Source organism: Erwinia sp. V71 (assembly GCF_965644245.1).
Taxonomy (GTDB): Bacteria; Pseudomonadota; Gammaproteobacteria; order Enterobacterales; family Enterobacteriaceae; genus Erwinia.
Genome location: NZ_CBFFRK010000010.1, coordinates 1 through 57,671, shown reverse-complemented (window position 1 = coordinate 57,671; position 57,671 = coordinate 1). Strand labels below are relative to the sequence as shown.

The 57,671-nt window shown below is 54.8% G+C and carries 53 protein-coding genes (1 of these 53 running past the window's edge); 22 read left to right on the top strand and 31 right to left on the bottom strand.

Annotated features, from left to right (window positions below):
- Together yejM and ACSZO1_RS04100 are read right to left on the bottom strand one after the other, a co-directional pair.
- On the bottom strand, positions 1-1,427 hold the 5' portion of the coding sequence (gene yejM / locus ACSZO1_RS04105) for an LPS biosynthesis-modulating metalloenzyme YejM (RefSeq protein WP_437609802.1). It extends 328 nt beyond the left edge of the window; 1,427 of the gene's 1,755 nt are visible here — the first part of the coding sequence; its start codon is at positions 1,425-1,427; its stop codon lies beyond the left edge, outside the window.
- A gap of 21 nt (positions 1,428-1,448) precedes the next feature.
- Positions 1,449-1,676, bottom strand: a complete 228-nt coding sequence (locus ACSZO1_RS04100) for a YejL family protein (protein WP_437609800.1) — start codon at positions 1,674-1,676, stop codon at positions 1,449-1,451.
- Positions 1,677-1,834: 158 nt separating this feature from the next.
- Between ACSZO1_RS04100 and yejK the strand changes: the two genes are divergently transcribed.
- Entirely contained in the window at positions 1,835-2,839 is a 1,005-nt protein-coding gene (gene yejK / locus ACSZO1_RS04095) for a nucleoid-associated protein YejK (RefSeq protein ID WP_437609798.1), read from the top strand.
- 320 nt (positions 2,840-3,159) lie between these two features.
- Here yejK and rplY read toward each other — a convergent pair whose 3' ends face one another.
- Both rplY and ACSZO1_RS04085 read right to left on the bottom strand, forming a co-directional pair.
- Positions 3,160-3,444, bottom strand: coding sequence for a 50S ribosomal protein L25 (gene rplY, locus ACSZO1_RS04090; protein ID WP_437609796.1), 285 nt, complete (start codon positions 3,442-3,444; stop codon positions 3,160-3,162).
- 128 nt (positions 3,445-3,572) lie between these two features.
- Positions 3,573-5,327 (bottom strand): DEAD/DEAH box helicase, encoded by a 1,755-nt coding sequence (locus ACSZO1_RS04085; RefSeq protein ID WP_437609794.1) that lies wholly within the window; start codon positions 5,325-5,327, stop codon positions 3,573-3,575.
- Positions 5,328-5,507: 180 nt separating this feature from the next.
- On the opposite strand from ACSZO1_RS04085, the gene rsuA reads away from it, so the two are divergent.
- From rsuA to ACSZO1_RS04070, 3 genes are all read left to right on the top strand, one after another.
- Positions 5,508-6,212 (top strand): 16S rRNA pseudouridine(516) synthase RsuA, encoded by a 705-nt coding sequence (rsuA, locus tag ACSZO1_RS04080; protein ID WP_437609791.1) that lies wholly within the window; start codon positions 5,508-5,510, stop codon positions 6,210-6,212.
- An 87-nt stretch (positions 6,213-6,299) separates the two neighbouring features.
- Entirely contained in the window at positions 6,300-7,493 is a 1,194-nt protein-coding gene (locus tag ACSZO1_RS04075; RefSeq protein ID WP_437609789.1) for a Bcr/CflA family multidrug efflux MFS transporter, read from the top strand.
- A gap of 350 nt (positions 7,494-7,843) precedes the next feature.
- The gene (locus ACSZO1_RS04070; protein ID WP_437609787.1) at positions 7,844-8,188 is read left to right on the top strand and encodes a YejG family protein; all 345 of its coding nucleotides are present in this window, start codon (positions 7,844-7,846) and stop codon (positions 8,186-8,188) included.
- Between the two features lie 4 nt (positions 8,189-8,192).
- Here the strand turns inward: ACSZO1_RS04070 and yejF are convergent, their stop codons facing one another.
- From yejF to ACSZO1_RS04030, 8 genes are all read right to left on the bottom strand, one after another.
- Positions 8,193-9,782 (bottom strand): microcin C ABC transporter ATP-binding protein YejF, encoded by a 1,590-nt coding sequence (gene yejF, locus ACSZO1_RS04065; RefSeq protein ID WP_437609785.1) that lies wholly within the window; start codon positions 9,780-9,782, stop codon positions 8,193-8,195.
- A gap of 1 nt (position 9,783) precedes the next feature.
- A complete protein-coding gene (locus tag ACSZO1_RS04060) occupies positions 9,784-10,809 on the bottom strand; it encodes a microcin C ABC transporter permease (RefSeq protein ID WP_437609783.1) in 1,026 nt (341 codons plus the stop codon).
- Complete coding sequence (locus ACSZO1_RS04055) at positions 10,806-11,897, bottom strand: microcin C ABC transporter permease YejB (protein WP_437609782.1); 1,092 nt, start codon at positions 11,895-11,897, stop codon at positions 10,806-10,808. The genes ACSZO1_RS04060 and ACSZO1_RS04055 overlap by 4 nt, the downstream gene beginning before the upstream one ends.
- Positions 11,898-11,906: 9 nt before the next feature.
- Positions 11,907-13,715 carry an extracellular solute-binding protein gene (locus ACSZO1_RS04050; protein ID WP_437609780.1) on the bottom strand — a complete coding sequence of 603 codons (1,809 nt, stop codon included), beginning with the start codon at positions 13,713-13,715 and terminating at the stop codon, positions 11,907-11,909.
- A gap of 37 nt (positions 13,716-13,752) precedes the next feature.
- On the bottom strand, positions 13,753-15,324 hold the full coding sequence (locus tag ACSZO1_RS04045) for a cyclic di-GMP phosphodiesterase (protein ID WP_437609778.1): 1,572 nt from the start codon (positions 15,322-15,324) through the stop codon (positions 13,753-13,755).
- A gap of 270 nt (positions 15,325-15,594) precedes the next feature.
- On the bottom strand, positions 15,595-16,170 hold the full coding sequence (gene mepS, locus ACSZO1_RS04040) for a bifunctional murein DD-endopeptidase/murein LD-carboxypeptidase (protein WP_437609776.1): 576 nt from the start codon (positions 16,168-16,170) through the stop codon (positions 15,595-15,597).
- Between the two features lie 508 nt (positions 16,171-16,678).
- The gene (locus ACSZO1_RS04035) at positions 16,679-17,386 is read right to left on the bottom strand and encodes a phosphatase PAP2 family protein (RefSeq protein ID WP_437609774.1); all 708 of its coding nucleotides are present in this window, start codon (positions 17,384-17,386) and stop codon (positions 16,679-16,681) included.
- Positions 17,387-17,420: 34 nt separating this feature from the next.
- Positions 17,421-18,404 (bottom strand): CobW family GTP-binding protein, encoded by a 984-nt coding sequence (locus ACSZO1_RS04030; protein WP_437609772.1) that lies wholly within the window; start codon positions 18,402-18,404, stop codon positions 17,421-17,423.
- A gap of 187 nt (positions 18,405-18,591) precedes the next feature.
- Between ACSZO1_RS04030 and ACSZO1_RS04025 the strand changes: the two genes are divergently transcribed.
- Positions 18,592-18,906, top strand: a complete 315-nt coding sequence (locus ACSZO1_RS04025; RefSeq protein WP_437609770.1) for a hypothetical protein — start codon at positions 18,592-18,594, stop codon at positions 18,904-18,906.
- Positions 18,907-18,965: 59 nt separating this feature from the next.
- On the opposite strand, the gene yeiP is transcribed toward ACSZO1_RS04025, so the two are convergent.
- Positions 18,966-19,538 carry an elongation factor P-like protein YeiP gene (gene yeiP / locus ACSZO1_RS04020; protein WP_437609768.1) on the bottom strand — a complete coding sequence of 191 codons (573 nt, stop codon included), beginning with the start codon at positions 19,536-19,538 and terminating at the stop codon, positions 18,966-18,968.
- A 187-nt stretch (positions 19,539-19,725) separates the two neighbouring features.
- Here yeiP and ACSZO1_RS04015 point away from each other — a divergent pair, with 187 nt between their 5' ends.
- Complete coding sequence (locus tag ACSZO1_RS04015) at positions 19,726-19,980, top strand: YkgJ family cysteine cluster protein (RefSeq protein ID WP_437609765.1); 255 nt, start codon at positions 19,726-19,728, stop codon at positions 19,978-19,980.
- Between the two features lie 2 nt (positions 19,981-19,982).
- Here the strand turns inward: ACSZO1_RS04015 and ACSZO1_RS04010 are convergent, their stop codons facing one another.
- Positions 19,983-21,161 carry a sugar efflux transporter gene (locus ACSZO1_RS04010; RefSeq protein ID WP_437609763.1) on the bottom strand — a complete coding sequence of 393 codons (1,179 nt, stop codon included), beginning with the start codon at positions 21,159-21,161 and terminating at the stop codon, positions 19,983-19,985.
- Positions 21,162-21,578: 417 nt separating this feature from the next.
- Here ACSZO1_RS04010 and fruB point away from each other — a divergent pair, with 417 nt between their 5' ends.
- From fruB to fruA, 3 genes are read left to right on the top strand one after another with little or no spacing between them, the layout of a single operon-like run.
- Entirely contained in the window at positions 21,579-22,712 is a 1,134-nt protein-coding gene (gene fruB / locus ACSZO1_RS04005; protein WP_437609761.1) for a fused PTS fructose transporter subunit IIA/HPr protein, read from the top strand.
- Positions 22,709-23,647, top strand: coding sequence for a 1-phosphofructokinase (gene fruK / locus ACSZO1_RS04000; RefSeq protein WP_437609758.1), 939 nt, complete (start codon positions 22,709-22,711; stop codon positions 23,645-23,647). The genes fruB and fruK overlap by 4 nt, the downstream gene beginning before the upstream one ends.
- A gap of 15 nt (positions 23,648-23,662) precedes the next feature.
- A complete protein-coding gene (gene fruA, locus ACSZO1_RS03995; protein WP_437609756.1) occupies positions 23,663-25,351 on the top strand; it encodes a PTS fructose transporter subunit IIBC in 1,689 nt (562 codons plus the stop codon).
- 112 nt (positions 25,352-25,463) lie between these two features.
- Here fruA and ACSZO1_RS03990 read toward each other — a convergent pair whose 3' ends face one another.
- From ACSZO1_RS03990 to ACSZO1_RS03975, 4 genes are all read right to left on the bottom strand, one after another.
- The gene (locus ACSZO1_RS03990; protein ID WP_437609754.1) at positions 25,464-25,763 is read right to left on the bottom strand and encodes a helix-turn-helix domain-containing protein; all 300 of its coding nucleotides are present in this window, start codon (positions 25,761-25,763) and stop codon (positions 25,464-25,466) included.
- Between the two features lies 1 nt (position 25,764).
- On the bottom strand, positions 25,765-26,121 hold the full coding sequence (locus ACSZO1_RS03985) for a type II toxin-antitoxin system RelE/ParE family toxin (protein ID WP_437609752.1): 357 nt from the start codon (positions 26,119-26,121) through the stop codon (positions 25,765-25,767).
- A 153-nt stretch (positions 26,122-26,274) separates the two neighbouring features.
- Entirely contained in the window at positions 26,275-27,117 is an 843-nt protein-coding gene (nfo, locus tag ACSZO1_RS03980) for a deoxyribonuclease IV (protein ID WP_437609750.1), read from the bottom strand.
- Between the two features lie 45 nt (positions 27,118-27,162).
- Positions 27,163-28,221 (bottom strand): YeiH family putative sulfate export transporter, encoded by a 1,059-nt coding sequence (locus ACSZO1_RS03975; protein ID WP_437609748.1) that lies wholly within the window; start codon positions 28,219-28,221, stop codon positions 27,163-27,165.
- Positions 28,222-28,369: 148 nt separating this feature from the next.
- Between ACSZO1_RS03975 and yieE the strand changes: the two genes are divergently transcribed.
- The 4 genes from yieE (at position 28,370) to ACSZO1_RS03955 (ending at position 33,165) form a co-directional block, all read left to right on the top strand.
- On the top strand, positions 28,370-29,236 hold the full coding sequence (gene yieE / locus ACSZO1_RS03970; protein WP_437609746.1) for a DNA-binding transcriptional regulator YeiE: 867 nt from the start codon (positions 28,370-28,372) through the stop codon (positions 29,234-29,236).
- A 134-nt stretch (positions 29,237-29,370) separates the two neighbouring features.
- Positions 29,371-30,837 carry an amino acid permease gene (locus ACSZO1_RS03965; protein WP_437609745.1) on the top strand — a complete coding sequence of 489 codons (1,467 nt, stop codon included), beginning with the start codon at positions 29,371-29,373 and terminating at the stop codon, positions 30,835-30,837.
- Positions 30,838-31,297: 460 nt separating this feature from the next.
- Complete coding sequence (locus tag ACSZO1_RS03960) at positions 31,298-32,380, top strand: FecCD family ABC transporter permease (protein ID WP_437609742.1); 1,083 nt, start codon at positions 31,298-31,300, stop codon at positions 32,378-32,380.
- Positions 32,380-33,165: an ABC transporter ATP-binding protein gene (locus ACSZO1_RS03955; protein ID WP_437609740.1), complete on the top strand. Its 786-nt coding sequence runs from the start codon at positions 32,380-32,382 to the stop codon at positions 33,163-33,165. The genes ACSZO1_RS03960 and ACSZO1_RS03955 overlap by 1 nt, the downstream gene beginning before the upstream one ends.
- A 52-nt stretch (positions 33,166-33,217) precedes the next feature.
- On the opposite strand, the gene ACSZO1_RS03950 is transcribed toward ACSZO1_RS03955, so the two are convergent.
- The 5 genes from ACSZO1_RS03950 to ptrR form a co-directional block, all read right to left on the bottom strand.
- Positions 33,218-33,559: a contact-dependent growth inhibition system immunity protein gene (locus tag ACSZO1_RS03950; protein WP_437609738.1), complete on the bottom strand. Its 342-nt coding sequence runs from the start codon at positions 33,557-33,559 to the stop codon at positions 33,218-33,220.
- Positions 33,560-33,570: 11 nt separating this feature from the next.
- A complete protein-coding gene (locus tag ACSZO1_RS03945; protein ID WP_437609736.1) occupies positions 33,571-34,110 on the bottom strand; it encodes an RNase A-like domain-containing protein in 540 nt (179 codons plus the stop codon).
- Between the two features lie 193 nt (positions 34,111-34,303).
- A complete protein-coding gene (gene fghA, locus ACSZO1_RS03940) occupies positions 34,304-35,134 on the bottom strand; it encodes an S-formylglutathione hydrolase (protein WP_437609840.1) in 831 nt (276 codons plus the stop codon).
- Between the two features lie 24 nt (positions 35,135-35,158).
- Positions 35,159-36,283 (bottom strand): S-(hydroxymethyl)glutathione dehydrogenase/class III alcohol dehydrogenase, encoded by a 1,125-nt coding sequence (locus tag ACSZO1_RS03935; protein ID WP_437609734.1) that lies wholly within the window; start codon positions 36,281-36,283, stop codon positions 35,159-35,161.
- A gap of 51 nt (positions 36,284-36,334) precedes the next feature.
- Positions 36,335-37,222 (bottom strand): putrescine utilization regulator PtrR, encoded by an 888-nt coding sequence (gene ptrR, locus ACSZO1_RS03930; protein WP_437609732.1) that lies wholly within the window; start codon positions 37,220-37,222, stop codon positions 36,335-36,337.
- A gap of 149 nt (positions 37,223-37,371) precedes the next feature.
- Between ptrR and ACSZO1_RS03925 the strand changes: the two genes are divergently transcribed.
- From ACSZO1_RS03925 to mglC, 7 genes are all read left to right on the top strand, one after another.
- Positions 37,372-38,499, top strand: coding sequence for a YbfB/YjiJ family MFS transporter (locus tag ACSZO1_RS03925; protein WP_437609730.1), 1,128 nt, complete (start codon positions 37,372-37,374; stop codon positions 38,497-38,499).
- A gap of 135 nt (positions 38,500-38,634) precedes the next feature.
- Positions 38,635-39,303 carry a GTP cyclohydrolase I FolE gene (gene folE / locus ACSZO1_RS03920; protein ID WP_437609727.1) on the top strand — a complete coding sequence of 223 codons (669 nt, stop codon included), beginning with the start codon at positions 38,635-38,637 and terminating at the stop codon, positions 39,301-39,303.
- 64 nt (positions 39,304-39,367) lie between these two features.
- Positions 39,368-40,528, top strand: a complete 1,161-nt coding sequence (gene yeiB / locus ACSZO1_RS03915) for a DUF418 domain-containing protein YeiB (RefSeq protein ID WP_437609725.1) — start codon at positions 39,368-39,370, stop codon at positions 40,526-40,528.
- A 159-nt stretch (positions 40,529-40,687) separates the two neighbouring features.
- Positions 40,688-41,728 (top strand): HTH-type transcriptional regulator GalS, encoded by a 1,041-nt coding sequence (galS, locus tag ACSZO1_RS03910; RefSeq protein WP_437609722.1) that lies wholly within the window; start codon positions 40,688-40,690, stop codon positions 41,726-41,728.
- A gap of 355 nt (positions 41,729-42,083) precedes the next feature.
- Positions 42,084-43,079, top strand: coding sequence for a galactose/glucose ABC transporter substrate-binding protein MglB (gene mglB / locus ACSZO1_RS03905; RefSeq protein WP_437609719.1), 996 nt, complete (start codon positions 42,084-42,086; stop codon positions 43,077-43,079).
- A gap of 73 nt (positions 43,080-43,152) precedes the next feature.
- Complete coding sequence (gene mglA / locus ACSZO1_RS03900) at positions 43,153-44,673, top strand: galactose/methyl galactoside ABC transporter ATP-binding protein MglA (protein ID WP_437609717.1); 1,521 nt, start codon at positions 43,153-43,155, stop codon at positions 44,671-44,673.
- A gap of 19 nt (positions 44,674-44,692) precedes the next feature.
- Positions 44,693-45,703 carry a galactose/methyl galactoside ABC transporter permease MglC gene (gene mglC / locus ACSZO1_RS03895; RefSeq protein ID WP_437609715.1) on the top strand — a complete coding sequence of 337 codons (1,011 nt, stop codon included), beginning with the start codon at positions 44,693-44,695 and terminating at the stop codon, positions 45,701-45,703.
- Between the two features lie 122 nt (positions 45,704-45,825).
- On the opposite strand, the gene sanA is transcribed toward mglC, so the two are convergent.
- The 6 genes from sanA to metG all read right to left on the bottom strand — a co-directional run bounded on the left by sanA (position 45,826) and on the right by metG (position 52,833).
- A complete protein-coding gene (gene sanA / locus ACSZO1_RS03890; RefSeq protein WP_437609713.1) occupies positions 45,826-46,548 on the bottom strand; it encodes an outer membrane permeability protein SanA in 723 nt (240 codons plus the stop codon).
- 137 nt (positions 46,549-46,685) lie between these two features.
- Positions 46,686-48,383, bottom strand: a complete 1,698-nt coding sequence (locus ACSZO1_RS03885) for an NAD-dependent malic enzyme (RefSeq protein WP_437609711.1) — start codon at positions 48,381-48,383, stop codon at positions 46,686-46,688.
- A gap of 125 nt (positions 48,384-48,508) precedes the next feature.
- Positions 48,509-49,399, bottom strand: coding sequence for a cytidine deaminase (gene cdd / locus ACSZO1_RS03880; RefSeq protein ID WP_437609708.1), 891 nt, complete (start codon positions 49,397-49,399; stop codon positions 48,509-48,511).
- Between the two features lie 121 nt (positions 49,400-49,520).
- A complete protein-coding gene (locus ACSZO1_RS03875) occupies positions 49,521-50,213 on the bottom strand; it encodes a CidB/LrgB family autolysis modulator (RefSeq protein WP_437609705.1) in 693 nt (230 codons plus the stop codon).
- Positions 50,206-50,598 (bottom strand): CidA/LrgA family protein, encoded by a 393-nt coding sequence (locus tag ACSZO1_RS03870; protein WP_437609703.1) that lies wholly within the window; start codon positions 50,596-50,598, stop codon positions 50,206-50,208. Before ACSZO1_RS03870 ends, ACSZO1_RS03875 begins: the two co-directional genes overlap by 8 nt.
- A 201-nt stretch (positions 50,599-50,799) precedes the next feature.
- Positions 50,800-52,833: a methionine--tRNA ligase gene (metG, locus tag ACSZO1_RS03865; protein ID WP_437609701.1), complete on the bottom strand. Its 2,034-nt coding sequence runs from the start codon at positions 52,831-52,833 to the stop codon at positions 50,800-50,802.
- 213 nt (positions 52,834-53,046) lie between these two features.
- On the opposite strand from metG, the gene apbC reads away from it, so the two are divergent.
- Positions 53,047-54,159 carry an iron-sulfur cluster carrier protein ApbC gene (gene apbC, locus ACSZO1_RS03860; RefSeq protein WP_437609699.1) on the top strand — a complete coding sequence of 371 codons (1,113 nt, stop codon included), beginning with the start codon at positions 53,047-53,049 and terminating at the stop codon, positions 54,157-54,159.
- Positions 54,160-54,251: 92 nt separating this feature from the next.
- Here apbC and ACSZO1_RS03855 read toward each other — a convergent pair whose 3' ends face one another.
- On the bottom strand, positions 54,252-54,680 hold the full coding sequence (locus ACSZO1_RS03855) for an N-acetyltransferase family protein (RefSeq protein ID WP_437609697.1): 429 nt from the start codon (positions 54,678-54,680) through the stop codon (positions 54,252-54,254).
- Between the two features lie 121 nt (positions 54,681-54,801).
- On the opposite strand from ACSZO1_RS03855, the gene mltB reads away from it, so the two are divergent.
- Entirely contained in the window at positions 54,802-55,899 is a 1,098-nt protein-coding gene (gene mltB, locus ACSZO1_RS03850) for a lytic murein transglycosylase B (protein ID WP_437609695.1), read from the top strand.
- Between the two features lie 62 nt (positions 55,900-55,961).
- Here the strand turns inward: mltB and ACSZO1_RS03845 are convergent, their stop codons facing one another.
- Positions 55,962-57,602 (bottom strand): methyl-accepting chemotaxis protein, encoded by a 1,641-nt coding sequence (locus tag ACSZO1_RS03845; protein WP_437609837.1) that lies wholly within the window; start codon positions 57,600-57,602, stop codon positions 55,962-55,964.
- Positions 57,603-57,671: the final 69 nt, after the last annotated feature.

Below are 57,671 nucleotides of genomic sequence, written 5' to 3'. Positions count from 1 at the left end.
GGCCAGTGAACCACCAGTGGCACCTGCAACAGCGCACGATTGCCGGGGTTATCACTGTTGCTGTCAAGCGGCACACCACGCTGGGCAGTAATCACTACCACTGTGCTGTCGAGCAGACCTTTTTCCTGCAGACGCGTCAGCACCTGCTCAATCTGCTGGTCAACGCGTGCCGCATTACGCGGATAGCGGCGGCTGATGTCCTGCGCATTGTCCGTCTCATCACCCAGCACATCATACGAGAGATAAGAGAACCACGGCGTGCTGCGCCCTTGCTGATCGTCCAGCCAGTTAAGCCACTGCGTTGTGGTCTGCGCATTGGATTGCGCTTCGGCAGCGGGCAGGGAGAAGTCCGCCAGCAACGCCTGACGATACAGCGGCGAGCTGAAGCCATCAGCGGCAAACAGACCAAACTGGTAACCCTGCTTACTTAACGCATTAATCAGCGCCGAAGGAATACGTGATGACAATACACCGTCCATATAACCAGGTGAGATACCATAAAACAGACCAAACAGCCCGGTATTGGCGGAGTTGCCTGAACTGTAGTGCTGTGTGAACAGCACGTTTTGCTGAGCGAACTGATTCAGGTTCGGCAGTGTTTTCGCCATGGTCGCGGCATTCAGGCCATCGACAGTAATCACCAGTAAATTATGATGTGTGCTGCTGTCACGGAAGGTGATATCGCTTAGCGGATAGGCGACAGAAAGTGCCTCCGGATTACCCTGCTGCACCAGACGACGCTGATACTCCTGCGCATCAAGCAGACCATGTTTCTCAAGGAAACGGCGTGCGGTCATTGGATAAGAGAGCGGCAGATTCGAGCGCTGCATGGTGATCGGGCGATAGAAATTGGCATCCGCCAAGATATACATCAGATGGCTGGTAAAGAACGCGGTGATAAACAGCGCCGCCAGCGGTTTACCGAAACTGCGCCGGTTAAGACTGCGCAGCTTCTGCCAGCTCCAGGTGGCGAACAGCATCTCCACCAGCAAAATCGCGGGAACGCTGATAAACATCAGCTGCCAGTCGCGCGCCATTTCACTCTGGTCGGGGTTCACCACCAGCTCCCATACCACCGGGTTCAGGTGTAAGTGGAAGCGACTGAATACCGCACTGTCGACCAGCAGCAGCGTCATCCCGGCAGTGGCGACAATCGCTGACAAAAATCTCATCAGCCGCTGCGACATGACAATAAACGTCAGCGGGAACAGGATCAGCAGATAGACGGCAAACACCAGGAAACTGAAGTGGCCAATCCAGCTGGTAAAGGCATAAATACGCCCCGCCAGCGAAGAGGGCCAGTCGGCGAGCAGCAGGAAGCGGCTGCCGAGGAGAAAGGCAAAAATAATATTAAACAGCGCGAACCAGTGCCCCCAGCTAACCATCTGGGAGACTTTTTCACGGTAGCGCTGCCGGTTGTTTACCATAATCGGGTCAGGATCATCTCATTAATGGGCTTTGTCTTCGCGCACGGAAGCCTGTAAGGCATCAGCGAAAGATCGAGCCAGATTGCGGCGCTGGGCTGGCGCCACGCTGGTATTGATTAAGTTGGTCACCATGTTTCCCAGTACCATCAGGGAAAGATCGGTAGGTGCCTGGTCTTTTTCCAGCACGCTGACCAGTTCTGCGAGGAGCTTCTCCACGCGTTCGTCACTATAACGGGATGATTGTGGCATAAAGTCGATATATTCAGGTATTAAAGGGCGCTATCTTAGCGTATCGCCGCGCTTTTTTCTGCACTTTTATCGTCAGCGCCATGTTAATGCATACGGCTGTTGATTGCGGCGGCGTGCAGTGATTGAATACGCGCCTGAGTCATTAAGGAGAGTCTACCATGAGTCTGGATATCGACCAGATTGCCCTTCACCAGCTGATTAAACGCGACGAACAGACGCTGGAGCTGGTACTGCGTTCATCTTTGCTGCCGGCCAATGCTACGGTGGAAGCGATGATGGAAGAGTTACACCGCGTCTACAGCGCTAAAAGCAAGGCTTATGGCCTGTTCAATGAAGAGAGCGAGCTGGCCGAGGCGCTGCGCAACTGCCGTAAAGGGGAGGATGATTTCCTTGCCTTTAGCCGCGCGGCAACCGGACGCCTGCGTGATGAGCTGGCGAAATACCCGTTCGCCGAAGGCGGCGTGGTGCTGTTTTGCCACTATCGCTACCTGGCGGTGGAGTATTTGCTGGTGGCGGTGCTGAGCAGCCAGAGCAGTATGCGTGTGAATGAGGAGCTGGATATCAGCTCTACCCATTATCTTGATATCAATCATGCTGATATCGTCGCGCGTATCGATCTCACCGAGTGGGAAACGAACCCGGAATCCACCCGCTATCTGACTTTCCTGCGCGGCCGTGTCGGACGCAAAGTGGCGGACTTCTTTATGGATTTCCTCGGCGCCAGCGTGGGCCTGGATACCAAAGCGCAAAACCGCGGCCTGCTGCAGGCGGTGGATGACTACTGCGACGAATCCCTGCTGGATAAAAACGAGCGCCAGAGCTATCGCCAGCAGGTTTATACCTATTGCAACGAGCAGCTGCAGGCAGGCGAGGAGATTGCGCTGGAAGATCTCTCCAACGAACTGCCGCCGCTGGGCGAAAAGAGCTTCCAGGCCTTTACCCAGGAGCAGGGCTATGAACTGGAAGAGAGCTTCCCGGCCGATCGTGGCACGCTGCGTCAGTTGACTAAATTTGCCGGCAGCGGCGGTGGTTTAACGCTGAACTTTGACGCGATGCTGCTCGGCGAACGTATTTTCTGGGACCCGACGACGGATACCCTGACGATTAAAGGCACGCCGCCAAACCTGCGTGACCAGTTGCAGCGCCGTACGAGTGGTAAATAACGAAACACCAGGCATACTCAAGGCTCAAGGCTCAAGGCTCAAGGCTCAAGGCTCAAGGCTCAAGGCTCAAGGCACCTGAAACCGTGCAGCAACGCTAAGCTTCAAAGCGAAGGGAACACGGTCAGCGGAGGAAAGCGTCTCGCGCCATGGACGGCGTGGGCCGAGCGGCCACGGATGGCGAACAGCGACTTTCCGTAGCTGACCGTTTTCCCTGAGCAGTCACCCGAACCAAAAGCGCCCCTGCCAAAGCAGTCACCGGACCAAAAGCCCAAAAAAAAACGCCGCATTACGCGGCGTTTTTTCTTCAACTCATCCGGCGATTAAGCGCGAACGAAGTCGATGTGGTGCAGTTTTGGCTTGAACGGGTGACGCTGAACAGCCTGAACTTTAACCTTGGTTTCTTTACCATCAACAACCAGAGTCAGCACTTCGCTGTAGAACTCAGGCTTAACCTGCATGTTCATCACGATGTCGTGGTCCAGTTCGATGGAAACAGCTGCTTCCTTGCCACCGTAAACGATAGCCGGGAATTTGTTAGCTGTACGCAGGCGGCGGCTCGCACCCTTACCCTGCTCTTTACGTACTTCTGCATTGATAGTGAACATTATTAATTCTCTTCAAAATGATCCTGCTACAGGCGACCCAGCAACAGGTTGGATTGTTCTGCTTCTGCTTACACAAAAGCGGGCGGCATTATAGCGATGTTTGACCGCAGGGGCAAATACTAACGCCGTCAGCGCAACTCATTGGCACGGCGGAAACGGCCCTGATAATCAAAAACCTTTTCGCGTACCTGCCAGAACTGACGCTGCTGACGGGCGACAACAAAATCGGGATGACGTAACAACGGCTGCAATGCCACGACATCGGCGGCCGTTTGCCAGCCCAGTGGTACGCCGGGCGCACGCTGGTGCGGGCGCATAAACAGCTGCTCAAAGGCTTTGCGTTGTGCCGGGGTTTGCAGACGAAAACGCTCGCTGACACTGGTACCATCTTCATCAAAATAACTGGCCTTCAGCCATTCACCTTTCTCATCGCGCCCGTGAGTCAGTTCCATACCACCACAGCGCAGCACCAGCGCATCTTTCAGCTTCAGCGCCGCTTTCAGCATATCGTCGGGATCAACCAGCACCGCATCGCACTCATGACAGCGGCGGGCAGCAATATCATTTTCCGCATTGCAGTGCGGGCAATGTTTAAAGCGAAAGCGGAAATCACACTGCTCGCGTTCACCCTCATCATCTTCCAGCACCCCCTGGCAGCGGCGGCCAAAGTGCTCAATAAGGGTGCCATCAGCGGTGGTTTTGCCCCAGAACGTATTGGCAAAGCCGCAGGCAGGGCAGAACACCTGCACCGGTTGGTTATCGCTTTTGCCTTTTGGTGCGCCGACTTCCGGGGTATAGAGGTCATGCGGATTACCGGCGTAGTCAAGGATCAGACAGTCGCTTTTGCCTTCGCACAGACGCAGACCACGGCCGACAATTTGCTGATACAGGCTGACGGATTCGGTGGGGCGCAGAATGGCAATCAGGTCAACATGGGGGGCATCAAAACCGGTGGTCAGTACTGCGACATTGACCAGATAGAGTAACTGCTGCTGTTTAAACGCCTGAATCACCGCATCACGCTCGGCGGCCGGGGTATCGGCGCTGACCAGCGCGCTGCTCTGGGGCAGCAAGCCGAGGATTTCGCGTGCATGCTCAACGGTTGCAGCAAAAATCATCACCCCTTTGCGCTCTTCTGCAAACTCGACAATCTGCTGAATAATATGCGGCGTAATTCTTTTCTGTTGTTTCAGCTCGCGATTCAGGTCAGCTTCACTGAACAGGCCATTCGCCTGCGCACTCAGGCGGCTGAAATCGTACTGCACCACGGGCATATCCAGCCTTTCCGGCGGCACCAGAAAGCCATGTTTGATCATATAGCGCAGCGGCAGTTCATAAATACAGTCGCGGAACAGCGCCTTATCGTCACCGCGCACCATGCCGTGGTAGTGATACTGATAAATCCAGCCTTTACCGAGGCGATAGGGCGTGGCCGTCAGCCCGAGCAGGCGCAGTTGTGGATTGTGCTGGCGCAGATGGTTAAGGATTTGCTGATACTGGCTGTCATCATCGTCGCTGATACGGTGACATTCATCGACGATCAGCAGCGAAAACGCACTGTCGAACTGGGCGAGATTACGCGCCACCGACTGTACACTGCCGAACACTACCTTGCTCTGGCTCTCTTTGCGCTGCAGCCCAGCAGCAAAAATATCAGCCTGCAGACCATAAGCCTGATATTTGCTGTGATTCTGCGCGACCAGCTCTTTAACATGCGCCAGCACCAGTACCCGGCCACGTGCCAGCCGCGCCAGTTCGGCGATCACCAGACTTTTTCCGGCACCGGTAGGCAACACAATCACGGCGGGTTGCTGTGAGCGACGGAAATAGCTGAGGGTGGCATCCACCGCTTCCTGCTGATAGGGACGGAGCGTAAACGACATGGCGTGACAACGATTGTGGAAACAGGGCCGCATTATGCCATGAAAGCGGCAGGAAAGGGCGGATCACCTCTGTTAGCCGCGGGTAACTCCCGCTATACTGCGGGGTATCACCTTTCCGGGCGCAGCAGCGCCCTGCAAACGTTTTTCATTTCTTTCAAGAACACAGGCAAAGCAGATTTAATGCGACTCGATAAATTTTTATCTCAGCAACTGGAAATCAGCCGGGCGATCGCGTCACGGGAAATTCGCGCTCACCGCGTGACGGTGGATGGCGAAATCGTCCGTGACAGCGCCTTCAAACTGAAACCGGAACACCAGGTGGAATATGACGGCAACCCACTGCAACAGCAGTTTGGGCCGCGTTACTTTATGCTGAATAAGCCGGAAGGCTATGTCTGCTCCACCGACGATCCCGATCATCCTACCGTGCTCTATTTTCTCGAAGAGCCAACGGCGTATAAGCTGCATGCGGCAGGACGCCTGGATATCGACACCACCGGTCTGGTGCTGATGACCGATGACGGCCAGTGGTCGCACCGCATCACTTCGCCGCGTCACCATTGCGAGAAAACCTATCTGGTGACTCTCGAACTGCCACTGGCTGAAGATACTGCTGAACGCTTTGCGCAGGGCGTGCAGCTGCACAATGAGAAAACCCTGACCAAACCGGCTGAGCTGGAGGTCATCAGTGACCACCAGGTGCGGCTGACCATCAGCGAAGGGCGTTATCACCAGGTGAAACGCATGTTTGCTGCGGTAGGCAATCATGTGGTGGCGCTGCATCGTGAGCGTATTGGTGCGATTGAGCTGGATACCGATCTGGAGCCAGGGGAATATCGCCCACTGACGGAAGAAGAAATTGCCTCCGTAGGCGTACCAGCATAACACCCGTCATACTTCGCGCTGGCACTTCCGCCGCGCGAATCAGATTATAAAAAACAGAGCATTGTCGTCAGATAACAAGGAGCAAGAGTGCGGCAGGAGAAAAACTCGTCCGTGGGATTAGTGGTCATTCTTGGTCTGTTAGCCATGTTAATGCCACTGTCTATCGATATGTATCTGCCTGCGTTGCCGCAGATCGCCAGCGAATTTGGTGTGTCGGCGGGCAGCGTGCAGATGACGCTGAATATCTATATCTTCGGTTTTGCAGTCGGACAGCTGTTCTATGGACCGCTGGCGGACAGTTTTGGCCGCAAACCGGTGATCACCTTCGGCACCCTGGTGTTCGCCATTGCTGCCGCAGCCTGTGCGTTATCACAGAGTGTTGAGCAACTGATTAATATGCGTCTGCTGCATGGTCTGTCTGCGGCTGCGGGCAGCGTGGTGATCAGTGCTCTGATGCGTGACAGCTACTCGAAAGAGGAGTTTTCGCGCATGATGTCCTTTGTCATGCTGGTGACCACCATTGCACCGCTGCTGGCGCCGATTATCGGTGGCTGGCTGCTGCTGATCTGGAGCTGGCACGCGATTTTCTGGACGATTTCCGCTGCCGCGGTGGTGACCACACTGCTGGTGGTGACGCAGATTAAAGAGACGCTGCCGCCGGAAAAGCGGCAAAAGTTTCATCTGCGCACCATGCTGACCAACTTCCTTGCCCTGTTCCGTCATAAGCGGGTATTCAGCTATATGCTGGCCAGCGGTTTCTCGTTTGCCGGTCTGTTCTCCTTCCTGAATACCGGGCCGTTTGTCTATATCGAGATCAACCATATTTCGCCGCAGCACTTTGGTTACTACTTTGCGCTGAATGTGGTGTTCCTGTTTATTATGACGCTGATTAACAGCCGTTCAGTGCGCCGGTTTGGGCCACTGGCGATGTTCCGCTTCGGGCTGCTGGTGCAGTTTGCCATGGGCGTCTGGTTGCTGGTGGTGAGTGCGCTGGATCTGGGCTTCCTGCCGCTGGTGTTTGGCGTGGCACTGTTTATCGGCTGTGTGGCGATGGTCTCGTCGAATGCGATGGCGGTGATCCTCGATGAGTTTCCGCATATGGCAGGCACCGCGTCATCGCTGGCGGGCACCATGCGCTTTGGCGTTGGCGCGCTGGTGGGGATGCTGCTGGCCAATATTCCGCTGAACAGCGCCTGGCCGATGGTGTGGGCGATTTCCCTCTGCGCCACGGTTTCAATCCTGTTGTTCCTCTATGCCAGCCGGCCGCGTAAAGCAGGATAACTCTCCGGGCGGAATCTGTTCCGCCCGTCTCCCCGGCAGTACGTCATTCCTTTCCTCTGTCATTCGGAACAAATTTTCTCACCTGGTTTGTTGCTTTTTTGTGAAATATAACGCATATAAAAGTAACAATATTGCAGCAAAAGTGGTTATGATCCGGCCGTGAACGCGGTACATATAGCAACAAAATGAGAGCTGACTCTCAAAAATAACCGCGTAAAGATGAAATGTTTAACAAAACACGACGGCTTTTATTGACGTAACTTGCAGTTGCTGCCAGGAGCTATACCGGTCGCGGTGAGCCCGCTGTCGCCGCCTGTCGTGTTGTTTGCTTACCGTTCTGGGGACCTGATTTGAATAGTTTACAGCTTTCGGTTGTCCATCGCTTACCGCAAAGTTATCGCTGGTCTGCTGGCCTGACGGGGGTTGGCGTCGAACCGCTGGAAATGAGCGGCCTGACGGATGATAACGATCTGATTGGCATGAAATTGTTAAGCCATAATGGCGAGCCGGCATGGGATATTATGCGTATCCTGCAGGCAGCGCTGACAGAAATTCAGGTCGAGTGCGCGGTGGTGGAGTGGCAGGGCGAGCCCTGCCTGTTTGTCCAGCGTACTGATGAGAGCGCGGCTAACTGTCGCCTGAAAAATCAGGGTGTGGCCATCGCGGAAACCTTCTCTGCCAGCAATCCTTTCTGACGTCCTACGCCAGCGCCAGTAACTGGCGGGTGTACTCCTGCTGCGGTGCCGCAAAGATCTGTTCGCAGTCACCCTGTTCGACCACTTCTCCCTGACGCAGTACCACCACCTGATGACACAATGCGCGTACCACCTGCAAGTCGTGGCTGATAAACACATAGCTCAGGCCATGCTGCTGCTGTAAGTTTTTCAGCAGCGTCAGAATCTGCTTTTGCACCGAGCGGTCGAGGGAAGAGGTCGGCTCATCCAGAATCATCAGTTGTGGCTGCAGGATCAGCGTGCGGGCAATCGCAATACGCTGACGCTGACCACCGGAAAACTCCGCCGGATAACGGTGGCGGCTGGCGGGATCGAGTCCCACTTCCTGCAGTACCTGAATCACCTGTTCTTCACGCTGTTGCGCGCTCAGTTCCGGGCGATGCACCGCCAGACCTTCGGCAATGATTTGCATCACGGTTAGCCGTGGATTCAGCGAGGAGTTCGGGTCCTGGAACACCACCTGAATGCGCGAACGCACGGTCAGCATCTGCTTACGGTTCCAGCTGTGCAGTGGCTGATTATCAAACCAGATCTCACCCTGCGACTGGATCAGGCGCAGCAACGCCAGGCCAGTGGTGCTTTTACCGGAGCCGGATTCACCCACCAGACCCAGGCTCTCTCCGGGATGCAGATTAAAGCTGAGCGGCTTCAGCGCATGATGGTGATCGACCACCCGCTGCAGCAGACCGCGCTTAATCGGGAACGCCACCTGCAGGCTCTCAACGCGCAACAACGGCGGCAGCGTCGCGTCCAGCGGGGCAGGGCGTCCCTGTGGTTCAGCATCCAGCAACTGACGCGTGTAGCTGTGCTGTGGCGCGCTGAACAGCTGCGTGATGCTGTTATGTTCGACGGCTTTGCCCTGTTGCATCACGGTGACGTTGTCCGCCAGCTGACGCACAATATTCAGGTTATGGGTGATAAACAGCAGACCCATATTCAGCTCCTGCTTCAGCTCTTTCAGCAGCGTCAGGATTTGTGCCTGCACGGTGACATCCAGTGCCGTCGTCGGCTCATCGGCAATCAGCAGTTCCGGCTGCGTCAGCAGCGCCATGGCAATCATCACGCGCTGGCGTTCACCACCGGAGAGCTGATGCGGATAATCATTCAGCCGGTTTTTCGCATTGCGAATACCGACCCGGTCGAGGCAGTTGAGGATTTCCGCACGAGCGGCTTCACTGCGCATCCCGCGATGCAGCGACAGCACTTCATACAGCTGCTTTTCGATGCTGTGCAGCGGGTTTAGCGATACCATCGGTTCCTGGAAAATCATCGCGATGCGGTTACCGCGCAGGCCACGCAGCGTGCGCTGATCGGCTTTCAGCACATCCTGACCGGCAAACAGGATCTCACCGCCAGTATAAATGGCCGGTGGCGTTGGCAGCAGACGCATCACCGACAACGCCGTGACACTTTTACCTGAGCCGGATTCGCCGACCAGCGCCAGTGTTTCTCCGGCTTCCAGTGACAGCGACAAATCACTGACCACCTGCTGCTGCACGCCACCCTGACGAAATGCGATGCCGAGCTGATTAATGGCAAGAAGTGGAGTCGTCATATCAGTGCACCTTGCTGGGATCGAAGGCGTCACGCACGGCTTCGCCAATAAAAATCAGCAGCGACAGTAAAATCGCCAGTGAGAAGAATCCGGCCAGACCAAGCCATGGTGCCTGCAGGTTGTTTTTGCCCTGCAACAGCAGCTCACCCAGCGATGGCGATCCCAGCGGCAGACCGAAACCGAGGAAATCGAGCGAGGTCAGCGTGGTGATTGAGCCACAGAGAATAAATGGCAGGAAGGTGAGGGTCGCCACCATCGCATTCGGCAGCATATGGCGCAGCATAATGCGGCTGTCACTGACACCCAGCGCCTGCGCGGCACGGATATAGTCGAAGTTACGCGCACGCAGAAACTCAGCGCGCACCACGCCGACCAGACTCATCCAGCCAAACAGCACCGTGATCGCCAGCAGCCACCAGAAATCCGGCTGTACCACGCTGGACAGCAAAATAATCAGAAACAGCGTTGGCATCCCGGACCATACTTCGATAAAGCGCTGGCCCACCAGGTCGACTTTGCCGCCGAAATAACCCTGCAGCGCGCCAGCCGCAATACCAGTCACGCTGGAAAACAGCGTCAGCATCAGGCCAAACAGCAGTGAAATACGTGTGCCATAGAGAATTCGCGCCAGCACATCACCGCCATTAGCGTCAGTACCCAGCCAGTTTTTTGCCGAAGGTGGCGACGGGAACGGCACGTCGGTGGCGAAATTAATGGTGTTATCACCAAAACGAATCGGTGCCCATAGCGCCCAGCCCTGGTTCGCCAGCCGTTGCACCAGCCACGGGTCCTGGTAATCGGCGGCAGTCGCCAGCGGTCCGCCATAATCGGCTTCGGTGTAGTCAAACAGTACCGGCGCATACCAGCGATCCTGATAGTGCACCAGCAGCGGTTTATCATTCGCCAGCAGTTCCGCACCCATACACAGCACCAGCAGCACGGCGAAGATCCACAGTGACCAGTAACCGCGACGATTCTGACAGAAACGCCCCCAGCGGGCCTGGTTAATCGGGCTTAAGCGGCTCATTGGCGTCCCTCGAAGTCAATACGCGGGTCCACCAGTGTGTAGGTAATATCACTGAGAATATTCAGCAGCAGACCAATCAGGGTGAAAATATACAGCGTGCCGAACATCACCGGATAATCACGCTGCAGCGTCACTTCATAACCCAGCAGGCCGAGGCCATTCAGCGAGAACATCACTTCAATCAGCAGCGAACCGGTAAAGAACATGCTGATAAAGGTGGCAGGGAAACCTGCAATCACTAACAGCATGGCGTTACGGAATACATGGCGATAAAGGATTTTCTTCTCATCCAGTCCCTTGGCTCGGGCGGTCACCACATACTGTTTACGGATCTCATCAAGAAACGAGTTTTTGGTCAGCATGGTCAGGGTGGCAAAACCGCCAATCACCGTCGCCAGTACCGGCAGGGTGATATGCCACAGGTAGTCGGTGATTTTGCCGTACCACGGCAGGCTGTCGAACTGCGGTGAAGTGAGGCCACGCAGCGGGAACCAGTCGAGATAACTGCCACCGGAAAACAGTACGATCAGCATCACGCCGAACAGGAATGAAGGGATGGCATAACCGACAATGATGAGCGTGCTGCTCCAGATATCAAACGCGCTGCCGTTATGCACCGCTTTACGAATGCCGAGCAGAATCGACACCAGATAAATAATCAGCGTGCTCCACAGCCCAAGCGTAATCGAGACCGGAAGGCTCTCTTTAATCAGCTGCAGCACTGAGGCGCTGCGGAACAGACTGTCGCCAAAATCAAAGCGTGCGTAGTCCCACAGCATTTTGAAGTAGCGTTCATGCAGCGGTTTATCAAAGCCGTAGCGTTTGGTGATCTCCGCGATCACTTCCGGGTCCAGCCCGCGTGAACCGCGATACTGGCTCTCACCAGGGTTGCTGGCATTCAGTGATGCACGACCACCGCCGCCCCCCTCACTCCCCGGCATGCCGCTATTTTTGGAGAACTGAATATTAGCGATCGCCTGATCCACCGGACCACCCGGTGCAATCTGCACAATAAAAAAGTTGATGGTAATGATCGCCCACAGAGTCGGGATGACCAGTAACAGTCGACGAAGAATATATGCGCCCACATTGACTCCTTAACGACGCTGAGCTGGCAGGCTGGCGGCTTTGCTTGCATCGTACCACCAGGTGTCAATGCCAGAGGAATACGTTGGAGCAATCTCTGGACGGGAAAACTTGTTCCAGTAGGCAAAGCGATCGTTGGCTCTAAACCACATCGGGATCATATAGTGATTCCACAGCAGAACGCGGTCGAGGGCCCGGCCGAGCGTCAGCAGCGCGGCTTTATCTCCCTGATGCTGCATAATCTGTGTGACTAACTGATCCAGCACCGGGCTTTTCACCCGTGCGGTGTTCCAGCTGGATTCAATATATTGCGATACCCACATCATCTGCAGTGAGGAGTCCGGCGATGGCTGCGCGTAATAGACCGTTGGGATCATATCGTAGTCCCCTTTACGCAGGCGTCGCACGTATTGTGAGTTGTCGATCTGGCGGATCTGCAGCTCAATGCCAAGACGCGCCAGGTTATGCTGGAACGGCAGTACCCATTCAATATTGCTGCCGCTACGCAGCAGCAGCTCAAAGCGGAATGGCTGACCATTGCTGGTATTCACCAGCCGTTTATTTTTGATTTCCCAGCCAGCCTGTTTCAGCAAATCCAGCGCTTTCAGCAGATTTTCGCGGTCGTAGCCGCTGCCGTCAGATTGCGGTGGCTGCCAGGCGGTGGTCAGGGCTTCATCAGGGATTTGCCCTTTAAACGGCGTCAGCACCGCCAGCTGTTGCTGATCCGGTGCGCCATCTGCTGCATAGTCGGTATTCTGGAAATAGCTGCTGGAACGTTTATACGAACCGTAAAACAGCGCCTTATTCATCCACTGGAAGTCAAACGCCAGTCCAAGTGCTTCACGCACCCGGCGGTCAGCAAACAGCGGTTTTTCAGTGTTAAACGCCAGCCACTGAGTATCAGTGGCAACGGTATTCGGTCGTTCAGCTTTAACGATTTGCTGGCTGTCAAAGGCGCTGCCGCGATACTGCGTCGCCCATTTTTTTGCGGATCCTTCGGCGCGGTAATCAAATGCACCTGCTTTGAAGGCTTCGAATGCGACATTGTCGTCAAGGTAGTAGTCATAGCGCATCGTATCGAAATTATTGCGCCCTTTATTCACCGGCAAATCCGCCGCCCAGTAATCTTTGACGCGCGAATAGGTAATGTACTGGCCGAATTTATACGCGCTGATGCGCCAGGCGCTGCTGCCGAGCGGAGGATAGCCTAGCGGCTCATTAAATTTGCGGGTTTTCCAGAATTTTTCCGCCAGTACCGGCAGTGTCAGCAGACCGAGCATCTGATCTTTATCTGCCTGTGGCAGTTCAATACGTACCGTCAGCGGCGCAATGGCTTTTACGGTGGTGCCTTTATAGAACACACGGAACTGTGGCACACCCTCGGTCATAAATTTTTCAAAGGTAAAGGCGACATCGGCGGCGGTAATCGGTGAACCATCCTGGAAGCGTGCGCGCGGATTCAGGGTGATCTCCATCCAGCGGAAATCGTCAGGATAGCGCGCGGATTCGGCAATTAATGGATAGTAACTGCCAATTTCATCTTCAGCATTGGCAAACAGCGAATCGTATACCGTTTCGGTAGCGAAGCCCGGATATCCGCGCGAGGCATAGCGGTTAAAGTTGTCGAAAGTGCCAATAACCGACAACGTCATTTGGCCACCTTTCGGCGCATCAGGATTGACGTAATCGAAATGGGTAAACCCGGCGGCATATTTCGGTTCACCGAGTTTTGCCAGCGTGGTGCTCTGATGGATATTTTCCGCCTGCGCGGAGCAGCCGACAGCACTGAACAGAATAAAGGTAAGCAGGCGCAATAACATCGTTCGATTTGGCTCCCGGGCGCAATGAGTTCAGATGTCAGGATAAAACCGAACGGCTGGTTTGGAAATAGCTAATCAATTGCGTGACATTCATTGGCCTTGCAAATAAATAGCCCTGCATATGTGTCACACCACGTTTCAGCAGCCATGAAGCCTGTTCTTCCGTCTCTACACCTTCGGCAACGGTACTGAGATTCAGTTTCTTCGCCAGGTTCAGCACCGCGTCCAGCACCGGGGAGGTGACGGTTTCCATGCCAATACTTTGCACGAAACCGCGGTCAATTTTCAGGTAATCGAATTTGAATTTTTCCAGATAAATCAGCGCGCTGTGGCCGGTGCCAAAATCATCGATTGCCAGTTTGAAGCCCTGGTTATGAATCCAGTCAAAGGTTTCTGTGGCATGGCGTTCCGAAACCATGGTGCGTTCGGTGATTTCAAATACATAGCTGAAATGCCCGTCTGGCATCGCTTTTGTCCAGCGCGTGACATCGTCGCGAAAAGAAGCTGATGACAGATGGACTGGCGATAAATTAACACCCATTTTAGTACCACGCGGGATGGCCTGCACCAGCCGGTGCGCATCGCGTGCCACCAGTTCAAACAGATGACGCGTCAGCGGGATGATCAGGTTTTGCGCCTCGGCGTAGCTGATAAAGGCATCTGGCGGAATACGTCCCTGGGTCGGATGTGTCCAGCGCAGCAGGGCTTCCAGACCGTACGGGCTGCTGCTGCTGGCTTCGATAACCGGCTGGTACTCAACATGGAATTCTCCGCGCTTGATGCCCTGCAAAATCTCTTTTCCCGGGCGCAGATGGCGTGACAGCAATAAATAGCAGCAGGACGTGATCAGCAGCGCCAGCAGCAGCCCCACCAGCAGGATCTGCTGAATATCACGTTGCGGCAGGGTATGGCCAAACAGATAAAAGGTGATTGGCAGGCCAGCAACGGTCATCGCGCGTAGCGGGTTTTGCGGCAATTCACTTTTGTTGACCATCACTCTGTTCCAGGTGGCGACGGCGTGATCGCCTACCGCCATGGCCATACCGCTCAGATCCTGCTGGCGCGAGGCCAGCAACAGATTCGGCGTCAGATTGATATTCAGTGTGGTCAGCACACCAGTGCGTTCAGAGCCCGGTACTTTCAGCCAGATCACCATGGCGGGTTTTTCTGGCAGCATCGGTGTGCCTGCAATCAGGGTGATATCGAAATCATTGTCGAGATTGCTGGCTGCAGAGAAACTGCTGACCGGCAGGCTGAATGCGCCCGTTGCTGAAGAACAGTAAGCAATACCCTCGCGTACCAGCAGAATGGCGCGTACGTTATTGGTGAACGCAGCGCGTGAGGTTAATTCATTGCCAATTTGTGAGCAGGGAAGGGCGGTCAGGTCGCGCAACGGATTAAGGGTCGTTTTTAGCTCAGCAAAACTGTCGCGCAGAGATTGTTGATTTCGTAATACCAGCTGGTCATAGCCCTGTGAGCGTTTATGCCAGGTCAGTGTCAGCATCGCCACGATGAAAAGCAGAAAAAACACGGCGCCAACGGCAGCACTGACGCAGGCAATCTTTCGTGTGTTGCTCAGCGGGTGTTTTACCCGTTTCGATAAGGGCATTGCGTTTTATCTCCCGCTTTAGCCTGTTTTTTCTTTTAGAGTAATGTACTGCCATTCCCTGAGAATAAGTACAGCAGGATATAACGACGTCGGGGGATATGTCTCTATATTCTTATGATATACAAAACTACTTTTGCATCTGGTGCAGGGCATTATGCTAAGAAAGTGTAAAGCGGCGTCGGGCAGTCAGGCGGAATTACAGGCATAAAAAAACGCTGCCGGAGCAGCGTTTTTTTATCATTCTCGTTTCGCGGACTTCAGGGACAGAAATCAGCTTTGCGTTCGGTTGTTCAGAACCCGGCGCGCTTCGCGGTAGCGATTCTTCCAGTACGACTCATTCATGCTTGAAATCATCACACCATTACTGGTGGAAGCGTGAACGAAGTTGTCATTACCTAAATAGATGCCAACGTGACGTCCTGTCGATCCGGCGCGGAACAGCACCAGGTCACCAGGGCGCAGTTTGTTGCGCTGAATGCTGCTTCCGCTGTCCTGCTGTTCTGAGGTAGAACGCGGCAGATCCAGACCAAACTGTTCACGGAACGTCAGCTGAACAAAACCAGAACAATCGATGCCACGTTTAGTGGAACCGCCTAAACGGTAACGAACGCCTTTCCAGTCAGCATACTGGTCCATGATACGGGACTTAACATCCACGTTCTGAACCATCTGTTCGAATTCATCCTGAGACGCTTGAAGTAAAAAACCGTTCTGGTTCTTAACTGCATGCGTATCAGTTTGTGCGTTGTGTCCGTTATTGCTGGTACAGGCCGAGAGTAATGTCGCTAACGCGACCGCGGGTATCGCCCGCAGAATATATCTCAGTATAGGTTGAGACTTGACCATTATGTTTGTTATCCCTTGAAGTCCTTAACGACAGGAGTCGTTAGCAAATTACGAAACGGAATGAGATTAATTAGTGCCGCAGCGCAAGACAATTCCTCAATTGCTAAAATGTGTGAACGAGCACAGTTTATTAGCTGATAAAGGAAAAAATCACACCTTTTGCCTAATCCCGATTGAGGTTACCCGATCAGAAGCCCCATGGCGAGGGGTTTTGATAAGTTTTTTATAGGTTTTTTTGATGAGAAACAAATGGGTAGCATTCAGGCTAAATTATCAGCAACTGGCAGTGAATAATGGCGGGATTAAGCTAAATTCAGGCCGCTATTTCCGCGCTTAACGGAAAAAATAAGCGTAACCGGGAACAAGGGGCGACGAAAAAGCGGCTTTTTTGCCGTCACAACCATAATTATTTCTTTATGATGACGGTGCGGTGACAAAGCGGTTATCAGAAACATTAAGGTTTCCGCGGCCTGAACGAATAAAAAGCGTCCCAGCCGCGGAATAGTCTTTAGCGCACAGGCTTATATTTGCCCGGCAGGGTGCGCCACAGCCAGTCGACTAGGCGGTCACTGGCAGGCGTCAGCAGCCACCAGCTCAGGCCCACCAGCACGACAGACAGTGAACCCACGGCGATATCGGTAAACCAGTGTGCCCCTGCCATGACGCGCGGCAGTGCGAATACCAGCACAATCAGCAGCGCGGTGACAAACGCGCCTTTAGTGAAATAGCGCAGCATAAAGCAGGCGAAAATCATCAGCATCATGCCATGATCGCCCGGGAAGCTGTCGCTGGAAGCATCTTTAGCCGGGATACCGGTCAGCTCACTGACGCGATGCACATGTTCAAAGAACAGGCTCGGGCTTTGATGTTTCACCGGCAGCAAATGGCCCGCCTGGTTCAGCACCACCGCAGTGATCAGCATGCAGATACCGATAGCCAGCAAGCGGCGGCGTTCCGGCGGCGTGGCGCGACGCCAGAAGCTCAGGTACAGCAAGCCCATCGCCAGCAGCGATACCGCATCGAAACCGCGAAAGTTAGTAATAGCAATCAGCCACAGCAGCGGTTTATTGCTGACCATCTGGTCGTTGAACCAGAAGAAAATGGTTTTATCGACAGTAAACCAAAAGCCATGGTTCGCGGGCAGATACCAGGACAGAAACAGGGCGATCCCCAGGATATTCAGCAGCAGGATCGTCGCTAAGCGTTTTGTATTCATAGCTAATCATTAATTAAAAAAGTAACGGCGTAGACTAGGCCTGGCTTTCTAAACGAAGCTTCAACAAGCTGCTCTGCAATTCATTCCACCGCACGTCTTGCTCATTAATTAACTCAATACGACTGTCAGGCGGTGTGACCGGACGGGTTTCAATCTGGAAATCCTGGCCCTGGCGGTTAATGCTGACCAGCCCCTCCGTCGTGCGCAGAACCCCTTTTACCCGCGTTACCGGCGCCAGGCGTGCCCATTTGAGAATACCAATAGTATCGAATACCGTTTCCTGATCGAAGATCCAGCCACAGGCGTAATAACCCTGTCCCTGATTCAGTGCACGTCGCCAGCGGCTATGATTATCCAGCCGCAGTGCAGCCAGCGCGGATGGCGGGGCGTTGTGTTGGTGGTGACGGGCGTCCGGCAGTGGACGCAGATTACGACGAGGAGTATCGAGCAGAGCGGGATCGATCGTGCCAAATTGGGTGGTGACCAGCTGGCGATCGCCGAGCGCATGCTGCTGCCATTGTTCCAGCAGTTGCTGATCTTCTGGCTGCCAGCGATCCTGTTTATTGGCGACAATAATGTCGGCTGCCGCCAGCTGATCGCGGAAGTTCTCATTACTGAGCACCTTCTGGTCGCTGAGCTGGCGTGGGTCCAGCAGCGTCAGTGTGGCATTGAGCGTCAGCCACGGCTGGTAAACGGTATCCGTCAGCATGCTGATAATTTGCTTCGGATGGCCCAGCCCGGTGGGTTCAATCAGCAAACGGTCAGGCTTGCTCTGTTTCAGCAACATATTCAGGCCCACCTGCATCGGCAGACCATTCACGCAGCACATACAGCCGCCCGGGATCTCTTTTAAGATCGCCCCACGGTCCTGCAACAGTGCGCCATCAATGCCGATTTCGCCGAACTCATTGACCAGTACCGCCCATTTTTCCTGTTGCGGCTTCTGCGCCAGCAAATGCAGCAGGGTGGTGGTTTTGCCGCTGCCAAGAAAACCGGTAATTAAATTGACCTTTGTCATCATGACTCCTCGTCAGAATGGCATCTGAATTGATTAATATGTGTTGCCGTCATCCTGCAGATTGCTGCGGCATCAGAGGCGGGCAGAAGCGTGCAGAATACCGGTTGCTGCGATGACGAACTCATCAGGAACCGTTTACAGAAAGCAACTACAGTTATCCTGTCAGAGTCAGTAAATGAGGTTGATTATGAACAACATCAGAAGCATGTTGCTGATAATACTTTTTACCTCATGGACGAGCAGCGTGATGGCGGAACGGCGTGATGGTGAAAACCTGTCAGGGAGCGTCAGGTTTTACGGCACGGTGGTTGACGGTGGATGTTCGGTCCATCTGCAGCACGATAACCGTCTGCTGGCGTTATGCCGGCAAAATGGTCAGCATGCTGATGCACAACAGGCCGCAACATCCTCACCGCCATTACCATTGCGCCAGGGAACCACCCGTTTCTCGTGGCTTGATCGCAGTAAAGTACAGGCGCTGGTCACTGTCACTTATTATTGATTGTTATAATATAACATTTGCGGCGATGCAGCAAAGCATCGCCGCAGAAGGGATGGGGATTATTCGCTGCGTCCCATATAACGACGCTCCGCAATATGGATACGGATTTTGTCGCCATTGCTAAGATATTCCGGCACCTGAATCACCAGGCCTGTCGCCATCGCGGCTGGCTTGGTACGTGCACTGGCAGACGCGCCTTTAATACCTGGCGAGGTGTCAGTAATTTCCATATCCACGGTTTGCGGCAGCTCCAGTGCCAGCACCTGACCATCCATAGTGAGCACCTGGATACCCGGAATGCCCCCTTCTGGAATAAACAGCAGCTCTTCTTCTATCTGTTCTTTTTTGAAGTTATACGGCGTGTAATCTTCATCATCCATAAACACATATTCATCGCCATCAATATAAGAGAAGGTCACTGCGCGACGGATAAGGGAGATGGTGTCGATAATATCATCACCTTTAAAACGCTCTTCCACCTTCAGGCCGGTGCGGATATCGGTAAAGCGCATTTTATATAAGGTGGTGGCGCCACGGGCGCTCGGACTCTGAATGTCGATATCTTTTACCAGCAGTAACTTGCCGTTGAGGTTAACGGCTGCGCCGCGTTTAATCTCGTTTGCTCTTGCCATGGTGGTCTCACTGAACCTGTGCTGAATGAATCGCGTCACGTTACTCGCGGCGCAGCATTCAGGCAAGCGCTATACGCAGCAGAAATGGAAATTTCATGGTGAAAGAAAGGTAAATTGTTGCGGCTGGCGTAGCTTTCCACGCGGGCGGCTGTTATTGTCGCGCTTTGCGTGAACGCTGAGTGTCCTGATGCAGTGTCGTCCTGACTGTGGTGCCTGTTGCACCGCGCCTTCCATCTCTTCGCCGATCCCGGGAATGCCCGATGGCAAACCGGCGAATACCCCCTGCATTCAGCTGGACGAACAGCAGCGCTGCAAAATTTTTACCTCACCGCTGCGGCCGAAAGTCTGTGCCGGGTTACAACCCAGTGCTGAAATGTGTGGCGGCAGTCGTCAGCAGGCGATGACCTGGCTGCTGGATCTCGAAGCGGCCACCGCGCCCTGATATCAGGCGTTTTTAATCCGCCACATACACCACAGGGTGCCAATCATCATCAGCAGTGCGCACCAGAAAACCGCGTGATAACTCCAGATTTCCGCCACCACACCGGCCAGCGAACCGGCAATAATCCAGCCTACGCGAGTGGAGTTGCTGAACAGTGTCGTTGCTGACCCGGCCTGACCCGGCATCAGATCCTGAAAATAGAGCATACCGATACCGGCCAGAATGCCGATAAACATCGCGTTCAGCACCTGTAACAGCAGTAAGCTAATGGTGCCGTCAAACAGCATCAGCCCGGCATAAAACAGCACGCCGCAAACGGCTGAAAAGCGCATCAGCGCGCGTTTGCTGAAGCGTCTGGCGTAGTAACCCGCAATCAGCATTACCGGGATTTCCAGCCCGGCTGCCAGTCCCATCAGTTTTCCAGCCAGTGCTTCTGGCAGATGCAGCTGCTGAACCACGTACAACGGCATATTAATCAGATAAATATTGTTGCAGGACCACATCAGGGTGCAGCCGATAAACAGCAGCAATGTGTCGCGGCGGTTGCGCGCAGGTGCCTGCAGGGGGGCGCTGGTTTTGACTGCGCTTTTATTCATTGATGGCAGCAGATATCTGACAATCAGCGCACAGCAGATAAACGCCAGCGCGGCGCAGGCGTACATCACCTGGAAGCCAAAGCCGAGCGCCAGTGCGAAGGCAATCGGCGGACCAATCACCCATGCCAGCGACACCTGGGTGCGCATAATGGTGCTGAACATCACCGCTTCACGCCCGGTTTTATCTGCATGCTCACGCGCCAGCGCAAACATTTGCGGGTTGGCGGTAGAGCCAAAGCTCGACAGCAGAACGCCGAGGAACAGCAGTACAAAGTAATTGCGGTTCCATGCATACAGAATGCAACCCAGCGCGCCCAGCAGACAGCACTGGAAAATCAGCATCTTACGGTCACCCTGACGGTCTGAACGTGCTGCCAGCAGCTGGCTGACGATAATGCCGATCACCGCACTGCCGGTGAAAAATATTCCCACCATAAACGGACGCGCCTGCACTTCACTGGACAGAAACAGACTGAGGGTCGGCAGCTGCAGCGCACCGGCGATACCGGACAGAAAAGCGACAATAAGAAACGCCGCCGAACGCAGGTCGGGCAGGCGACGGGCGGTAGCACCAGATGTTTGCATGAGCGAGGGTTAACCAGAAGAAAAGGACTGCTGAAGTTTACGCTGGTACGGCTTTTTTTGAAAACCCGTTTCAATTGATCTGGCGCAGCTTATTCCCTTTCCGCATTTTTTGCACAAACGGGGGATTTTACTGGCGCTGACATGTTGCTGACACCGACGCGCGTTAAGGTGGATTAAGTCAAATACACTTCAGCAACTGTGTCAATGCGACCGGTATTTTTCCGAAAATGGGCAGCGCAATGTGCGTGAGGTCAAAAATCTGCTACGTCGATTTCGCTAAAGCTTGCCAGCAGGCGCCGGAGTGTACCAAACTCATTGAAACGTTTCAGCGTTGTCTCGTCAGGTTGTTAGTCAGGAGATAACGCTTTTTTTCTCAATATAGCTGAAACGATTCAAATTCAGCGGGAGAGGAGAACTATGTTCCAGCTCGATCTCAAAGCCATCCACACTGGCGCCAGCGCCAGCAATAAAGAAGACGCCATTCGCCAGATCGCCGCGGCACTGACCGCCGCCGGTAACGTCAGCGATGCCTATGTTGAAGGCATGCTGGTGCGCGAAACGCAAACCTCCACCTACCTGGGCAACGGCATTGCCATCCCGCACGGCACCACCGATACGCGCGATCAGGTGCTGGAAACCGGTGTACAGGTGTTCCAGTTCCCGCAGGGCATTGCCTGGGGTGAGGACCAGACGGCGTATGTGGCAATTGGCATCGCGGCGCGTTCTGACGAGCACCTGGCGCTGTTGCGTCAGCTGACGCATGTGCTGAGCGATGACAGCGTGGCTGAACAGCTGAAAACCACCACTTCCGCAGAGGTGCTGCGCAGCATCCTGATGGGTGAGAAGCAGGGCGCTGAATTTACGTTTGATAATTCCATGATCGCGCTGGATGTGGCCACCAGCGACCTGATTACCCTGCAGGCACTGAACGCCGGTCGTCTGCAACAGGCGGGCGCAGCGGATGCCAGCTTCGTCAGCCAGGTGATCGCATCACAACCGCTGAACCTGGGTCAGGGTATCTGGCTGAGCGACAGCACCGTGGGTAACCTCGGCAGTGCCGTGGCGATCAGCCGCGCGGCGACGCCTTTTGCAGTCAACGGCGAGAAAGCTGCAATGCTGATTACCGTTGCCGTCAGCGATGAGCAACCGATGCAGGTGCTGAACTACCTCAGCAATCTGCTGATGAACATGAAAGCTGACCGTCTGCTGAGCGCTGATGCAGCGGGTGTGCTGGCGCTGCTGACCAGCGAAGTGGACGAGCAGGCGGATGTCCTGAGTGCCGAGTTCACTATCCGTAATGAACATGGCCTGCATGCACGTCCTGGCACGGCACTGGTCAGCGTGATCAAGCAGTTCAACAGCGAAATCACTATCACCAACCTCGATGGCAGCGGTAAACCGGCAAATGGTCGCAGCCTGATGAAAGTGGTGGCATTAGGGGTGAAGAAAGGCCATCGCCTGCGCTTTACCGCCAGCGGTGATGATGCGCAGCAGGCGCTGAACGCGATTGAAGAAGCTATCGCTTCTGGTCTGGGCGAGGGCGCAGCATGAGCAGACGTGTCGCCACCATCACCCTGAACCCGGCTTATGACCTGGTGGGTTACTGCGCGGAAGTCGAGCGTGGTGAAGTTAACCTGGTGAAAACCACCGGCCTGCATGCAGCGGGCAAAGGGATTAACGTCGCCAAGGTGCTGAAGGATTTAGGTATCGACGTTACTGTCGGCGGTTTCCTGGGGAAAGATAACCAGGATGGTTTCCAGCACCTGTTCAGTGATTTGGGTATTGCTAACCGCTTCCAGGTGGTGCCGGGCCGTACCCGCATTAACGTGAAGCTGACCGAGAAAGACGGCGATGTTACCGATCTGAACTTCTCCGGTTTTGAAGTCAGTGGCCAGGACTGGGAACGTTTCTCTGCCGACTCTCTGAGCTGGCTGGGTCAGTTCGATATGGTCTGCGTCAGCGGCAGTCTGCCAGCTGGCGTTGATCCTGATGCGTTCACCGAGTGGATGAGCGCGCTGCGCACCCACTGCCCATGCATTATTTTCGACAGCAGCCGTGAAGCGCTGGTCGCCGGACTGAAAGCGGCGCCATGGCTGGTAAAACCGAACCGTCGAGAACTGGAAATCTGGGCCGGACGTAAACTGCCGACCCTGCAGGACGTGATTGAAGCGGCGCATGCACTGCGTGAGCAGGGCATTGCCCATGTGGTTATCTCACTCGGCGCGGAAGGTGCGCTGTGGGTAAATGCTTCCGGCGAGTGGATTGCAAAACCGCCAGCCTGTGAAGTGGTCAGTACCGTAGGTGCTGGTGATTCCATGGTAGGAGGCTTGATTTATGGCCTGCTGATGCGTGAGTCGAGCGAGCATACGCTGCGCCTGGCCACGGCGGTCGCAGCGATGGCTGTCAGTCAAAGTAATGTAGGTGTTACCGATCGTACCCAGTTGGCCGCGATGATGGCGCGTGTCGACCTTAAACCCTTTAACTAACAGCAGGAGAGCATAATGAAAACGCTGCTGATAATTGATCCTTCGCTGGGGCTGGCGACCAGCTATCTGGCAAAAAATTTACTCACAGATGCTGCGGCCAAAACCGGCGTGACCCTGACGGAGAACCCGGCAGACGCTGAACGTGTGGCGGTAGCGGGCAAGACGATCCCTGCTGACGGCTCGCTGAACGGTAAAGCTGTTTACCTCGGCGATATCGAACTGGCGCTGCGTCAGCCGGAAATCTTCCTGGCAAACGCGCAGTCTCAGGCACAGCCTTACCAGGCACCGGTTGCGGCAGCAGCAGCTGCGCCAGCTCAGAGCGGCGCACAGAAACGTATTGTCGCGGTGACTGCCTGCCCTACGGGTGTCGCGCACACCTTTATGGCTGCGGAAGCGATCCAGACAGAAGCGACTAAACGCGGCTGGTGGGTGAAAGTTGAAACCCGCGGTTCGGTGGGCGCAGGTAACGAAATCACTGCGGAAGAAGTCGCTGCGGCGGATCTGGTGATTGTGGCGGCGGACATTGAAGTGGATCTGGCGAAATTCGCCGGGAAGCCAATGTACCGTACCTCTACTGGCCTGGCGCTGAAGAAAACCGCTCAGGAGCTGGATAAAGCGCAGGCGGAAGCCAAACCTTATCAGCCGAAAGGCGGCCAGCAGGCTGCTCAGGGCGAGAAGCAAGAGAGCGCAGGCGCTTATCGCCATCTGCTGACTGGCGTGTCTTATATGCTGCCAATGGTGGTGGCGGGTGGTCTGTGTATCGCACTCTCCTTTGCTTTTGGTATTACCGCGTTTAAAGAGCCGGGTACGCTGGCAGCAGCACTGATGCAAATCGGTGGCGGCAGCGCCTTTGCTCTGATGGTGCCGGTGCTGGCGGGTTATATCGCTTTCTCGATTGCTGACCGTCCAGGTCTGACGCCTGGTCTGATTGGCGGTATGCTGGCGACCAGCATTAACGCCGGTTTCCTTGGCGGTATTATTGCGGGCTTTATTGCCGGTTACACCGCGAAGCTGATCAGTGGTAAGGTGAAACTGCCGCAGAGTATGGAAGCGCTGAAACCGATCCTGATTATTCCGCTGTTTGCCAGCCTGATCACCGGCCTGCTGATGATCTATGTGGTGGGCAAACCGGTTGCTGGCATCATGACTGGCCTGACCGGCTGGCTGGCGAATATGGGTACGGCGAATGCGGTACTGCTGGGTGCAATCCTCGGTGGCATGATGTGTACCGATATGGGTGGCCCGGTGAACAAAGTGGCTTACGCCTTCGGTGTGGGTCTGCTGAGTTCGCAAACTTATGCGCCAATGGCGGCGATTATGGCGGCCGGTATGGTGCCACCGCTGGCGATGGGGCTGGCGACGCTGGTTGCCCGCCGCAAGTTCAACAAGAACCAGCAGGAAGGCGGTAAAGCGGCACTGGTACTGGGTCTGTGCTTTATCTCTGAAGGCGCGATTCCGTTCGCCGCACGTGACCCAATGCGTGTACTGCCATGCTGTATCGCCGGTGGCGCACTGACCGGTGCGATCTCCATGGCGATTGGCGCGAAACTGATGGCGCCACACGGCGGTCTGTTTGTGCTGCTGATCCCGGGTGCGATTACGCCGGTTGTGGGTTACCTGGTGGCGATTATTGCCGGTACTCTGCTGGCGGGCCTGGGTTATGCGATTCTGAAACGTCCGGAAGCGGAACTGGCGAAAGCCTGATTTGTGAAAGGCGGAACGAAAAAAGGCGCGGATTTCCGCGCCTTTTTTGTTATTGGCAAAATGCTTCAGTGCCGAAAGTACACACCACAGTCACCTTTTTTGACCACTCAGCTCAGAGCTGAAATGCCACTCGTTTACCGGTAGGAAGTGTGACATCAATACTGATTTCACCGCCCAGTGCCGTCACATAACGTTTGAGCGTTGACAGGCGCGGATCGTTGTCACTCTGTTCCATACGCGCCACTGAAGGTTGCTTTACGCCCATTGCGGCTGCCAGTTCGGTCTGTGAAACATTCAGTTCTTCTCTTAGCTGACTTAAGGCAATGTTCAGGCACGCTTTTTCAACGCGCTCTGCGACACGAGCCTGCATCTCCGGGCTTTCTTTAGCCAGCAATTCTCTGTAGGTCGCCATATTATTTCTCCAGTTGAGCCAGATGCTGGCGGTACTCTGAATCGGCCAGTCGAATCATGTCGCTATAAAAGCGTTTTTCGTTGCAGCCTGTTTTATCTCCGGCACATAGCACAATAGCGCGCCGCTTCGGGTCAAAAGCAAACAATGCTCTGATCGGCTCCCCGGCATGCTGAATGCGCAGTTCTTTCATATTGGCAAATGCAGAGCCATTCAGGGTGTCGACCCACGGTCTGCCGAGTTGCGGGCCATATCTTTCCAGAATACCCATCGCTTCATATACGGACTCTCTGAGCGCGGTCTGCTGGGCAAGAAACCACTCATCAAAACATCCCGTCGTGATGATTTCCCATCTGTCCATCGTGGGTCTCCTTCCCTGTAAATGAATTATAGCTTATTCGCTATAAAATCAAACCCAGCGTAACAAAGTCAGAAGTCTGAGAAAAGAGAGGGCACTGTAAATAAAAAAAGCACCTGTGAAGGTGCTTCAGACAAATGAAACTGATGGGCTGATCTACTTCTGCTCCGACTTCAGCCAGGCAATTTCATCTTTCCAGATATCCGGATTGATGGTTTCCAGAATCATCGGGATGCCATCGAAGCGGCTGTCTTTCATCAGCCAGCTAAAGACGGTTTTGCCGATATTGCCTTCTCCCAGGCTGTGGTGGCGGTCAACGCGGCTGGCGAAAGCGCTTTTGGCATCATTCAGATGCATACCGCGCAGGTACTGGAAACCGACCACACGCCCGAACTCGGCAAAAGTTTCCACGCAGGTTTCTTCGGTACGCAGATCGTATCCGCCGGCAAAGGCGTGACAGGTATCAATACAGACGCCAACGCGGGATTTATCTTCCACGCCGTCAATAATCGCCGCCAGATGCTCAAAACGGAAACCGAGGTTGCTGCCCTGACCGGCGGTGTTTTCAATCACTGCCGTGACGCCAGCGGTTTTATCCAGCGCGATATTAATCGACTCGGCGATACGTCGCAGGCAGGCATCTTCATCAATCTGATGCAGATGGCTGCCGGGGTGGAAGTTCAGCAGCGACAGGCCGAGCTGTTCACAACGGCTCATCTCATCGATAAACGCTTCGCGTGACTTTTCCAGCGCGTCTTCTACCGGGTGACCGAGGTTAATCAGATAACTGTCGTGCGGCAGAATTTGCTGCGGGCCAAAATGGTACTTTTCACAGGCCGCGCGAAAGGCGGCGATCACTTCCGCACTGAGCGGTGCCGCGCGCCACTGACGCTGGTTTTTGGTGAACAGCGCGAAAGCCGTGGCTTCCAGTTCATGTGCGCGTATCACTGCCTGATCCACGCCGCCTGATGCGCTGACGTGGGCGCCAATATATTTCATGCCGTGCTCCTGTTGATGGCTGAACGGTCATGATAACCGAAGCGCTTAGCCCATCAAATGGTGTACGCCGAGATTGATCAGCCCGCCGCCGCCCAGCAACCAGCAAAACAGCAGCAGCGCCAGCAGTAACGGGCGTACCCCGGCACGTTTCACTGCGCTAAGGTGGGTGGTGAGCCCCAGTGCGGCCATCGCCATTGCCAGCAGCAGGGTGTCCAGTTGATTGATGCTCTGCACCAGTGAAACGGGCAGCAGATGCAGGGAGTTAAACAGGGCAACGAGGATAAACAGCAGGGCAAACCATGGAAAACGAATTGCGCTGCCTGCTTCTGCTTCTGCTGCTGCGCCGTGTCTCAGGCGTAATGTCAGAAACAGCAGAAAAGGCGCCAGCATCATTACACGCAGCATTTTGGCTATCACCGCTGCGTTTTCAGTTTCCGGGCTGATGGCATGCCCGGCGGCGACCACCTGTGCGACTTCATGTACCGTGGAACCGGTAAAAATTCCCCAGCTGGTCGGTGTCAGTTGCGGGAAAACGCTGTGCGCCAGCGGCCAGAGCAGAGGCCAGATAAAAATCGCCAGCGTGCCAAACAGAACCACCGTGCTGATGGCGACCGCGACTTTCGCAGCATCGGCTTTAATCACCGGCTGAGTCGCCAGAATCGCGGCCGCACCGCAGATACTGCTGCCCGCACCAATTAACCAGCGGGTGTCCCGGTCAAGGCCAAATACGCGGCGTCCCAGCCAGCAGGCGAGGGTAAAGGTGGAGCAGAGCGTCAGGATATCAATCAGTACGCCGCTGATGCCGACATCAGCAATCTGCTGAAAGGTAATCCGAAAGCCATACAGGATAATGCCCAGTCGCAGCAGTTGCTGTTTCGCCAGCAGCACGCCACTGTCGCACTGCTGCTGTAAACGGGGCCACAGCGTATTGCCCACCAGCATACCCAGCAGAATTGCCAGCGTCAGTGCGCCCATCCCCAGTGCGGCGATCGCTGGTTGATTACCCAGCCACACTGCGGCACCTGCGATCGCCGCCGCCAGCAGTAAACCCGCCAGATGCCGCGGCGTACCGCCATCCATTTTCGCTGCTGTCAGTACCGTCATGATTTATCCCCTGTGTTAATGGGGTAAGTGTGCGGTGATCTGGCTTAAAAGAGAAATTGATTATATATTTAATATTAATCGTTATAAGTGATATATCCCGCCATCAGCTGCTGATGCAGGAGTCACGCGTCATCATACAGGAAGCACGATGCATATCACCCTGCGTCAGATTGAAGTGTTTACAGAAGTGCTGAAGAGTGGTTCCACCACCCAGGCATCGCAGCAGCTGGCGTTGTCGCAGTCAGCGGTCAGCGCGGCGCTGGCGGATCTGGAAGGGCAGCTCGGCGTACAACTGTTTGATCGGGTGGGTAAACGTCTGGTCGTCAACGAGCATGGTCGTTTGCTTTATCCGCGAGCAGTGGGTCTGCTGGAGCAGGCGGGAGAAATCGAGCAGCTGTTTCGCGAAGAGAATGGCGCGATTCGCATTTACGCCAGCAGCACCATTGGCAACTATCTGTTGCCGGGCATGATTGCCGGTTATCGTCGTGATTTTCCGCGTCTGCCGCTGGAGATGAGTGTCGGCAACAGTCAGGATGTGATTAATGCGGTGGTGGATTTTCGTGTCGACGTCGGCCTGATCGAAGGTCCGTGCCATATGAGTGAGCTGATCAGCGAGCCGTGGCTGGAAGATGAGCTGGTGGTGTTTGCCGCACCGGATGCGCCGATCCTGCAGCAGCCCGTGACGCTGGAGGCGCTGTCAAAGATGCAGTGGATTCTGCGTGAGCAGGGGTCGGGCACGCGCGAAATTGTCGATTATCTGCTGTTATCGCATTTGCCACAGTTTGAGCTGGCGATGGAGCTGGGCAACTCGGAAGCGATTAAACACGCCGTGCGTCATGGCATGGGTATCAGTTGCTTATCGCGGCGGGTGATTGCCGACCAGCTTGAAGCCGGTACGCTGATGGAAGTGAAGATCCCGCTGCCGCGGCTGTCGCGTACGCTGTACCGCATCCGCCACCGGCAGAAGCATATCTCCAAAGCGCTGGCGCGTTTTCTCAGCTATTGCCATGCATAATGTGCTGAAAATCCACAATTGCTTATGATCGGCGATGGATCATGAAGCTAACTAATAACTCCGCACTATTGCTATACGTGCGGGGTTGTTTTGCTACAATCGCGCCTTATTTTTCCCCGGGATAGTGTTTCTTCATGGTTCAGGATACAAAAACAACAGAACAACCTGCGTTACGACGCGAATTAAAAGCTCGTCACCTGACGATGATCGCTATCGGCGGTTCAATTGGTACAGGCTTGTTTGTCGCCTCTGGCGCGACCATTTCTCAGGCTGGCCCTGGCGGTGCGCTGCTCGCCTATATGCTGATCGGTCTGATGGTCTATTTCCTGATGACCAGCCTCGGCGAGCTGGCGGCTTTTATGCCGGTTTCCGGTTCTTTCGCCACCTACGGCGCTAAATATGTTGAAGAGGGCTTCGGCTTCGCGCTGGGCTGGAACTACTGGTACAACTGGGCGGTGACTGTCGCCATTGAGCTGGTGGCATCGCAGCTGCTGATGAGCTACTGGTTCCCGGATACGCCGGGCTTGATCTGGAGTGCGCTGTTCCTTGGCGTCATTTTCCTGCTGAACTACATCTCAGTGAAAGGCTTTGGTGAAGCGGAGTACTGGTTCTCGCTGATTAAAGTTGCCACCGTGATTATCTTTATCATCATTGGTGTTCTGATGATCGTCGGCATTATGCGTGGCGCAGAGAATGCGGGCTGGCAGAACTGGCAGATTGGCGATGCGCCATTCTCCGGTGGTTTTGCGGCGATGATTGGTGTGGCGATGATTGCCGGCTTCTCCTTCCAGGGCACTGAGCTGATTGGTATTGCGGCGGGTGAATCGAAAGATCCGGCGAAAAACATTCCACGTGCGGTACGTCAGGTGTTCTGGCGTATCCTGCTGTTCTATGTGTTTGCGATTCTGGTGATCAGCCTGATTATCCCGTATACCGACCCAAGCCTGCTGCGCAACGATATCACTGATATCAGTGTCAGTCCGTTCACGCTGGTGTTTAAGCATGCGGGTCTGTTGTCTGCGGCGGCGATCATGAATGCTGTGATCCTGACAGCGGTGCTGTCGGCGGGTAACTCTGGCATGTATGCGTCTACCCGTATGCTGTACAACCTGGCGAAAGAGGGGAAAGCCCCGCGTCTGTTCGCGACGTTGTCGAAAGGCGGCGTGCCGCGCAATGCACTGTATGCCACTACGGCTGTCGCGATGCTGTGTTTCCTGACGTCGATGTTTGGTAACCAGGAAGTGTATCTGTGGCTGCTGAACACCTCTGGTATGACCGGCTTTATTGCCTGGCTGGGGATTGCCATCAGTCATTACCGTTTCCGCCGGGGTTATGTGGCGCAGGGTCACGATGTGAAGCAACTGCCTTATCAGTCCAGTTTCTTCCCGCTGGGGCCGATCTTTGCCTTTGTGCTCTGCCTGATCATCACGCTGGGCCAGAACTATCAGGCGTTCCTCGCCGATAAGATTGACTGGTACGGTGTGGCCGCGACTTATATTGGTATTCCGCTGTTTCTGATTATCTGGTTTGGTTACAAACTGGCGCGTGGCAGCCGTTTTGTGAAATACCATGAAATGGAATTCCCGCAGAGTAAGGACTGATTTGCGGGGTGTGTCGTGCACTTTTGCAGTGACACTTCCCTGACGGCGGCAGCGTCGCCAGAAAGGGCATCGCTGCAGGTTCTGTGTCTGCTCAGGGAACACGGTCAGTTACGGAAAGTCGCTTTTCGTCATCCATGACCGCTCGGCCCGCGCCGTCGATGGCGCGGGACGCTTTCCTCCACTGACCGTGTTCCCTGCGCTTTGAGTTTGAGCGTTGCTGTGGGTGCTCCCTGAGTTTTGAATTTCGTGGTTGCTACTGGTGTTCTCTGTGGCTTGTATTGATAAGTTGCTGGCACGCCACTTTGCATTCCAAAACAATCAAAAGGCGCGTTTACGCGCTTTTTTTACGTCTGTTGTTTGGGATCACGAATTGCATTGATAGCCATTCTCATTTCCTTTATTGTGGCAGCCGTTACTTTTTCCTCCTGCAAACAAGCAAAAAAATAACAGGTACAGAACCATGAGTGTTTCCCAGGAACCCATGCCGTACGCGAAGAAAAATCCCGTTCAGAGCGTAATGGGTCGCTATCAACAACTTTTACGTCACCGCCTGCTGATTATGGGCGTGCTGCTGCTGGCCATTCTGGCATCACTGCTGCTCGACTTTACTCTTGGGCCGTCTGGCCTGTCGCTGGAAACGTTGTGGCATGCCCTGACGCAACCCGACAGTGTCGATGCCGGTACGCGGGTGATCGTCTGGGATATTCGCCTGCCTTATGCCCTGATGGCGGTGATCGTAGGCATGGCGCTCGGTCTGGCGGGCGCTGAGATGCAAACCATTCTGAATAACCCGCTGGCAAGTCCGTTTACCCTGGGCGTGTCGTCGGCTGCGGCGTTTGGTGCTGCGCTGGCGATTGTGCTGGGCATCGGTATTCCGGGGATTCCGGATCAGTGGTTTATCTCCGCCAATGCCTTTGTCTTTGCCTTGTTTGCCGCGCTGATGCTCGATGCGGTGACGCGCTGGACGCGGGTCGCCACTTCCGGTGTGGTGCTGTTTGGTATTGCGCTGGTGTTCACCTTCAATGCGCTGGTGGCGATGATGCAGTTTATCGCCAGCGAAGATACCCTGCAGGGGCTGGTGTTCTGGACCATGGGGAGCCTGGCGCGTTCATCGTGGGAGAAACTCGGCATTCTGGTGCTGGTGTTTATTATCCTGATGCCATGGTCGATGATGAGTTCGTGGAAACTGACCGCGCTGCGTCTGGGCGAAGATCGCGCAGTCAGTTTTGGTATTGACGTGCGCAGATTGCGCCTGAGTACGCTGCTGCGTATCAGTATTCTGTCGGCGCTGGCGGTGGCGTTTGTCGGGCCGATTGGCTTTATTGGCCTGGTTGCGCCGCATATCGCACGCATGGTGTTTGGTGAAGATCACCGCTTCTATCTGCCCGCCAGTGCGCTGACTGGTGCGCTGGTGCTGTCGATGGCCTCGGTTGCTTCGAAGAATCTGATCCCGGGTGTCATTATTCCGGTCGGTATTGTGACCTCGCTGGTTGGCGTGCCGTTCTTCCTGAGTATTATTTTGCGTCACCGGGGGAACGTCTGATGCAGGGATTATCCATTCGCGGCTTTAACGCCGGTTATCCAAAGCGCCAGATTATCGACAATCTGCATGTTCCTTTGTTGCCGCGCGGCAAAATCACCGTGCTGCTCGGGCCAAATGGCTGCGGCAAGTCAACTCTGCTGCGCTCGCTGGCCGGGCTGAATCGCGCCAAAGGTGAACTGTGGCTGAACGGTGAAGAGCTGATGGCGCTGCCGTTTGCCCGTCGTGCGGAGAAAGTGGTGTATCTGCCGCAGTCGCTGCCTGCCGGGGTGCATCTGCATGTGCTGGAGTCAATCATTGTTGCTCAGCGCGCCTCTGGCGGCCACAGCACCGCTGCCAGTGAGAATGAAGTAATGGCGCTGCTGGAACAGCTGGGTATTGCGCATCTGGCACTGAGCTATCTTGATCAGCTTTCCGGTGGACAGAAACAGCTGGTGGGTCTGGCGCAGTCGTTAATCCGTCGCCCGGAACTGCTGTTGCTGGATGAACCGCTTAGCGCGCTGGATTTGAATTATCAGTTCCATGTGATGGACCTGGTACGTCGCGAAACGCAGCTGCGTAATATTGTCACCGTAGTGGTGGTGCATGATATCAATATCGCCCTGCGCCATGGTGAGCATGTGCTGATGCTGCAGAATGGTGAGCTGATTGCAGATGGTTTGCCGGAAGAGGTGATTACGCCGGACAGCCTGGCGCGGGTGTATGGCGTCAAAGGCCGTATTGAGCGTTGCTCGCAGGGTACGCCACAGGTGCTGATTGATGGTCTGGTGGCAGAGCCGGAGTTGTAATCGTGAATCATGGGCGGCAGTGATACCGCCCGTTATATTTGTTATGCGTGAATCACTGAAGCGGCCAGGGGTTCCGGGTGAGCCGTTGCGGCGGGCGCACACCGGATACCTGCTTATGACCCACCAACTGACGAATCAGCGCAAAAAAATGCGCGACATCTTCTATATCCGCACCATAATCAAACGCTTTGTCGAAATCTGCGCTCAGATTCGGACGATGTTCTGCCTCAAAGCATTCCAGCTCAGTCAGTAACTCGCTGAGTGCCTTCGGTGAAACACGCGACATGTAGTAGCGAATTTGCCCCTCATAGTCGCAGTGGCCGGTAATGTCACTGGCATCCATATTGATATAGCCTCCCATCATTTTATGGATGCGCGGATAGGTATTGATCATCAGGTTCCCTCCTAACATGGATATGCGGTTAAAACGAAATGGCGACGACTGTTGAGTGATGTCTCCTGCTCTTCAATCCAGCGCAGTAAGATCTTCACTCTGTTTTTCTCAACCGGTGGTGCACAAGGATGGCGCTTTCTGAAAGTTCGGCCAACAGGAAAATTATTGGTATAGAGGATCGTTAAGTCTTTATCGTTATCCCACTCATCTGCCGGACACGCGGTCGCACTTTTATCACCGATGTACCAGTGATACACATCGGCAAGATGAGACAGCATGGCTTTGGCAATGATCGTCTCAGCAAAAGCACTATCATGATAAAAACCACTGCTGGCTCTGGCGTAGCGATCCCATACTAAGCGCGCCCGGAGTTCTGCATCAGATTTGGCGACATGTTTTCGCAGTGTATGGCCTGCTGGCAGAGTCACTGCCGCTCCCGATTCCGCGCTTTGTTCATGTTCTGACAGTGATGTCTTCATGATATCTGCCATGATGTCTGCCAGCAGACGGGCACTGATCTGTGCGGGAAGAGCGACGTTCCACAAGTCCATCTGTTTACCCTCCATACCTGAAAACCAGACTTTAGGATATATGCGGGATAATTTATAGATGGAATAACATGCACGTTGCGGAAATGCGAGATTTATCTGGATTTATCATGCGGATTTGCAGTGATTTTCATGCTGATTAATGGAACGATGAAGAGGAAAAAGGCGGTATAAATACCGCCTGTAATATAATAAGTCAGATAAACAGATGCTTCGCATGAAAACGCAGATGATCTTCAATAAAGCTGGCAATAAAGTAGTAGCTATGGTCGTAACCCGGCTGAATACGCAGGGTTAACGGCCAGCCTTTCTCTTTTGCCACTTCCTCTAAGCGTTCCGGCTGCAACTGATCGGCCAGGAACTGATCGCTGTCCCCCTGATCGATCAGCGTTGGCAACGGTGACTCTGCCTGGCGCAGCAGCCAGCAGCTGTCGTACTCACGCCATGGCAGCTGATCGTCGCCCAGATAGTTCAGGAACGCTTTCTGGCCCCACGGTACCTGGCAGGGATTGACGATCGGTGCAAATGCCGACACCGAGGTATATTTTCCCGGATTGCGCAGCGCCAGCATCAGCGCGCCATGACCGCCCATCGAGTGACCCGCGATCGCCTGACGATCGCTGACCTTAAAGTTGTCAGCTATCAGCGCTGGCAACTCCTCACTGATGTAGTCATACATGCGGAAATGCGTGGCCCACGGCGCCTGCGTGGCGTTGAGATAGAAACCCGCGCCCTGGCCGAGGTCGTAACCGTCATCATTGGGTACGTTTTCACCGCGTGGGCTGGTATCCGGCATCACCAGTACCAGCCCCAGCTCCGCAGCGGCACGCTGTGCGCCCGCTTTGGTGGTAAAGTTCTCATCGTTGCAGGTCAGGCCGGAGAGAAACCACAGCACGGGTGGTGGCGTAGCTTCTTTCGGCGCAGGCAGAAAAATGCTGAACGTCATCGCGCAGTTCAGTGTCGCCGACTGATGGCACCAGCGTTGCTGCCAGCCGCCAAACATACGGTGTTCTTCCAGTAACTCCAGAGTGGATGGCATTAATCCTCCTGATTACTTGCTAAAGTGCACCACAGAGCGAATCGACTTACCTTCATGCATCAGATCAAAGGCTTCGTTAATCTGCTCCAGCGGCATAGTGTGAGTAATAAAGTCATTCAGCTGGAATTCGCCGTCCATATAGCGCTGCACAATGCCCGGCAGCTGGGAACGGCCTTTCACGCCACCGAATGCCGAACCGCGCCAGACGCGGCCAGTGACCAGCTGGAATGGGCGGGTGGCAATCTCTTCACCGGCACCGGCGACGCCGATAATTACCGATTCGCCCCAGCCCTTGTGGCAGCACTCCAGTGCGGAGCGCATCACGTTGACGTTACCGATACATTCGAAGGAGAAATCCACGCCGCCATCGGTCATTTCGACAATCACATCCTGAATTGGACGATCATAATCTTTCGGGTTAATCAGGTCGGTGGCACCCAGTTTGCGTGCCAGATCGAATTTACTGGTATTCAGATCGATACCAATAATACGGCCCGCTTTCGCCATTTTTGCGCCGATAATCGCTGACAGACCAATGCCGCCGAGGCCGAAAATTGCCACGGTATCGCCTTCTTTCACTTTCGCCGTATTCAGTACGGCGCCCATACCGGTAGTGACACCACAGCCCAGCAGGCACACTTCTTCCAGTGGCGCTTCTTTGCTGATTTTCGCCAGTGAAATTTCCGGTACCACGGTGTATTCGGAGAAGGTAGAGGTGCCCATATAGTGGAAAATTGGCTTGCCGTCTTTAAAGAAGCGGGTGGTGCCGTCCGGCATCAGACCTTTGCCCTGGGTGGTACGAATTTTCTGGCACAGGTTGGTTTTGCCGGAAAGACAGAATTTACACTCGCCACACTCCGGGGTGTACAACGGGATCACATGGTCGCCGACGGCGACGCTGGTAACACCTTCGCCGACAGCTTCGACAACACCACCGCCTTCGTGGCCGAGGATCGCCGGGAACACACCTTCAGGATCTTTACCGGAAAGGGTGTAGGCATCGGTATGGCACACGCCGGTGGCGACGATACGCACCAGCACTTCACCTTTCTGTGGCGGCATCAAATCCACTTCTTCAATTTTCAGTGGTTCGCCAGCGGCCCAGGCCACAGCGGCTCTCGTTTTGATCATTTCCACGGTCTTTTCCTCTTTTTCAGTGTCAGTGCATGTCGTAAATAAAAGTATGAATCAAATCTGCTCGTTCTCGGGTTTATCGTCGAACTGCTCAATAATCAGGTATTTCAGTGCTTCCACATTCGGTGTGAAGGCATCACGCCGCCAGATCAGCAGGGTAGTGGTGTCGCGATATTGCTCAGGTAACGGATGCACCTGCACCCGCTCCTGACCCTGCATCAGCGCCAGTACCGATGCGGGCATCATCGCCACGCCTGCACCACTGGCAACACAGGCCATCATCGCGTGGTAAGACTGCATCTCCATCACGCTGCCGGGCTGTACACCGCTGTCGCGGAACCAGGACTCGAACAGCAGACGGTAAGAACAGCTGGGGCGGAAGGCGAACAGCGTATCGCCACTGGCATCGGCCGGGCTGTGAATCGGCCGGTGATCGAGGCTGGAAACCAGCACCATCTGTTCACGAAACGAGACGCAGCCGTTGAGTTCATCATGTGGCGCCGGGCCATCGACCAGTGCTGCGGCCAGGGTGCCTTCACGCACCCGTTCAATCAGTTCGCCGGAGGTGCCGGTGATCAGCGACAGCGCTACCGCAGGGAAACGCTGGTGGTAAGCGGCCAGCAGTACCGGCAAACGGGTGGCGGCAGTGCTTTCCATTGAACCCAGGGCAAAGTTACCGGCAGGTTCACCGGTGCGTGTCATACTCAGGGCTTCTTCACTGAGCGCCAGGATGCGCTGGGCATAGCAGAGAAAGTTATGCCCCATCGGCGACAGGCGCAGACGCTGCTTTTCGCGGATAAACAGATCGACCCCCAGCTCCTGCTCCAGCTGACGCAGACGGGTGGTCAGGTTAGACGGTACGCGATGCAGCAACTCGGCAGCGCGCGCAACCGAGCCGGTTTCCGCTACCGAACAAAACATGCGTAACTGGGTTAAATCCATCTGTTCACTTCTCGTAAGTAACTTGGTTATGATTATTCACTTTTCGTGAGTTTAACCAGCAGGCATCATACTGGCAACCGTTAACGGACGGTGACATAAAAAAACGCCCCCCGGCACAGGGGGATAACAGGGCAAGTGAGGAGACAGTAATGGCACTGCGTGTGGCGCTGAGCGCCTTTTTATCGCTGGTAGTGGCAATGGGGATCGGGCGCTTTGCGTTCACTCCACAGGTGCCACTGATGATTAATGAACATCAGCTGAGTTTAACCAGCGCGGGTCTGGTGGCGGCGTTTAACTACCTCGGCTATCTGTGTGGTTCATTCGATGCGATGCGCGCCAGCCGCCGCGTTGAGCTGCGCCTGCAATGCGGCGTCTGGGGCGCCGTGGCGCTGACGCTGCTCTCCGCCTGGGTGGAAGGTCCGTGGTGGCACGGCGCAGTGCGTTTTCTGATTGGCTGGGCCAGTGGCTGGGCAATGGTGCTGGTGGCGGCCTGGAGTAATGAACAACTGCTGCAGCATGGGCGTCCGGGATTATCGGCGGCGGTATTTGCCGGGCCGGGCACCGGTATCTTCCTCAGTGGCATGCTGGCGGTGGCGTTACATATGTTTGGTGTCAGCGCGGCATTCGCCTGGGGCGCTTATGGTTTGCTGGCGCTGTTGCTGATCGCACTGATCGCCCGCAATCTGCCGCGCGCCGGTCAGCTGCACCGGCCAGACACGGCACCGGAGCCGCTGGTGCTGACGCCGCAGCTGAAGCGGCTGGTGCTGTGTTACAGTCTGGCCGGGTTTGGCTATATCCTGCCCGCCACCTTCCTGTCGCAAATGGCGGCGACGCATTTTCCGGACAGCGCTTTTGCACAATTTGTCTGGCCGGTATTTGGCGGCGCGGCGGTGATTGGTATTGGGCTGGGGATTCTGACGCGTCATTACGCCACGGCTAATTTCCGTCTGGCGCTGACGCTGTGGGCGCAGGCGCTCGGTGTGTTTGCCGCCGATCTGTTGCCGGGTATCAGTGGTCTGGCGCTGGGCGCGCTGCTGGTGGGCGGAGGTTTCCTTAGCGTGGTACAGCTGGCGCTGCAGTATGGGCGTGAACTGGCGCCGCAGCATACGCGCTACATGGCCGGGCTGCTGGCCACCGGTTACGCCATCGGCCAGCTGGTGGGACCGATGCTGTCCGCGCTCTCCACCAGCCTGACCCATCGGCTGGAACCGGCGCTGTATGTGGCGGGAGTCGGGCTGATTATCGCCGGATTGCTGGTGGTGCGCCGCGGTAAATGAAACTCTTTCAACGTCATTTAATTTGATTCACTGGATTAAACAGGAGTAGTGTTTCAAAATACGCCCTCAGAAACTTGTCTGCCCGCTGAATCGCTGCATCGGGCGGATGCAACACCTGCCGGAGAAAAAATTGATATGGCTACGTTAAGTCAGGAAGCTGCCCTGGTTCATCAAGCGCTGGTCGAGCGCGGCCTGGAAACCCCGTTACGCGAACCTGTGCGCGATATGGACGACGAAACACGCAAGCGCCTGATCACCGGTCATATGACAGAAATCATGCAGTTGCTGAATCTGGATCTGACCGATGACAGCCTGGCGGAAACGCCGCACCGCATCGCAAAAATGTATGTCGATGAAGTGTTTTCCGGTCTGGATTACGCCAATTTCCCGAAAATCACGCTGATCGAAAACAAAATGAAAGTGGACGAGATGGTCACGGTACGCGATATCACGCTGACCAGCACCTGCGAACACCATTTTGTCATTATCGATGGCAAGGCGACTGTTGCTTATATCCCGAAAGATAAAGTGATTGGTCTGTCGAAGATCAACCGCATTGTGCAGTTCTTCTCGTCACGTCCGCAGGTGCAGGAGCGTCTGACACAGCAAATCCTGCTGGCGCTGCAAACCCTGCTGGGGACCAATAACGTAGCGGTATCAATTGATGCAGTGCATTATTGTGTCAAAGCACGCGGCATTCGTGACGCCACCAGCGCCACCACCACCACGTCACTGGGTGGCCTGTTCAAATCCAGTCAGAATACGCGTCAGGAATTTTTACGCGCGGTGCGTCATCACAGCTGATTCGTACCTTCTTTTGCCTCTCCCGTACGCGGGAGAGGGCTGATTCGCTTAACAGGGAACCTTAATGCAACGCAATATCACGCTGGATTTTATTCGTGGTCTCGCTGTTCTCGGCATTCTGTTACTCAATATCAGCGCCTTTGGTCTTCCTTCCGCTGCTTACCTTAATCCCGCCTGGCGCGGCCTGCCTTCTGTCAGTGATTTCTGGACATGGGCGACGCTCGATCTGTTTGCCCAGGTGAAGTTTCTGACGCTGTTCGCCATTCTGTTTGGTGCCGGTTTACAGATGCTGCTGCCGCGCGGTAAACGCTGGCTGCAGTCGCGCCTGACCTGGCTGGCATTGCTGGGATTTGTCCATGCGGTGTTTTTCTGGGAAGGGGATATCCTGCTTGATTACGGCATTATCGGGCTGATTGCCTGGCGGATGATCCGCGATGTGCCGTCCACCCGTTCGCTGTTTAATACCGGTGTGCTGCTGTACCTGATTGGTGTGGCGGTGCTGGTGGTATTCAATCTGATTTCTGACGGTAAGCCGAACAGCTCATGGCTGCCGGGCGTGGCCGATTTGCAGTATGAAGCTTACTGGAAAGTGGCCGGTGGCTGGGAAGCGGTGCAAAACCGGCTTCATCATCTCTCGTCCAGCCTGCTGGCGCTGGGATCGCAGTATGGCTGGCAGCTGGCGGGTGCGATGATGGTCGGGGGTGCGCTGATGCGCAGCGGCTGGCTGAAAGGCGAATTCAGCCAGCAGCACTACCGCCGTACCGCGTGGTTACTGCTCGCCGTTGCCTTTGCGATTCAGATCCCTGGCATTTTCCTGCAGTGGTATCTGCGCTGGGATTTCCGCTGGACCGCGTTTCTGCTGCAGACACCGCGTGATTTGGGCGCACCGCTGCAGGCGCTGGCCTATGCCGCGTTCTGTTTCGCCTACTGGCCGCAGCTGGCGCAGTTAAAAATAACCCATGCCATCAGTTGCGTTGGTCGTATGGCACTGACCAATTACCTGTTACAAACTCTGCTGTGCACCACACTGTTCTATCACTTCAACTGGTTTATGCAGCTGGATCGCCTGCAACTGCTGGCGGTAGTGCCTGCTGTCTGGGCCTGCAATCTGCTGTTCTCCGTATTGTGGTTACGTTACTTCCGCCAGGGGCCGCTGGAGTGGTTGTGGCGTCATCTGACCCGCCTTGCTGCCGGCCAGCCGGTGGAGAATTCCCGCGCCGGATAATGACGGCCATCACAAAGGTTACAGAATTGTATGTAACCGTTTTCATCTGTGTGACGAGATTCACGCTGTTGCAGCGTCGCGCCTGGCAAAATACCCGACATAAAAAAACCAGATGTCGGGAAAAACGATGCGATCAACTGTTAGCAAGGCCAGGCGTCCATGATTACTATCCGCGATGTTGCACGCCTTGCAGGCGTCTCGGTGGCGACGGTGTCACGTGTGCTGAACAACCACAGCGCGGTGACGGCGGAAACCCGCGAGAATGTGTTGCAGGCGGTGGAATCACTCGGTTACCGTCCGAACGCGAATGCGCAGGCGCTGGCGACCCAGGCCAGCGATACCATTGGCGTGGTGGTGATGGATGTATCCGATCCCTTCTTCGGCGCGCTGGTCAAGGCCGTGGATACTGTCGCCCAGCGGGTCAACAAACATGTGCTGATCAGCAACTCCTGGCATCAGGAAGAGAAAGAGCGCCATGCGATTGAAGTGCTGATTCGTCAGCGCTGCACTGCGTTAATCGTTCACGCGAAAACGCTTTCAGACGCTGAACTGGCGCGTTTTATGGATCAGGTGCCGGGAATGGTGCTGATTAACCGCGTGGTGCCGGGCTACGCCCATCGCTGTGTCTGCCTGGATAATGTCAGCGGCGCGTTAATGGCGACGCGGATGCTGCAACAGCAGGGGCATGGGCGCATTGGTTATCTCTGCTCCTGTCATCCGATTGAAGACGTCCAGCAACGGCGCGAAGGCTGGCATCAGGCGCTGGCAGAGCAGGGGGGCTCTCCACCGGAAAGCTGGATCGCCAGTGGCGAACCCGATATGCAGGGTGGTGAAGCGGCGATGGTGGAACTGCTGGGGCGTAATTTACGCCTGACGGCGGTATTTGCCTACAATGACAGTATGGCGGCCGGTGCGCTCACTGCATTGAAAGATAATGGTATTCGCGTACCGCAGCAGCTTTCCATCATTGGTTTCGACGATATTCCCATTTCCCGCTATACCGATCCGCAACTGACCACTGTGCGCTATCCCATTGTTTCTATGGCAAAACTGGCAACAGAGCTGGCGCTGAAAGGTTCTGCCGGGCAGCTTGATCCTGCGGCTCAGCACTGCTTTATGCCGACCCTGGTGCGTCGTCACTCCGTGGCGGTGAGACAAAGTGTGGAGCCCGTCACTAATTCAGGCGATTCCCCCATGTAACCGTTTCCAATCTGTGAGTAAATTCACAGTTAATTAACATGGCGCTCACTATGATGACAGCGCAATGTCGGGGGGGAAACAAGATGTAACGCATCAGCAGTGAGCGGTGATGCGTCCATATCACCCCGGCGTCACGATTTTTTGACGATGTTTCAGGAAGCATGCGACCCGTTCGATTTTCCGCTACGGCCGGAAGCGAAAAGGGTCAGTCAGCAAGGAAGTCAGGTTTTGCATTGGTAATGTGCAACATGGTGATAACACGCACATTGCCGAGTTTAGTACCGATAGCCTTCCCTGGTGAGCTGACAGCCTCCGGGAAAGGCGCGGAAATACCCTGCCAAATACCGGAGATACTATGAATAAGAAGGCGTTTACCCTCACAGCCCTGGTTGCCAGCATGATGTTTGGCGCAACGGCGCACGCAGCAGATACCCGCATTGGTGTGACCATTTACAAGTATGACGACAACTTTATGTCAGTGGTTCGCAAGGATATTGAGAAAGAAGCCAGGAATTTGCCGGGTGTTCAGCTGTTAATGAACGACTCGCAAAACAGCCAGTCAACCCAGAACGACCAGGTTGACGTGCTGCTGGCGAAAGGCGTGAAAGCCCTGGCAATTAACCTGGTTGACCCAGCGGCTGCGGCTGTAGTGGTGGATAAAGCCAAATCTAACGATGTACCGGTGGTGTTCTTCAACAAAGAGCCAAATGCGAAAGTGATGGCCAGCTATGACAAAGCCTACTACGTGGGTACTGACTCAAAAGAGTCTGGTATCAAGCAGGGCGAGCTGATTGAGAAACACTGGAAAGCGAATTCAGCCTGGGATCTGAATAAAGATGGTCAGATTCAGTTCGTACTGCTGAAAGGCGAGCCGGGTCACCCGGATGCTGAAGCACGTACCAAATACGTGATCGACACCCTGAATAAAGATGGCCTGAAAACCCAGCAGCTGCACATGGATACCGCAATGTGGGATACCGCACAGGCGAAAGACAAAGTGGATGCATGGCTGTCTGGTCCGAACGGTAACAAAATCGAAGTGGTGATCGCCAACAACGATGCCATGGCGATGGGTGCGGTTGAAGCGCTGAAAGCTCACAATAAAACCAGCATTCCGGTCTTCGGTGTGGATGCATTACCAGAAGCGCTGGCGCTGGTTAAATCTGGCGCTATGGCCGGTACGGTACTGAATGATGCGGAAAACCAGGCGAAAGCGACCATTGATATGGCGAACAACCTCGCGAATGGTAAACCTGCAACTGAAGGCACTAACTATAAACTGGACGGCAAAGTGGTTCGCGTTGCTTACGTGCCAATCGATAAAGATAATCTGTCACAGTTCGTGAAATAATCACCGCGGGGAGCCATATTTTATGGCTCCCCGGGTTAACTTGTCCGAATGACTTTTTTCAGCCAGGTAAATTATGGCCAGTGATAATATGACACCGCAGCGTGAGTTCCTGCTGGAGATGACCAATGTCAGTAAGTCATTTCCCGGGGTGAAGGCATTAGACAACGTCAATTTAAAAGTCCGGCCGCACTCGATTCATGCATTGATGGGTGAAAACGGCGCCGGTAAATCGACTTTATTAAAATGCCTGTTTGGTATTTATAGCAAAGATACGGGGAGCATCCTGTTTCAGGGTGAGGAAATTAATTTTAAAAGCTCCAAAGAGGCGCTGGAAAATGGCGTGTCGATGGTGCATCAGGAATTAAACCTGGTTTTACAACGTACCGTCATGGATAACATGTGGCTTGGCCGTTATCCAAAAAAAGGGCTGTTTGTTGACCAGGATAAAATGTATCGCGACACCAAAGCGATATTTGATGAATTAGATATTGATATCGATCCGCGTGAGAAAGTTGCGGTACTGTCTGTGTCGCAGATGCAGATGATCGAAATCGCTAAAGCTTTCTCCTACAACGCGAAAATCGTCATTATGGACGAACCTACCTCGTCATTAACGGAGAAAGAGGTAAACCATCTGTTTACCATTATCCGTAAGTTAAAAGAGCGGGGCTGTGGCATTGTTTATATCTCGCACAAGATGGAAGAGATTTTCCAGCTGTGTGACGAAATAACCGTTCTGCGTGATGGTCAGTGGATTGCCACCCAGCCGCTGGAAGGGCTGGATATGGACAAGATTATCGCCATGATGGTCGGCCGTTCCCTGAGCCAGCGTTTCCCGGATAAAACCAATGTGCCTGGCGAGACGATTCTGGAGGTGCGTAACCTGACGTCACGCAGCCAGCCCTCGATTCGCGACGTGTCGTTTGATTTACGCAAAGGCGAGATCCTGGGGGTTGCCGGGCTGGTTGGCGCGAAACGTACCGATATCGTGGAAACACTGTTTGGTATTCGCGAAAAATCCAGCGGCACCATTAAGCTGCATGGCAAAGCGATTAACAACGACAACGCCAACGAAGCCATTAACCACGGTTTTGCGCTGGTGACGGAAGAACGCCGTTCAACCGGTATTTACGCTTATCTGGATATCGGTTTTAACTCACTGATCTCCAATATCCGTAAATATAAAAACAGCCTCGGTCTGCTCGATAACAGTAAGATGAAAAGCGATACCCAGTGGGTGATTGACTCCATGCGGGTAAAAACGCCTGGACATCATACTGCAATTGGTTCGCTTTCCGGCGGTAACCAGCAAAAGGTCATTATTGGCCGCTGGTTATTAACCCAGCCAGAAATTCTCATGCTCGATGAGCCAACGCGCGGTATTGACGTGGGGGCCAAGTTTGAAATTTATCAGCTGATTGCCGAACTGGCGAAGAAAGAGAAGGGCATTATTATTATCTCTTCTGAAATGCCAGAACTGTTAGGGATTACCGACAGAATACTGGTAATGAGTAATGGCCTGGTTGCGGGCATTGTCGAAACAAAAAACACCACGCAGAACGAAATATTGCGTTTAGCGTCGTTACACCTTTAATGATGTAAGGGCTGTTACCATGAAAGCAGTGAATAAGAAAAATGCGCTCACCTGGTTAAAAGAAGGCGGTATTTACGTCGTATTGCTGGTGTTGCTGGCAATTATTATTTTCCAGGATCCCTCTTTCCTTAGCTTAACTAACTTCAGTAATATTCTGACGCAGTCTTCCGTGCGTGTCATTATCGCACTGGGGGTGGCGGGCCTGATTGTCACCCAGGGCACTGACCTGTCAGCGGGTCGTCAGGTTGGTCTGGCGGCGGTGGTCGCGGCCACGCTGCTGCAGGCGATGGACAACGCCAACAAAGTGTTCCCGAACCTGGAAACAGTGCCGATTCCGCTGGTGATCCTGACCGTGTGTGTGATTGGTGCGCTGATTGGTCTGGTTAACGGGATTATTATTGCCTATCTGAAAGTGACGCCGTTTATTACCACCCTCGGCACCATGATCATTGTCTACGGCATTAACTCACTGTATTTCGATTTTGTCGGTGCTTCGCCTGTGGCGGGCTTTGATTCCGGCTTCTCCACCTTTGCGCAGGGCTTCTTCCGTATCGGTGGCTTTAAGCTCTCCTATATCACCTTCTATGCGATGATCGCCGTGGTGTTTGTCTGGATCCTGTGGAACAAGACGCGCTTTGGTAAAAACATTTTCGCTATCGGTGGTAACCCGGAAGCGGCAAAAGTGTCCGGCGTGAATGTGCCATTAAACCTGATCCTGATCTATGCGCTGTCTGGCGTGTTCTACGCCTTCGGTGGTCTGTTGGAAGCGGGTCGTATCGGCAGTGCGACCAACAACCTCGGCTTTATGTATGAGCTGGATGCCATTGCTGCCTGTGTGGTAGGCGGTGTGTCCTTTGCCGGTGGTGTCGGTACGGTGGCGGGCGTGGTGACCGGTGTGATTATCTTTACCGTGATCAACTACGGTCTGACCTACATCGGCGTTAACCCTTACTGGCAGTACATCATCAAGGGCGGCATTATTATCTTCGCTGTGGCACTCGACTCACTGAAGTATGCGCGTAAGAAATAGTCATGAAGGCAATACCGCCACGGGCTGAACAGCCTGGGCGGTTCTCTCAGGAATACGAACAGTATCGGGAGCCATTTTTGCCAGAGTGAAATGAAACGGGTGGCCGCAGCCACCCGTTTTTTTTATCTTTTTTCCTGCTTCTGCTGCAGTTCCAGCAACTGTTCCGGTGAGACTGCCGGATAGCTTTGCGCGTTTTCCGGTACTTCATGCGGTGCCGGGATCGGCACCAGCGGGCCGAGAAAACGGGGCTCGCGCTTCATAAGATAGAGGTCGGCCAGCGCCCCGAGGCGTGCACCGACTTCGCGCACGCGTACACTCAGCATATCCTTCGGTGAGGGCACGGCATAGCATTGCGCCTGGATACCCATATGCAGCGCAATAAACAGCGCCCGTTCACAGTGGAAGCGCTGCGTGATGATAATAAAGTCGTTGGTATCAAACACCTTACGCGTACGCACAATCGAATCCAGCGTGCGGAAACCGGCATAATCCAGCACGATGTCGCTGGGTTCCACGCCTGCGGCGATCAGATCGCGGCGCATGGTCATCGGCTCGTTGTAGCTCTGCAGGGCATTATCACCGCTCAGCAGCAGATAATTGACCTTGCCGCTGTTGTAGGCGTTAAGCGCACCCTGCATACGATACAGGTAATACTGATTGATCACCCCGGTGCGATAATATTTGGCCGTGCCTAATACCACACCAACCTGGCGATGGGGCAGGGAGGTTAAATCTTCGTAGATATAGGGAGCGGTTTTCCAGCTAATCCAGCGATCCAGGCCGAGCGCAGTGATGACCATCAGCGAGATGATGATAATCAGACTATAAATCAAGCGTTTTAACATGCTTAAGTGTGCTCAGTCTGGCGGAAAAGGGATGAGTCAAGGCTACTTGAGGCGTCGCAGCGAAGCAAGTCACATGCGGTCACCTGCCGTCTTTTTAGGCAATGCCGGGCACTGATGATGTGCCCGGCAGAGACGGGTCAGATAGAGGTGCGACGGTACTGACGATATTGCGGCAGCCAGAAGTTACTGGCGATCGCTTTCGACAGCACATCTTCTGAGGTCACCACTGCAACGCCTGCCAGCTGCGCTGCTTTACCAACCGCCATGGCGATCACTTTGGATACACCCTGGATATCTTTCACATCCGGCAATACCGGACCTGTACCTTCATTCACCAGCGGTGAACAATCGGCCAGCGCACGGCTTGCTGCCATCAGCATGCTGTCGGTGACGCGGGTTGCGCCAGAGGCAATCACACCGAGGCCAATGCCTGGGAAGATATAGGAGTTGTTGCACTGTGCGATAGGGTAAGTGTTGCCTTTTACCATTACCGGGGCAAACGGGCTGCCGGTAGCAACCAGCGCCGCGCCGTCGGTCCAGGTCAGGATATCCTGCGGTGTTGCTTCCACACGTGAGGTCGGGTTGGACAGTGGCATAATAATCGGCCGTGCACAGTGTTTATGCATTTCACGGATGATCTCTTCGGTGAACAGACCTGGCTGGCCTGATACGCCGATCATGATGTCCGGTTTGGCATTACGCACCACATCCAGTAGCGAAACGGAATCAGAACTGACATCCCAGCCTGTCAGTTTGTCACTCTTCTGCACCAGCTTGCTCTGGAAATTGAGCAGGTTAGGCAGTTTGTCAGTCAGCAGGCCAAAGCGATCCACCATAAACACGCGTGCGCGCGCTTCTTCATCGGTGAGACCTTCCGATTTCATCTGCGCGATAATCTGCTCCGCGATACCACAACCGGCGGAACCCGCGCCAAGGAAGACCACTTTCTGATCGCACAGTTTGCTGCCTGCCGCACGGCTGGCGGCAATCAGCGTGCCGAGCGCGACGGCAGCGGTGCCCTGAATATCGTCGTTGAAGCAGCAGACTTCATCACGATAACGCTCCAGCAGTGGCATGGCATTATTCTGCGCGAAATCTTCAAACTGCAGCAGCACGTTTGGCCAGCGGTTTTTCACCGCGAGGATAAATTCATGGACGAATTCATCATACTCTTCGCCAGTAATACGCGGATGACGCCAGCCCATATACAGCGGGTCGTTCAGCAACTGCTGGTTGTTAGTACCGACATCCAGCACCACCGGCAGGGTATAGGCCGGGCTGATACCGCCACAGGCGGTGTACAGCGACAGTTTACCGATAGGAATACCCATACCACCGATACCCTGGTCGCCCAGACCAAGAATACGTTCGCCGTCAGTCACCACGATGACTTTTACATTCTGTTTGGTGGCGTTCTGCAGCATGTCTTCGATATTGGCGCGGTTCGGGTAGGAGATAAACAGACCACGCGCACGGCGGTAAATTTCAGAGAAGTGTTCGCAGGCTGCGCCAACTGTCGGGGTGTAGATGATTGGCATCATCTCTTCGAGATGGTTGTCCAGCAGGCGATAGAACAGGGTTTCGTTGGTGTCCTGGATATTGCGCAGGTAGACGTGTTTGTCGTTATTGTTCTTGAAGTCCTGGAACTGACGCCAGGCGCGTTCCGCCTGTTCTTCGATGGTCTCAACGGTTTCCGGCAACAGCCCATTGAGATTAAAGTCATTACGTTCTTCGACAGAAAAAGCACTGCCTTTATTCAGCAGCGGGAATTCCAGCAAAATAGGTCCGGCGTAAGGTATGTATAACGGTCTTTTACTCTCGTAATCGAGTTCCATTGAAAACTAGCCCCTGGCTTATGATGTTGTGCTGCCAGATCCTAAGATAATTCGTGCAGAAGTACAGCTTTTGTTAACGGCTGATAACAAAAGCTGCGATCTTTATCGAGGTTATTTGTCGCTGATCAAGCGTGCTGAAGAGAAATTGTCCGGACATTTTCGCAACCCAGCGCTTTCAGGGTGGCCTCAGTGGCGGAACGCTGGCTCAGTTTTGCGCTGGTGCTTTCTGCCAGCACCGCGCGAACGACAGGTTCTGCGCTGGCGTTGTGCATATTGCGCAGGATCAGTGCGGCCTGCAGCGGCGGCAGGCTGGGATTAAAGGCGGCGTTTTCGGCATAGCGTCCGGCAAAGATCTGGCCATCGGCGATTTCCAGCGCCACACCGCTATGCGCCTGACTGTAAGGGGCGTGGCTGCGGCTGGCAGCGGCAATCGCCTGTTGTTCCAGCGCATCGCCGGAAGCCAGATAGCCGTGGTCAATCGGGTCCAGCAGCAGGGTATCAATCGCCAGGTCACGCGGACCAAACGCGTGCGGCAGATAATCGGCCAGCGTGGCGGGTGCACGCTCTGGCAGGCAGATACGCAGCTGCGTGCCGCTGTTCAGTTCGTTCATAAACTGGCGGCAATGACCACAGGGTGAGTAGTTAACGGTGATGGCGGCCAGCGCGGTTTCGCCTTTCAGCCAGGCGTGGGTAATTGCGCTCTGTTCGGCATGCACTGTCTGCTGCATGGTTGCGCCGACAAACTCCATATTGGCGCCAAAATACCAGCTGCCGCTGACTCCGCGCGCGACTGCGCCGACATTGAAATTCGACAACGGTGCCACCGCACAGGCGGCGGCCAGTGGCAGCAGCGCCAGTGCCAGCGCATCATCATCAAGAGCAGTATGTTGTTGCAGGGCAGCGATCTGCGATGCGCTAAAGCTGGCGCTAAAGTCACCAGCATTCAGCATCGGTTCCAGCGCATGCTGGAGATCGGGCGTCAGAGTGGTAAACGCAGAGTGAAAACGTGGATGCATTGCGCGCCTCCTGGTGGTGTCGTCATTCGTCATCATAGTCAATGCGTTATATGTGATCTATATCTCTCTGGCAATGCAATCCATGAAAGTTAACTCTGATTTGCGAGACTTATCGCAAGTTTTAGCCCAGCAGCCGCAGCAGCAGCGGAAACATAATCGGTGCCAGCAGTGAGGTAATAATACCGCAGATCACCAGCGCCAGTGAGCTGAACGCGCCTTCCTGGAAATCAATCTCGGCGCAGCGCGCGGTGCCAAGGGCATGCGAGGCATTACCGATCGCCAGTCCGCGTGACGCTTTGCTGCGTACCTGCAGCAGATTGAGCAGCATATGACCAAAGATTGCGCCAAGTAAACCGGCCAGCAGCACACAAATTGCACTGATCGCCGGAATGCCGCCAAGCGAGGCGGAAATGGCCATGGCAATCGGCGTGGTCACCGATTTCGGCAGAATGGTGGCGGCAATTTCCGGGGTCGCGCCCAGCCACAGGGCAATCGCGGTGCCGGAAATCATGGCGCTGAGACTGCCAATAAAGCAGACGCTGATAATCGATTTCCAGCGAGCACGAATTTGATGAATTTGCTCATACAGCGGCAAGGCGAGCGCGACCACCGCCGGCTGCAGCAGGCTGTTCAGCAGGGTACTGCCGGCAAAGTAGCGTGCATACGGCATATTGATCAGTAGCAGAATCGGCACAATCACCACAATCGATACCAGCAGCGGGTTAAGCAGGGCGATTTTGGTTTTTGCCGCCAGCCGGCGTGCGCCAAAGAACACCAGCAGTGTCAGCGGCAGTGACCACCAGAAATCAATCATGATGGCTTTCCTGTTTCACTGGCTTACCCTGCATCCGCTGCGAGGTCAGCGCAACAATCACCAGCACCATCAGTGTGCTGAGTACGCATGAGACAACAATCGGGCCAAACTGAGCGCTGAGAATATCGCCATAGGTCATGATACCGACGCTGATCGGCACAAACAGCAGCGCCATATAGCGGATCAACAGATGGCAGCCCGGTCTGACCCAGTCCACCGGCAGAATTTGCAACGACAGCAGGGCGAACAGTACCAGCATGCCAAGAATACTGCCGGGAATGGTAATGGGGAGCAGGGCAGAGATGCTGATACCGGCATACAGACAAAGATAAATGATGGCGAAAGCACGCAGATAACGCCAGCAGACAGACAGTACAGCGGGCATGACGAACTCCGGTTAGTGATTGTCTTTCCGTATCAGGAAAGGGGCTGGAACTGCACCTTTACCCTATCTGAAGGGGGACTGGAACAGCACCCTCCCCATACAATGGGGGAGGGCTGGGGAGGGGGAAAATCAGCACGGATGCCTCTTGTTCCTCCATCCCTTGCCCTTTCCCCGCGGACGGGGGAAGGGGCAGAAGGGGCGTTACTTCACCTGCATGCCTGGCTGAGCGCCGCTGTCCGGGCTGAGCAGGAAGATATCCTTACCGCCAGGACCCGCCGCCATCACCATGCCTTCCGACACACCAAAACGCATTTTGCGTGGTGCCAGGTTAGCCACCATCACTGTCAGACGACCTTCCAGCACCGCCGGGTCCAGATAAGCGGAACGGATGCCGGAGAACACCTGACGGCTTTCGCCACCTAAATCCAGTGACAGGCGCAGCAGCTTGTCGGAACCGTCGACAAATTCCGCTTTCTGGATCAGCGCAATACGCATATCCACTTTGGCGAAATCATCAAAGGTAATGGTGTCCTGAATGGGATCGTCAGCCAGCGGGCCAGTCAGCGCAGGTTTATTCGCGCTGGCGGCATCTTCTTTCGACGCTTCAATCAGGCCATTCACCTTATCCATTTCGATGCGGTTATACAGCGCTTTAAACGCGGCAATGTCGTGGTTCAGCAGCGGCTGCTCAATGCCGTCCCAGCTCAGTTCGCAGTTCAGGAAGGCTTCAGTGCGTTCTGCCAGCGATGGCACCACCGGCTTCAGCCAGGTCATCAGCACGCGGAACAGGTTGATGCCCATGGTGCAGATGGCCTGCAGATCGGCGTCACGGCCTTCCTGCTTCGCCACCACCCACGGAGCCTGCTCATCGACATAGCGGTTGGCAATATCGGCCAGCGCCATGATTTCGCGGATCGCGCGGCTGAATTCGCGGCTGCTCCAGGCTTCACCAATGCTGGCAGCAGCGTCGGTAAAGGTTTTGTACAGCGCCGGATCGGCCAGTTCGCTCGCCAGCTTGCCGCCGAAACGTTTACTGATAAAGCCTGCGTTGCGCGACGCCAGGTTCACCACTTTGTTAACGATATCGGCATTCACGCGCTGCACGAAATCTTCCAGATTCAGGTCGATATCATCGATGCGTGAAGAGAGTTTCGCTGCGTAGTAGTAGCGCAGGCTGTCGGCATCGAGGTGCTGCAGCCAGGTGCTGGCCTTGATAAAGGTGCCGCGCGATTTCGACATTTTCGCGCCGTTAACTGTCACATAACCGTGCACAAACAGGTTGGTCGGTTTACGGAAGTTGCTGCCTTCCAGCATTGCAGGCCAGAACAGGCTGTGGAAATAGACGATATCTTTGCCGATAAAGTGGTACAGCTCGGCATCAGAATCCTTTCTCCAGAACGCATCGAAATCGATATCGCCACGTTTGTCACACAGGTTTTTGAACGAGCCCATGTAACCAATCGGCGCATCAAGCCAGACGTAGAAGTATTTACCTGGCGCATCCGGGATCTCAAAGCCAAAGTACGGCGCATCACGTGAGATATCCCACTGCTGCAGGCCGGATTCGAACCACTCCTGCATTTTGTTCGCCACCTGCTCCTGCAGGGCGCCGGAGCGGGTCCACGCCTGCAGCATGGCGCTGAATTCCGGCAGATCGAAGAAGAAGTGCTCGGAATCACGCAGCACAGGCGTTGCGCCGGACACCACAGATTTCGGGTCGATCAGCTCGGTCGGGCTGTACGTAGCGCTGCACACTTCGCAGTTATCGCCATACTGATCGGGCGATTTACATTTCGGGCAGGTGCCTTTGACGAAACGGTCAGGCAGGAACATGCCTTTTTCCGGATCGTACAGCTGAGAGATGGTGCGGTTTTTAATAAAACCGTTCTCTTTCAGGCGGCCGTAAATCAGCTCAGACAATTCGCGGTTCTCGTCGCTGTGCGTCGAGTGATAGTTGTCGTAGCTGATGTTAAAGCCAGCAAAATCAGTCTGATGTTCCTGACTCATTTCGGCAATCATCTGCTCTGGCGTAATGCCCATCTGCTGAGCTTTCAGCATAATTGGCGTGCCGTGCGCGTCATCCGCACAGATGAAATAAGCCTGGTTGCCGCGCATTCGCTGGTAACGGACCCAAATATCTGCCTGGATATGCTCGAGCATGTGGCCGAGATGGATAGAACCGTTCGCGTACGGCAGAGCGCACGTTACCAAAATTTTTTTCGCGACTTGAGTCATAGTAGAACTTGCTTTCTTCTGGTTGCAAAGGGGGTTTAGATGTTACCCGAAAGGCCGACCCCGCGTAAACAAAGGGTTTTTTACGCAGCAGGGAAAGCGGGTATTCATGGCAGGCAACGCGCACTGTGCTGACATCTGGTATGCTTAGAGCAAATAGAACTGCTGTCCAGGCGGATGGCGGAGACAAACCATAAAAGTTATCAAGGAGCCGGGATGAGTGCTGAATCCCTGGAGCACCAGACACCTGACCAGCTGCGCGCCATGGTACTGGGCGTACTGATCACCTTCGAACATCCAACCCTGCAACGCGACCTGGGCAAACTGAAAGCACTGCACCATGTGGCGCTGATGGACAATACGCTGCATATCGAACTGCTGATGCCGTTTGCTTGGCAAAGCGCGTTTGAACAGCTGAAAGACAGCACCAGCGCGGAATTGCTGCGTATCACTGGCGCCAGCGCGATTAACTGGCGCCTCAGCCATGATATCGCCACCCTGAAACGGGTGAAGAATCACCCGGGCGTCAATGGCGTGCGCAATATTATTGCGGTCAGCTCTGGCAAAGGTGGAGTGGGGAAATCGAGCACCGCGGTGAATCTGGCGCTGGCCTTGATTGCCGAAGGCGCGAAGGTGGGTATTCTGGATGCAGATATTTACGGACCGTCGCTGCCGAATATGTTAGGAACCGACGACCAGCGACCGACTTCGCCGGATGGCACGCATATGGCGCCGATTATGGCACATGGCCTGGCGACCAACTCGATTGGTTACCTGGTGACGGACGATAACGCGATGGTGTGGCGCGGCCCGATGGCCAGCAAGGCACTGATGCAGTTGCTGAATGAAACGCTGTGGCCGAAACTGGACTACCTGATCCTCGATATGCCACCCGGCACCGGTGATATTCAGCTGACGCTGGCGCAGAATGTGCCGGTCACCGGGGCGATTGTGGTCACGACGCCGCAGGATATTGCCCTGATTGATGCACGCAAAGGCATTGTGATGTTTGAGAAAGTGAATGTGCCGGTGCTGGGCGTGGTCGAGAATATGAGCATGCATATCTGCAGCAACTGCGGCCATCACGAAGCGATTTTCGGCAGCGGCGGCGCACAGCAGCTGGTGGAACGCTACCAGACCCGCTTGCTGAGCCAGTTGCCGTTGCATATTACGCTGCGCGAAGATCTGGATGTCGGCCAGCCGACGGTGGCACGGCGTCCTGACAGTGAATTTACCACGCTCTATCGCCAGCTGGCGGGAGCCGTGGCCGCACAGCTTTACTGGCAGGGTGAGGTGATCCCGGGGGATATCGCGTTTCGCACGGTGTAGGCAGGCTGCTTCGCCATGCGCGGGGAACGCCGGAATGGAGGAGGGGGAATCAGCATCGCGCCCGGCTTTTTGCCCAGCATGACATCAACGATTCATCGCCTCAGCACATAGTGCATCAGCAACCAGCTGCCCTGGTCGCTCTCACCATGGGAAATCACCTGCCAGCCATGCTGTTCATAGAATTCGCGGGCGTGCAGGTTTTCCGTCAGACATTTTAGCGCCCCGGTTGAGGTAAAGCGCTGCTGCACCGCCTGCAGCAGTGCGCTGCCTGCGCCTTTTCCCTGTGCTGCCGGGTCGACAAACAGACTGTGAAGGAAGTTGTCGTTCGGCAGATACGCGGCGAACCCCAGCCGATGCCCCTCGTCTTCGGCCACCAGAATCGTTTCCCCCAGCGTGACGCGATCAAAATCCTCCAGCCGCCAGTCGCTGCTGTCCAGCCAGTGCCAGCTGGCCTTGCGTGAAGCTAAAAATAGCGTGCGTAAAAACGGACGATCGGCTTCGCTAAAGGGACGAATCTGCACAAGGTTCTCCTGCTGACCGGTGACTGCGTAAATTTAGTTAAAAATGGCTGTATTTCTTTTTACTCGGCGCGTGGCAATGCTTACCATACAAATCATATCGTAACCGCAACATGGATTTGCAATGCGCTCTCTTTTGACTTTACTACCGCTTGTGACTTTACTGGCTGCCTGCAGCAGCAAACCGGGTCAGCCCGCTCAACCGCAGACCTCCGGCAATCCTTTTCATGAGAGTAGCACGTCCGCGCCTCGTGGCGGTTTTCTGCTCCAGCCTGCGCACAATATTCACCCGCTCAGCGGCGATTTTGCCGGTAATCCGGCCACCGAGCGTTTTATTGAGCACATGGTGAGTGTGCATGGTTTCGATCGTCAGCAACTGCACGATGTACTGGCGCAGGCGAAGCAGCTGGATTATGTGCTGAAGCTGATGGATCGTCAGGCACCAAGCGTGCAGGGGCCGACTGGCCCGAACGGTGCGTGGATTCGCTATCGCGATAAATTCCTCCAGCCCGCCAATATCCAGAATGGTGTGGTGTTCTGGCATCAGTATCAGGATGCGCTGGACCGCGCGCTGCGTGTTTATGGCGTACCGCCGGAAATCATTGTCGGCATTATTGGCGTGGAAACCCGCTGGGGTCGTGTGATGGGTAAAACACGTATCCTCGATGCGCTGGCAACGCTGGCGTTTGCCTATCCGCGCCGTGCGGAGTATTTCAGCGGTGAGCTGGAAACCTTCCTGCTGATGGCGCGCAGTGAGCAGGATGATCCGCTGGATCTGCGTGGTTCGTTTGCCGGAGCCATGGGTTACGGGCAGTTTATGCCGTCATCGTTTAAGGATTATGCGGTCGATTTTAATGGCGATGGTCATATCAACTTGTGGGACCCGGTTGATGCCATCGGCAGTGTCGCTAACTACTTTAAGCAGCATGGCTGGCAGAGCAATCAGCCGATCGCTATTCAGGCTGTCGGTCAGGCGCCTGCGCTGGAAAGCGGTTTTAAAACCCGTTACAGCCCGGCGACACTGGCGGCAGCAGGCCTGCGACCACAAACGCCACTGCCAGCGAGCAGCCAGCAGGTGAGTCTGCTGAAGTTTGATATGGGTACCTCATATCAGTACTGGTATGGTCTGCCGAACTTCTATGCGATTACCCGCTATAACCACAGCAATCACTATGCAATGGCAGTATGGCAACTGGGTGAAGCGGTGGCGCTGGCGCGTTAATCTTCGTGCAGAGAGTGGCAAAGAAAACAGGGGAGTATGCTCCCCTGTTTTTATTGTGACAATCAGAAGGTTTCCCAGTTGTCATTGCTGCTGCTGGCGGCAGCCGGCAGAGCCTTCGCGGTGCTGACTGGCGCACGCACGGGGGCGATGGCCACTGGTGCAGGCTGCTGGCGACCGATGCGGAAGACCGCCACGGCCTGCGACAGACGACTGGCCTGCGATTCCAGCGAGGCTGATGCGGCCGTCGATTCCTGTACCAGCGTGGCGTTCTGCTGCGTGACGCGATCCATTTCATTGACCGCCTGACCAATCTGGTCGATACCACGGCTCTGTTCATCCGATGCCGAGGAAATTTCGCCCATAATATCGGTCACGCGTACCACGGCACTGACGATCTCCTGCATGGTTTCACCCGCGCTGGCGACCTGCTCGGAACCGACATTCACTCGCTGTACCGAGTTTTCAATCAGCCCTTTAATCTCCTTCGCCGCCTGCGCACTACGCTGGGCGAGGTTACGCACTTCACCTGCCACCACCGCAAAGCCACGACCCTGCTCACCGGCACGTGCGGCTTCAACCGCGGCGTTCAGCGCCAGGATATTGGTCTGGAAGGCGATACCGTCGATGACGCTGGTGATATCGGCAATTTTCTTCGAACTGTCGGCAATATCATGCATGGTTTTCACCACGCCACTGACCACTTTGCCGCCTTTATCGGCCGTCTCGGAGGCGGTTTTCGCCAGATGTGACGCCTGACGGGCGTTGTCGGCGTTCTGTTTCACCGTCGCGGTTAACTGCTCCATACTGGCGGCGGTTTCTTCCAGTGAAGCGGCCTGCTGCTCGGTACGGGCTGACAGGTCGATGTTGCCGGAAGAGATTTCACTGGCGCTGCTGAAGATGGCGTCAGAGCTGTCGCGCACGTTGCTGACGGTGGCGATCAGCGCCTGTTGCATTTCGTTCAGGCTGCCGGCCAGCGTTGCCATTTCGCTGCGGCCGCTGAGCTGCAGTTGCGCGGTCAGGTCACCGCTGGCAATGTTTTTAATCTGGGTCTGCAGCTGGCTGAGTGGCGTCAGCAGGATTTTGCGCACCAGTGTCCAGACAAAGACCACCATCACCAGCACCAGTACCGCCATACCGATCAGTACCACCACCATGGTGTTAAAGCCGCTTTCATTCTGTGCAATGCCCTCTTTCAGCAGCAGGCCATTCTGCTCACGCCATTTTTCATACGCGGTTTCGAGGTTGTCCTGAGCGTCCTGGGCTTCAAGGTTGCCATAAGCCGGGTAGTTATTGGCACGCAGGTACTGGATAGACATCTTCATAATGTCGTACATGCCCTGGTATTTTTTCTCCAGGTCACTGGCGATTTCCGGGTTCTGGCCTGCTACCTGCGGAAATTGTTTGTAGCTGTCAAAGTTTTGCTGTGCGTCTTTCAGCATCACTTCCGCGGTGTCGAGCAGTTTGGTGATCGCTGCCTGCGCTGCCGGGTCTGTCTGGTTTTTTAAGATACGGATTGCCACCCGGTTGATGGTGACGCGGGTTTTTACCAGCGTATGTCTGGCATCACCCATGGCGCTTTGCTGGCCGGAGACGATGCTGCTGGTGGCGAAGTTATCTTTATCCCCATAAATAGCTTTCAGAAAGAGCGAACCAGAAAGGAGTTGCAGCCCGCTGAAGATCACCAGTATCAGGATGAGGCGGATTCAAGTTCGAAGTGCAACGCTAAGCCGCCTGTCTTAACTCTGCAAAGACCACTGAAGGCTGCCGGAACC

Bases quoted from the DNA above. Each gene is read 5' to 3' on its own strand.
- ACSZO1_RS04010 (WP_437609763.1), bottom strand. From the start codon at position 21,161: ATGCAAACATCTGGTGCTACCGCCCGTCGCCTGCCCGACCTGCGTTCG.
- ACSZO1_RS03985 (WP_437609752.1), bottom strand. From the start codon at position 26,121: ATGGACAGATGGGAAATCATCACGACGGGATGTTTTGATGAGTGGTTT.
- yejF (WP_437609785.1), bottom strand. From the start codon at position 9,782: ATGACGACTCCACTTCTTGCCATTAATCAGCTCGGCATCGCATTTCGT.
- yejK (WP_437609798.1), top strand. From the start codon at position 1,835: ATGAGTCTGGATATCGACCAGATTGCCCTTCACCAGCTGATTAAACGC.
- yeiP (WP_437609768.1), bottom strand. From the start codon at position 19,538: ATGGCAAGAGCAAACGAGATTAAACGCGGCGCAGCCGTTAACCTCAAC.
- rsuA (WP_437609791.1), top strand. From the start codon at position 5,508: ATGCGACTCGATAAATTTTTATCTCAGCAACTGGAAATCAGCCGGGCG.
- ACSZO1_RS04035 (WP_437609774.1), bottom strand. From the start codon at position 17,386: ATGAATACAAAACGCTTAGCGACGATCCTGCTGCTGAATATCCTGGGG.
- yieE (WP_437609746.1), top strand. From the start codon at position 28,370: ATGCATATCACCCTGCGTCAGATTGAAGTGTTTACAGAAGTGCTGAAG.
- ACSZO1_RS04100 (WP_437609800.1), bottom strand. From the start codon at position 1,676: ATGCCACAATCATCCCGTTATAGTGACGAACGCGTGGAGAAGCTCCTC.
- ACSZO1_RS03945 (WP_437609736.1), bottom strand. From the start codon at position 34,110: ATGGACTTGTGGAACGTCGCTCTTCCCGCACAGATCAGTGCCCGTCTG.
- mglA (WP_437609717.1), top strand. From the start codon at position 43,153: ATGGCCAGTGATAATATGACACCGCAGCGTGAGTTCCTGCTGGAGATG.
- ACSZO1_RS03885 (WP_437609711.1), bottom strand. From the start codon at position 48,383: ATGGAACTCGATTACGAGAGTAAAAGACCGTTATACATACCTTACGCC.
- mltB (WP_437609695.1), top strand. From the start codon at position 54,802: ATGCGCTCTCTTTTGACTTTACTACCGCTTGTGACTTTACTGGCTGCC.
- metG (WP_437609701.1), bottom strand. From the start codon at position 52,833: ATGACTCAAGTCGCGAAAAAAATTTTGGTAACGTGCGCTCTGCCGTAC.
- folE (WP_437609727.1), top strand. From the start codon at position 38,635: ATGGCTACGTTAAGTCAGGAAGCTGCCCTGGTTCATCAAGCGCTGGTC.
- ACSZO1_RS03875 (WP_437609705.1), bottom strand. From the start codon at position 50,213: ATGATTGATTTCTGGTGGTCACTGCCGCTGACACTGCTGGTGTTCTTT.
- rplY (WP_437609796.1), bottom strand. From the start codon at position 3,444: ATGTTCACTATCAATGCAGAAGTACGTAAAGAGCAGGGTAAGGGTGCG.
- ACSZO1_RS04060 (WP_437609783.1), bottom strand. From the start codon at position 10,809: ATGAGCCGCTTAAGCCCGATTAACCAGGCCCGCTGGGGGCGTTTCTGT.
- ACSZO1_RS04025 (WP_437609770.1), top strand. From the start codon at position 18,592: ATGAACAACATCAGAAGCATGTTGCTGATAATACTTTTTACCTCATGG.
- ptrR (WP_437609732.1), bottom strand. From the start codon at position 37,222: ATGGATTTAACCCAGTTACGCATGTTTTGTTCGGTAGCGGAAACCGGC.
- ACSZO1_RS03955 (WP_437609740.1), top strand. From the start codon at position 32,380: ATGCAGGGATTATCCATTCGCGGCTTTAACGCCGGTTATCCAAAGCGC.
- ACSZO1_RS04050 (WP_437609780.1), bottom strand. From the start codon at position 13,715: ATGTTATTGCGCCTGCTTACCTTTATTCTGTTCAGTGCTGTCGGCTGC.
- mglB (WP_437609719.1), top strand. From the start codon at position 42,084: ATGAATAAGAAGGCGTTTACCCTCACAGCCCTGGTTGCCAGCATGATG.
- fruA (WP_437609756.1), top strand. From the start codon at position 23,663: ATGAAAACGCTGCTGATAATTGATCCTTCGCTGGGGCTGGCGACCAGC.
- apbC (WP_437609699.1), top strand. From the start codon at position 53,047: ATGAGTGCTGAATCCCTGGAGCACCAGACACCTGACCAGCTGCGCGCC.
- cdd (WP_437609708.1), bottom strand. From the start codon at position 49,399: ATGCATCCACGTTTTCACTCTGCGTTTACCACTCTGACGCCCGATCTC.
- galS (WP_437609722.1), top strand. From the start codon at position 40,688: ATGATTACTATCCGCGATGTTGCACGCCTTGCAGGCGTCTCGGTGGCG.
- ACSZO1_RS03925 (WP_437609730.1), top strand. From the start codon at position 37,372: ATGGCACTGCGTGTGGCGCTGAGCGCCTTTTTATCGCTGGTAGTGGCA.
- ACSZO1_RS04030 (WP_437609772.1), bottom strand. From the start codon at position 18,404: ATGACAAAGGTCAATTTAATTACCGGTTTTCTTGGCAGCGGCAAAACC.
- ACSZO1_RS03960 (WP_437609742.1), top strand. From the start codon at position 31,298: ATGAGTGTTTCCCAGGAACCCATGCCGTACGCGAAGAAAAATCCCGTT.
- ACSZO1_RS03965 (WP_437609745.1), top strand. From the start codon at position 29,371: ATGGTTCAGGATACAAAAACAACAGAACAACCTGCGTTACGACGCGAA.
- ACSZO1_RS03975 (WP_437609748.1), bottom strand. From the start codon at position 28,221: ATGACGGTACTGACAGCAGCGAAAATGGATGGCGGTACGCCGCGGCAT.
- fruK (WP_437609758.1), top strand. From the start codon at position 22,709: ATGAGCAGACGTGTCGCCACCATCACCCTGAACCCGGCTTATGACCTG.
- ACSZO1_RS04045 (WP_437609778.1), bottom strand. From the start codon at position 15,324: ATGCCCTTATCGAAACGGGTAAAACACCCGCTGAGCAACACACGAAAG.
- fruB (WP_437609761.1), top strand. From the start codon at position 21,579: ATGTTCCAGCTCGATCTCAAAGCCATCCACACTGGCGCCAGCGCCAGC.
- ACSZO1_RS04085 (WP_437609794.1), bottom strand. From the start codon at position 5,327: ATGTCGTTTACGCTCCGTCCCTATCAGCAGGAAGCGGTGGATGCCACC.
- yeiB (WP_437609725.1), top strand. From the start codon at position 39,368: ATGCAACGCAATATCACGCTGGATTTTATTCGTGGTCTCGCTGTTCTC.
- ACSZO1_RS03990 (WP_437609754.1), bottom strand. From the start codon at position 25,763: ATGGCGACCTACAGAGAATTGCTGGCTAAAGAAAGCCCGGAGATGCAG.
- ACSZO1_RS03870 (WP_437609703.1), bottom strand. From the start codon at position 50,598: ATGCCCGCTGTACTGTCTGTCTGCTGGCGTTATCTGCGTGCTTTCGCC.
- ACSZO1_RS04015 (WP_437609765.1), top strand. From the start codon at position 19,726: ATGCAGTGTCGTCCTGACTGTGGTGCCTGTTGCACCGCGCCTTCCATC.
- ACSZO1_RS03950 (WP_437609738.1), bottom strand. From the start codon at position 33,559: ATGATCAATACCTATCCGCGCATCCATAAAATGATGGGAGGCTATATC.
- nfo (WP_437609750.1), bottom strand. From the start codon at position 27,117: ATGAAATATATTGGCGCCCACGTCAGCGCATCAGGCGGCGTGGATCAG.
- mepS (WP_437609776.1), bottom strand. From the start codon at position 16,170: ATGGTCAAGTCTCAACCTATACTGAGATATATTCTGCGGGCGATACCC.
- sanA (WP_437609713.1), bottom strand. From the start codon at position 46,548: ATGTTAAAACGCTTGATTTATAGTCTGATTATCATCATCTCGCTGATG.
- mglC (WP_437609715.1), top strand. From the start codon at position 44,693: ATGAAAGCAGTGAATAAGAAAAATGCGCTCACCTGGTTAAAAGAAGGC.